Origin of the sequence: Micromonospora sp. DT41 (assembly GCF_049841715.1) — a bacterium.
In the GTDB taxonomy this organism is placed as follows: Bacteria; Actinomycetota; Actinomycetes; order Mycobacteriales; family Micromonosporaceae; genus Micromonospora; species Micromonospora profundi.
The window spans coordinates 115,344-171,861 of record NZ_JBNCKU010000001.1; the positions used below are offsets into that span (position 1 = coordinate 115,344).

The following is a 56,518-nucleotide window of genomic DNA, read 5'->3' on the forward strand; positions in this document are numbered from 1 at the left end:
CTCCTCGGACGGGTAGCCGCTGTCGACCATCGCCCAGGCGCTGTTGGTGCTGCTCTGCCACACCGGGTCGACGTACACCGGGAAGGTGGTGGCCGGGTCGGCGAGCATCGCGGCGTCCGGGGTGAGGCTCAGCGTGCCGGAGCTGTAGTCCAGACCCACCTGCTCCACCCGGGAGGTCTCCCCCGGGCCTCGCGCCGAAGCGTCGTTCGGATCCGCGGGCTCGGTGGTCGCGGCGGAGGCCCGCTGGGCTTCGCCGCCACCCTCCTGGTTGCCGCTGTCCCACATGGTCGGGGCGTCGGCCTCCATCACCGGGTTGCCGGTCGCCGGGTCGAGAGCGACGACGCCCCCCTCGGCGGTCTCTTCGATGTCGAGGCCCTGACCTGTCACCCCCAGCCTGAGGTCCCGCAACTCGGGCAGGTTCGCCGCCTCGGGGGTCTTCAGCACCAGGACGTGGGAGAAGCCCTCGACGGTCACGTTGGCCACCAGGTCGACGTCCGGAAACACCTCCGGGTAGGTGGCCTGGTCGCCACTGATGGTCGGGGTGGGCAGCGCGTTGGGCCAGGTGAGCGTCATGACCCGGAAGTCACGCTCGATCACCATGAGGGGCGTGGTGCCACCTCCGGACAGACGCATGTTGAGCAGTGCGGCGGTCGGCGTGATCGTCCCGTCCGACTGGGCTACGAGGGCCGCGTTCGCCGGCACCCAGGTGTCGCCCTGCAGGACCCGTACCGCCTGGTTGTACTCGTTGGCGATCAGCGTCCCGTCCGGCTGGGCGAAGACGTCCCGATATTCGCCGCGCTGCGCGAGGACCTCGACTGGCTGGTTGAGGTCCGCCGCCGCGATCAGCGCCTCGGCTTCGGTGTCCCGGACCGGGTCGGTTTCCAGGGCGGCCACCGGCGCGGACGGCAGGGATGGTTCGGGCACGGCCACGTAGGCGGTGCTCGCGAGCAGGCCGGCGAGGCCCGCCATGAGGCCGAGCGTGAAGAGCCGACCCCGCTTTCTCGTACGACCGGCCACCGCCAGGTCCTCCCCCGTTGTACTGCGCGAATTCATGCTCATCATCAGTTGACCGCCGCCCCGAACGTGCTCACGCTTGCGGGGATCCCGTTCACGCCTGGCTGCCAGGTCTGGCTTGGCGTCGTCGAGCCGCCGGCCAGGCTGGCCCAGGTGAAGCCGTAGACGGCGTCAGTGCCGTACGGGGTGCCGACCAGCAGCCGCTGCGACGTGGCGCCGAACGAGGTGCCGACGATCTCGCTCGCCCGGACACTGCCCGGCAGGCTCGACCCGTTGCGTTGGAGCACCACCGGCGTGCCGATCGAGGTGACAAGTGCGGGAAGAACCCACACCTGGCCGAAGTCGGTCACCGAGGTGTCACCCGACGAACCGTCCTTACCGGGCAGGCCCAGCGCCATGAACATGGTCGAGTTGGTGCTCTCGACCGACGGGTTCGTGTTTGTCACAACCACCTTCTCGCCCAGGTAGTCACCGCCGGACACGAGAGGGTTCTGCGGGTTGTGGGTGATCGCCGGACCCACCTCGGTGTAGGTGTTGCCGGCGGTGATGTGGAAACGCTGCACCATTCCGGCGTCCGACTGCGCGGGCTCGATGCCCTCACCGGGCACTCCGACCACGAGCAGGGAGCTCGCCGCGTCAGCGGCCGTTCCGGCTGGGCGGTACGGCGCGATGGCGATCGACTTGCCGAAGTTGTCGTTCGCCTCGGAGGTGTCCGAGACCGACGTCGCGTTCTGGTTGAGTTCGGCGGCGAGCGTGGGTAGCCCGTTGGTGAGCGTGTGGCTGTAGACGTTCACCGCACCGGCGAACTCGGCAGTGCCGATCGCCTCGCCCGGAGAGCTGACAGCCCAGTGGTGCTTGGAGGCGGCCACCGCGTACCCGGTGCGGTCGTCGATCTCGGCAGCGCCGGGGATGCCTGCGCCCTGGCTCAGCGCCACGTTCACGGTGCCACGGATGTAGTGGACGATGCCGGTGACCGGCGCGGTGGTGGAGAGTCCTTCACCCGGCGCGCCGATGACGAGGTAGGGCACCCCTCTGGCGGTCCGGCTGCCGGCTACCGCGTAGCCGAACCAGTCGTGGGCCTCGGCGGTGTCCGGCACATTTGTGACGTCCTGGTGGTAGACCAGCGTGGCGGGCCCCTGCGCCAGACCGGCGGGTGAGCCGAGCAGCACGAGCACCACGCCGGCGTCCTGGAGGCCGTTGACGTCCTGGAAGGGAACGCCCACCGCGAGGTCGGTGCAGCCGTCGTTGTTGGCGTCGTACGGAGAGATCGCCGTGCCGAAGCGGTCGCCCGCCTCAGGTGCGCCGGGCACCTTGGCGACTCCCTCGGACAGGGTGTGCACCGTCGTGCCGCCGCCGTAGCTGACGTGCAGTTGGCCGGCGCGTGCCAGACCGTTCACCGCTGCCTCCGGATCGGCGATCGCCACATCCGCGACGCCGTCGCCGTTGAAGTCACTGTCCGTGCCAGCGGTGCAGCCGGTCACCGGCGGCACCGTCGTGTAGACCTGCATCTCGCAGTACGAGGACCATGTGTCGCTGCCGCTCACCCCGTCGGACGCCTTGACCCGCCAGCGGTAGATGCCGCCATCGGCGAAGACACCGGCGGGGATCGTGGTCGCGACGGTGGCGCCGTTGGCGACGCCGGTGTAGACGTCGGAGCCGATCGCCGCGTCGGCGTTCATCGCCCACCACTCGAAGGTGACTGTCATGGCGGTCGCGTCGGCGTCGGCGACGGTGGCCTTGAGCTGCGGGGTCACCGAGTTGACGATGGGACGGCCGGGGCCGGTCGCGCAGGTGGAGGCCGGCACCGTCGAACGGGCGGTCACCGTCGGGTACGAGTTGTAGGTGACCGTGGCCTTGGGCACTGTGGTGGTGACCGAGTAGGTGCGGGACCGGAACTGCTTGAAGGACGTCGAGTCGGTCTCGTCGGTCGCCCGTATGCCCATGTCGGCGCGGGTGTCGCCAACGTCGGCCGCGCGTTGGAAGAAGGTGGTGGCGGAGACGCCGACATAGTTGTCGTCACAGCTGCTGTCGAAGCCGGCCGACGCCGTGGTCACCTTCTCCTGGTGGGTCCAGGTCGGTTGGTTGCTCCACACGATGCCGTCGGCGATGGCACCTGTCGTCCAGAGCTCCCAGGACCGTCCTTCGCACTGCACCGACCACCAGTTCCACAGCGAGATGGTGGCCGTGTTGATCTGCTTGCCGACCAGGGCCGTGGTGTCCCAGCGGGCGAACGACCGGGTGATCGGCCCGGTGGGGCCGAGCTTGCCGAGACGCAGGTCGTCAGCGCTGCCACGGTCGATGCTCTCGTTCGCCTGCACGTACGTGTCGTACGTGGTGGAGAGCGGGTTGATCTGCGGATCGATCGTGATGGGGTACTTCCGCTCCGGGGCGCGGAGCCACTTCTGATCCGGTGTGAGGGTAAGCGCGAATCCGTGGTCCGCTGCGGCTCCGGCGGCCTTCGCGACTGTCGAGGCGACCGGCACCTTGCTGACGGGCTCGCCCTGGGCGTCGACACGCGCGTCCCACATCATCAGCGCCGGGCTCGTCGCGATGGTCCGCCCGGTCTTGTCCCTGATGGCCGTGTCGCCACCGACGCCACGTTGGACGTCCGCGACGTTGCGCCCGGTCACCGGCAGCGACAGCGTCGCCACCCGACTCAGGGCGGCGGGGCTCTTCACGACGAACAGGGTCTCCAGGCCGCTGCGGCTGGCCCGGACGACAAGGTCGACGCCAGCGAGAGCGTCCACATAGGTTGCCCGGTCGGCACTGAGCTGCGGCTCGGGAAGCGCGCCGGCCCAGTTGACCGCCACCCGGTCGTCGCCCTTGCCGACGGCTGCCAGCTCGTGGGTGCCGGACGGCTGGGAGCCAGAGATCGTGAGGTCGTAGGGGTGTGCGGCGGGTCGGATGGTGCCGTCCGCGTCTCGCCGAAGGTTCAGGTCGAGCGGGACCCAACCGTCGCCTCGGCGGACCCTTGTCGGGCCGAGCGACAGCTCCGCCCTGAACTGCCCGTCGGGCAGGGCATAGACCTCGGTGGTTTCGGAGGTGAGGCTCTTGACCTGCACCGGTTTGCCGGTCTTGCGAGCGGCCTGTAGGGACACCGCCTCGTCGGACCTGATCTCTGTGCCACCCGTTACGCCATCCGGACCGGCGGCAAGATACTCCGCCGGTTCGCCCGAAATGCCCGCCAATGCGGCTGCCGTGAGCACGGCTACGCCAGCCGCGAGGCATGCGCGAACGGTGGCCGTCTTTCGACGTGCCACAAATCCTCCCCCGTGATTCAGATATTGATGGGGACTGTAGGGACGAGACCGCTCTACGCACAAGTACCTTCACAAACAGTGAGGACAGATTCGGGCAAAGTTGGATAACTGGCCCTTGCTGCTCACGCACCGAAGTTTTCCTGCCCACGGCACGGATCAAGCACCCGGCGGGCTTGAAATGCTTGACAGAGATGCACAGAAAATGTCACCCAGAGCGCCCAATATTGAATCGCCGAAATGCGCCAGCGGGGGTGGGGAATTCAGCGGAACGTCGACGCAAAACGGCTCGGTCACAGCTGGCCCGCTGGCCCACCTGTTGGTGAATTCCGGCCGGATCGAGGAATTGCAGCAGCGTGCCGACGAGGGCGACTGGAGGCGGCCGGAAGGTTGATTGACGCGTTAGCCGCGTACGGCAGGATCAAAGGAATCAACCAGGAGGTAGCCGCCGGCACACGCGGTGCCAGAGATCACCCTAAGCAATATCGAATCCCACCAGCAAAACGTTTACCGTCGAATAGCCGAGTCTTGTTGGCCGCTGCAGGCCGCTATTCCTACGATGCGCTACTTGGAGGGTGGCGTCGGGCCGTCTCGGGCGGTTCGCGCAGGGGATGCCAGGATCCAGCCCGAACGCCTTCCGGAAAGCCGGCCCGCGCCCAGCCACGCTGGGCGCGGGCCGTCGGGATCAGACCCGCGTGAGTCGGACGGCGTCGGCGATGACGAGGCCGGTCGCGCCGCTCCACCGGCTCACGCCGACCCGGTTGGCATCGCCGGCCGGCAACGTGAACGTGCCCAGGCTGCGCCACTGGCCGCCGGTGGCCCGCTGGTCGACGGTGATCGTCCGGTTGCCGCTGCTGGTGGCGACGATGTACGGGGTCGCGCTGTTGTAGCCGGCGTTCGCCGGCCACCACGCTTCGACCCGGTAACTGGCGGTGGCCGGCACGTTGAACCGGTACCACGCGACATCGCTTGCTGCGACCGGGTCCGCGTACCGGTAGTCGGCGCCGTACCGCTGCCCGGAGTACGTCGAGACGCCCCAGTTGGCGCTCGCTGTGAACCGGCCGGCGGTGGTGTTGTCCACTGTGGATGACCATGCCGTACCGCCGCCGGCCATCTTCGCCGCCACGTCGGCCCGCATCACGTTGAGGTCGATGAAGGACGGGTCGATCTTGCCGGTGGTGCTGGTTTCCCTGTGCCCCCGGGCGTAGCTGCTGTCCCGGCCCAGTCGCTTGAGCACGGCGGCGGTAGCGGCGATGGACGCGTTGTACTGCGCTGCGGTCATCTCCTGGTTGACGCCGTTGTAGTCGATCTCCCAGCCGATCATGAGCGTGTTGCCGTCGCCCGCCGGGATCGGCCCGCTGCCGCCGCTGACACCGGCGTGGTTGCACCGGCCGGCCGAGATGACGTGGAAGACGCCGTTGTAGTCCACGAGCGCCTGGCAGAGGGGGCCGGGCAGATCCGACCGGCCGTTGATGCAGATGCCGAGCGCCGGATGCGGGTTGCTGGCGCTGGAGGTCGCGGCGGTGTGGTGCCAGAGCACCCCGATGGGGTCGAAGGAGCCCGGCCGCATCCGGTTGAGCCAGTCTCCCTCGACGACGACCTGGACCCCGGCGGCGCGCAGCACGTCGACGAGCCAGGGAATCGTCGCCATCAGGACTCCCCGAGCAGGTCGGCCAGGCACTCGGCCTTAGGTGCGGCGCTCGCCGGCGTGGGCCGGACGACGACGGTAAGCGCGGCGGCCACCAGTGCCGGGATGGCGAGCACTTTGCGGCGGCGCAGACGGGTGGATCGGGACGTGGCCATGGCGCTCCTTCGGCGGACGGCGTCGGGCTCTCGATCGGATCGACGATCGTGATGACCGGCACGTTATACCGCGATGAGCGTCTATGTCGATAGCTTTCAGCAGTCGGACACGGGCTGAAGGAAACCGCCCTATCAGGTGCCCGCCAGCGCGTCGATGTCGCGCATCTCCTCAGCGGTCAGCGAGAAGTGGAAGACATCGAAGTTGGCACTGATCCGCTCCGGCGTCACCGACTTCGGGATCACCACGATCTCGTGGTCGATGTGCCACCGCAGCACCACCTGAGCTGGCGAGACGTTGTGCGCGCCAGCGATCCGGGTCAGCACCGGGTCGCTGAGATCGGTGGTCTTGAACGGGCTGTAGCCCTCCAGCACCACACCCCGGTCCCGCAGCTCGGCGTGCCGTTGCCGGTCGTACAACACCGGACCCCAGCGGATCTGGTTGACAGCCGGGTTCTCCTCCGTCGACTGGATCAACTCGTCGATCTGCGCGGTGCTGTAGTTGCTCACCCCTACCGCCCGGGTCAGGTTCTCGTCCCGGGCGGCCAGCACCTCCCGCCACATCGGGATGCTCTCGGCGGCCGACGGAGGCCAGTGGATCAACCAGAGGTCCACCTGGTCGACGCCGAGCGCCTCCAGGCTGGCCTCCAGCGTCTCCCTCTCCCGGCCCACCCGGTCCGGCAGGAGCTTGGTGGTGATGAAGACGTCCTCGCGACGCAGCCCGCTCTCCTGCACCGCCCGGCCGACCTCCCGCTCGTTGCCGTACATGGTGGCCGTGTCGAGGTGCCGGTAGCCGGTGTCGAGCGCTGCCAGCACGGCTTCGTAACCCTCCGTGCCGGTGGCCTGCCACGTGCCGAAGCCGAGCAGGGGCATCCGCACGTCACCGGGGAGCAGGGCTGTGGGCTGGTCGGTGAGGTCCATGAGGACCGTTCTACCCCGCCGCGCCCCCGGCCGCAGAGCGAACCGGACACTCCGGCAGGCAGCGCGACGATCCGCTTTGTCGGAGAATGCCTGTGTGACGGACCGGCTGGACGAGTACCGGCGACGGCGGGACGCGACCCGTACGCCCGAGCCCGTGCCGACGCGCAGCCCCACACCGGGCGGGCCCGGCGAGGGCGAGGGCCGCTTCGTCATCCAGCAGCACCACGCCCGCAGCCTGCACTGGGATCTGCGCCTGGAGCACGAGGGGGTGCTGGCGTCCTGGGCGGTGCCCCGCGGCCTGCCCCGCGACCCCGGCCGCAACCACCTGGCCGTGCACACCGAGGACCACCCGATGGAGTACCTCGACTTCTCCGGCGATATCCCCGCCGGCGAGTACGGCGGCGGGCGGATGGTCATCCACGACCGGGGCACCTACCGCCACGAGAAGTGGCGCGACGACGAGGTGATCGTGACGCTCGCAGGCGAACGGACCTCCGGCCGCTACGTGCTCTTCGCCACCGGCGGCAAGGACTGGATGGTCCGGCGCACCGACCCCGCGCCATCCGGCTGGACGAGCATGCCGGAGCTGGTCCGCCCCATGCACGCCACGCCGGCCACCAGGCTCCCCCGGGACCGGGCCGACTGGGGCTACGAGCTGCGGTGGGACGGCGTCCGGGCGATGGCGTACGTCTCCGGCGGGCGGCTGCGGCTGCTCTCCGAGACCGACGAGGAGATCACCGGCGGATATCCGTGGCTGCGCGCGATGGCCGAGGCGCTGGCGCCCACCGAGGCGGTGTTCGACGGTGTGCTGGTCCGCATCGACGGCACCGGTCGGGTACGCCCGGCCAGCCCGACCAGCGGCAGCCGGGTTCCGGCCGGCGCGGCGTACCTGCTCGTGGACCTGCTGTGGCTGGAGGGCGTGAGCAGCGTCGACGTGCCGTACGCGCAACGCCGGGAACTGCTCGATGGGCTGGCCTTGACCGGCACGCACTGGCAGACTCCGCCGTGGTTCCCCGGCGCTGGCGACGAGGCGCTACGTACCGGGCGTGAGCAGGGCCTGCCCGGTGTGATCGCCAAGCGGTTGGATTCGGTCTACGAGCCGGGCCGGCGCAGCCGACGCTGGCAGAGCATCGACGCGGCCTGATGGCGAGGAGCGACGTGTACCTGACCCACCTGGACTGCCCGCGCTGCGGCCTGGAGTACGCCGCCGACACGGTGCAGAACCTCTGCGAATGCGGCTCTCCGCTGCTGGCCCGCTACGACCTGCCGGCGGTGGCGAAGGCGGTCGCCCCGGAGCGTTTCGGTCTGCGCCCGGCCGACCTGTGGCGCTACCGGGAGCTGCTGCCGGTCCGCGACCCTCGGCACGTCACCACGCTCGGCGAGGGCTGGACGCCGCTGCTGCGCGCCCCGGCGTACGGTGCCGAGATCGGTATCACTGACCTGATGGTCAAGGACGAGGGCCTGATCCCGACCGGCTCGTTCAAGGCGCGCGGCGCGGCGGTGGGCATCAGCCGGGCGCGTGAGCTGGGCATCGAGCGGATCGCGATGCCCACCAACGGCAACGCCGGTTCCGCCTGGGCGACGTACGCGGCGCGGGCCGGGATGGGCGCCACGATCGTGATGCCGCTGGCGGCACCGACCATCTGCCGGCGCGAGTGCGTGGCCGCCGGCGCCGATCTGCGACTGGTCGACGGGTTGATCAGCGACGCCGGCCGGCGGGTGGCCGAGCTGATCGCCGAGTCGGACGGGGCGATCTTCGACGCCGGCACGCTGCGCGAGCCCTACCGGCTGGAGGGCAAGAAGACGATGGGGTACGAGATCGTCGAGCAGCTCGGCTGGCAGATCCCGGACGTGATCATCTATCCGACTGGCGGCGGCGTCGGCCTGATCGGCATCCACAAGGCGCTGCACGAGATCCGGGAGCTGGGCTGGGTCGGCGACAAGCTGCCCCGGCTGGTGGCGGTGCAGTCGACGGGTTGCGCGCCGATCGTGCGGGCGTTCGCCGCCGGCGAGGACCGGGCGCGACCGTGGGAGGACGCGCACACAGTGGCGTTCGGCATCACGGTGCCGGCACCCTTGGGCGACGAGTTGATCCTGGCCGCGTTGCGGGAGTCCGCCGGCACCGCGGTGGCTGTCGACGATGCGGAGATCCTGGCCGACCTGCGCGACTTCGCGGCCCGCGAGGGACTGCTGCTCTGCCCGGAGGGGGCTGCCTGCCTGACTGCGGCACGGCACCTGCGCGCCGGTGGCTGGATCCGGGCCGGCGAGCGGGTGGTGGTGCTCAACACAGGTGCGGGTCTGAAGTATCCGGAGACGGTGGACGTCTCCGGCGTACCCGTGCTGACCTGAGCTTGTGGCACCGGCGGGCCGTGCGGCCGCGCCGGTGCCACAGTGCTGCCTACTGGTAGGTGATGTCGGACGGTGAGTAGAAGCAGTTGACGCCGTCGGCGCCCTCACCGATCTTGGTCGGCTCGCTGCCCTTCGGTACGCCCTTGTACTTGACGCAGATCGAGGTCTCCCGGTCGGAGTCGCCGACGATCGTGATCCGGCTGAAGCGGGCGGTGTCGCCCCAGTTGGTGTTGATGCCGGCGATCGCGTCGGTGTCCCGAACGACCACGTTGTCGATCACGACGTGCCGCTGGTACGACGTCGAGCAGTTGCCGCAGGCCCGGTAGAGCTTCCCGGCGTTCTCCACCCGGAAGTTCTTGATGTAGACGGTGCCCGAGCCGTTGTGCTGGAAGACCTTGTCGCTGGCGGACCGGGCGCCGCCGCCGTCGACGGTGTAGGTGGTGCCGCCGCGGAAGGTGGCGGCGTCCTCGCCGACGTCCTCCCACCACACGTTGATCAGGGTGCAGTTGCCCTCGCAGTGCACGCCGTCACCGGCCGGCGCACCGATGATCACGTTGCGCAGGGTGGCACCGGCTGCCAGTTCGAACATCGGGTCCTGGCTCTCGCTCTGCCCGCCGTCGCCGATGCCGTAGTAACGCTTGAGTCCACCGTCGAAGGTGCCGGAGACCGGGATCGTCGCGTCCACCTTCTGGCTGCCGGTGGGCGTCGGCCAGCCTGCGGGCGGTGCTGTGGTCGGGCCCGGCGTGGTGGGCGGTGCGCTGGTCGGCGGTGGGGTGGTGGCCGGCGGGGTGGTCGGGGTGCCTCCGCCGTACGAGTCGACAGCAACGTCGTCGAAGCCGCCGCTGGCGTACGCGGTGACCAGGCCGATCCGACCCGCACCGGACAGGCTGTTGCTGCCGGAGGCGACCTGGGTGCCGTTGACGAAGCCGCGGATGGTGCTGCCGCTGGCCTCGATGCGCAGCGTGTACCAGGTGCCGGTGGCGATGCCCAGCGACGCGGAGCCGATCGCTGTGATGCTGCTTCCGTTGACTGCCTGCAATTCGGCGCGGCCGGAGCCGAGCAGCGCCAGCCGGTACATCTTGGTGCTGCTCGTGGACCGGGCGGCCAGCCCGACGAGGGCGCTGGACGAGCCGAAGCTCGCCGGGCGGACCCGGGCCTGCACCGAGTAGTTGGTCCAGCTGGTGTCGCCGGCGAACTGCCGGGCCAGCTCGCTGCCGGCGTTGCTCTGGTTGAACACGCCCGCGCTGTCGACAGTCCAGGTGCCGCCGGACTTGGACCAGCCGGAGGCATCGCCGTCGTTGAAGTTGTCGGTGAAGACCGTGGCCGCGAAGGCCGAGGTCATGCCCGCGACGAGGGCTGCGGCGGTCACGCCGGCACCCACCGCCAGCAGCAGTGGTCGCCGGCCGGGGAGTCGTCTCTTCTGCACAGTTGTCCTCCTTGACGCATGTGGTGGTGGTCCCTCGACCGTCCGTACGGGGACGTGCGGGCAGGACGTGCCGCCCTGGCGGGATCGGTGTGCTCCCCGTCGGAGGCCCGGCTCCGGGACGGGTGAAGCGGGATCAAAGCCGCGTGGGAAAGGGCTTTCCCGCCCCCTTGAGGCTAGGACTGCCCAACCATCACCGTCAATGGATTGCGCTTGCAGGTCTGTTGCAGGATTCGCGCCCGCAGGCGGAGCCCGATCAGTAGCTGTCCGGCTCGGTCAGCCGCCAGGCCGCGTTGATCAGACCGACGTGCGACAGCGCCTGCGGCGTGTTGCCGAGCTGCGTCCCGGTGTCCATGTCGATCTGCTCGCTGAACAGGCCAACGTCGTTGGCGAACCCGACCACCCGCTCGAACAGCTCGGTGGCCCGCTTCCGCTCACCCGCGATCACCAGACACTCCACCAGCCAGAACGAGCACAGCAGGAAACCGCCCGGGTCGGTCGTCCACCGCCGGACCAGGCCGTCGTCGGAGCCCAACTCCCGGGCGATCATCTCGACGGTGGCCCGCATCCGCGGATCGGTGGCCGGCAGGAAATGCGCCACCGGCAGGATCAGCGCCGAGGCGTCCAACTCCGACGAGCCGAAGGCGCCGGTGAACGCGCCGACCCTGTCGTTCCACCCCTCGCGCAGCACCGCCTCGCTGATCTCGTCGCGGACTGCCGCCCAACGGGCCGGGTCGGCCCGGTCACCCAGCCGGTCGGCGAGCCGCACCGCGTGGTCCATCGCCAGCCAGCAGAGCACCTTTGACGACAGGTAGTGGCGCTCCTCGCTGCGGGTCTCCCACATGCCCCGGTCCGGCAGCCGCCACGTCGCGGCGACCTGTTCGGTCAACCCGAGCACCATCTCGCGCAACTCCTCCTCGAAGGGCGCGCCGAGATAGTCACGCAGTCGCCACACCGCCGAGGTGACCTCACCGGGCACATCGAGCTGCCGCTGTTGCCACGCGTCGTTGCCGATCCGGACCGGCCAGCTGTCGCGGTATCCCCGCAGGTGGTTGCACTGATGCTCGGACAGGTCACGCTCACCCTCCAGCCCGAAGAGCACAGGCACCGGCTCGTCGCCGATGCGGCCGATCGAGCGAGCCGCCCAGGCGAACAGGCGCGACGTCTCGTCCGGGCAGGCCGCCACCCACAGCGCGCGCATCGTCAACGAGAAGTCCCGCAACCAGGAGAAGCGGTAGTCGTAGTTGCGGTCGCCGCCGATCCGCTCCGGCAACGACGTCGTCAACGCCGCGGCGACCGCGCCGCTGCGGGCGTAGGTGAGGCCGGTAAGCACCGTCGCGCTGTGCCGGACCAGTTCGGGGTACCGGCCGGAGTAGGAGTGCGTCTCCCGGTACGCCTCCCACGCCCGCGTCGTCTCGTCGAGCGCGGTCAGCGGGTCGAGTCGGACCGGCGGAGCCCCGTACGTCTCGCCGAACGCCACGTCCATTCCGAGCACCTGGCCGGCGGAGATCTCGAACTCGTGGGTCACCCGGTCCCGGTCAGGTCGCAGCGGCAGGTCACCGGCGCGCAACACGAGCACCACCGGGCCGGCGCCGGCCAGCACCCCGCCGTCCGGCTGCTCGTGCAGGTACGGCGTGAGCAGGCCGTACTCGGGTCGGGGCGCGAAGTCCAACGCCATCCGTACGCGCCCGGACAGCCCTTCGACGACCCGGACCAGCACGGCTGGCGAGTTCATCCCCAACTGGTGGGCACGCGCGCCGGTCTCGGCGGCCAGCGCGTCGGTGACCGCCACGCTGCCCTGCGGCGTGTGGTGCACCGTCCGCAGCACAAGCGTGTCCGGCCGGTACGCGCGCTCCACCCGGTGGCCGGGGCCACCCGCGCCGACCGGGGCCACCCGGAAGTGCCCGGCGTTCGGGTCGAGCAGCCGGCCGAACACGGACGCTCCGTCGAACCGGCTCGGACACCACCAGTCCACGGAACCGTCCCTGCCGACCAGCGCGCCGGAGCGGGAATCCGAGAGGAACGCGTAATCGGAGATCGGCGGCTGCTCCACCCGCCGGGGGTACCCGGTCGAGGACCGATCAGGCCGGCGGCTCGTCCTTGCCGGCGGCCTCGGCCTCGTCGGCCTCCTCCTTGGTGTGGTGCACTGCCTTGTCGGCGTGCTCCGGCGGGCCGTAGACCGTGTAGAGCACGAGCGGGTTCGGGCCGGTGTTGACGAAGTTGTGCTTGGTGCCGGACGGGACGACGACCAGGTCGCCCGCGACGACCTCCCGCTTCGCGCCAGCGACCCGGGCCTCGCCGGTGCCGCTGACGAAGGTCAGGATCTGGTCGATGCCCTCGTGCACCTCCTCGCCGATCTCTCCACCCGGAGGGATCGTCATGATCACCAGCTGGGTGTGGTCCCCGGTCCACAGCACCCGCCGGAAGTCCGGGCTCTTCTCGGCGACTGTCGCGATCGTGAAATGCTCCATGGTCCGCTCATACCCCGTTCGACGGCTCGTCACGCCGGGACTGGCAAATGGTGGAATTCCCCACGGTCGGTGGGTTTGCATCCGTGCAGAACGGGGATCGACCACCCTGACCGGCGCTAGCCGCCGGCCGAGCCAGGTCCCCGCTGGCGTACCGCCGAAACGGCTGCGATGGTGGGAGACGGCCAGAGCACGGCGACGTTCCGACCATGTGTCGAACGGCGCCGTGCGCTCGTCTGCACTGCCGGTCCGCGCGACTCCGCCGGTCAGGCGTCGCGGTGCAGCCAGCTGAGCAGTTCGGGCGAAGCGAGGGCGGCCGTGCGGGCGCGGTAGCGGTCCAGGCCGACCGCGTCCAGCAGGTCCCGGCCCTGACCGGACCGGCCCTGACGGAAGAACGCGCCACGGTCCCGCAGTACGCCGCGCGTGTCCGGGACGAGGAGGTCGGCGCGCTCCCGCATCCGACCGAAGGTGGCCGCCTCCACAAGCTCGGGCCAGCGCCCGGCGGGCACCGCGAAACCCCACCGGTCGGCCAGCCTGCGCATCTGCCCAGCCAGGTCGGCCTGGAGGTCGTCGTAGTGCACCAGCTCGACGTTCGGCTCGTGCCGGCGGGCCCAGGCGTCGCTCAGGTGCAACAGCACCCCGGGCAGCGAATCCAACTCGGCGCGCGGGTCCACCTCACGGTCGACCCAGCTCGGCAGCCACTGCTCGACCGGGAGACGCCGCCGAGGTGGCCCGACCGGGGCAGGCTGACCGGTCAGCTCGGCGAGGCGGGCCCGGTCCAGGTTGCCGGCCTGGTGATAGAGGGAAACCGCCATGTCCAGCGGGTGCCGGGCCACCACCACGTAGTGCACCCGGGGGTCGAGTGGCACCCCGTCCAGCGGTGTGTGCGTCTTGATGAACCGCCGGTGCGGCTGGGCGGCCAACCGGCCGTACACAGCGTCGCGAGGCTCGACCAGCCAGTCCAGCCAGGGGGACAGCTCGGTCAGCGGCGCCGGCAGTTCCGGGGTGCCAAACACCAGCAGCGCGCAGATCATCTGCATCCAGGTGGTGCCGCTCTTGGACCGGGTGCTGATCACGATGTCGCCGTCGCGGAACGGGAACCCGATCCAGCGGGCGCTGTCCTCGTCCTGGGAACGGTAGCGGTGGGCCGGCGCGATCACCGGACGAGCGTAGTCGGCGAACCGACAGCCCCGCAGCGGGTTTTCCCGTCGAGGGCTGGGAAGGCATGCGAATGCCTGGCTAGATTGAATTATGGTGCCCGCCCACGGGGGCCGGGCGGCGCAACCGGTCTACCGCCCCATCCTCGCCAGCCACCGACGCGGCGAACTGGAAGCGTTGAACCACGTCGATCCCGCGGCCGCTCCTCTGCTCGCGCCGATACTGGAGATCAGCGCCGCCGATCGCTCCACGATGGACGTCATACGTCGACTGCCGGGCGGTCTGCTGCCGGCCGTCGACGTCACCGACCTGCCCGATACGGAACTGGTCCGTTGGGGCGTACCGCTGATGCCCGTGATCGGGCTCGCGGAGAGCGACAGGCGGCTGGTCGCGCACGGCGCGGCGGCTCGGGAGTACGCCCGGCGGGCGCTGATCCGGCTGCGCGCCGCCCGGGACCGGGCGGGGCCGGACGCGAGCACCACAGCTGTCGAACGGATCTGGCGGTTCACCGGGCTGGCACCGGAGCAGTGCGACCTGCTCGTGGACGCGGGCGACGTGTGCTGCGCGGCAGACGTGCGGGTGGCCGAGCCACGGGTACGGCGGCTGTTGGGCTGGGCCCGCCGCCACGGCTGGCGCTCGGTGACGGTGGCGGCCGGCGGGATGCCGCCCACGCTGTCCCGGCTGCCCAGCGACGAGCCCGTCCGGTTGGACCGCTGGGACTGGCAGCTCTGGCGGCGGCTGACCGACACCGCTGTCGACTACGGCGACTACGGCGTCGGTCCGGCCACACCTGGCAATGGTGACCCCGGCGACCGGCTGCCCACAGTGCGGTACACCGCCGACGGCGGCTGGTGGGTCTACCGCTGGTCGCGGCGGGGTGGGCGGGGCGACGACCGGTTCGCCGACCTGTGCCGCACGCTCGTGTCGGCACCGCACTGGCCGAGCACCGGCGCCTCGTTCTCGTGGGGCGACCACGAGCTGCTGCGCCGGGCTCGTCGAGGTGCCGGCGCCGGGTCGGCAGCCAACTGGACGGCGTGGAGCACGTCGCACCACCTGGCGCACGTGCTCGCCGCGCTGACCCGCCCGGACGGCGAGACGGCGCCCGGGTGGGTTCCGCCGCAGCGGGGACGATCGCCCAGGTAGGAGCTACTGCCGCTCGGTGAAACCGAACTGGATGATGCCCTCGTCGTCGACCGTGGCGTCCACCGAGGCGTCGCCGAGCAACTCGACGGCGTCCGCGTCGAGGAAGATCCGGGCGCCCTGGTTGTCGACCACCTGGTCGCCCTGCTCCGGCTCGGGCACCAGTTCCACGGTGAGCGACCCTGCGTCGGCATCGGCGGCGATCCGCACCCCACCGTCCTGGGCCACGTCCTGCTGGTTGGCGAGGTCACGGATGACGAGCACGGCGTTGTCGGTCATGGTGAGCATGTGTGGAACTCCTCGTGGATTTTGGGCTCGCGGTCGCTTTTCGCGCAGACCGGGCAGTCGGCCTCCCGCACGAGACACACGTGGGAGGCGGCAGGAGAGGCGAACGGGCATCGCCGTCGCGTCGAGATCGGGGCAGCTGAGGGCCCCTTCCCTGCCCACGGTGCCCGCTGTCGGGCGATCCGTCAAATAGAGCCGCGTCAGTCGAGAGCGGGGGCGGGGGCGAGCAACGCGCGAATCTCGTTGACCGCCGCGCGGCCGGCCCGGTTGGCACCGATCGTGCTCGCCGACGGGCCGTAACCGATCAGGTGGATCCGGTCGTCGGTGACGACACGGGTGCCGTCCATGACGATTCCACCGCCCGGAGCGCGCAGCCCGAGCGGGGCGAGATGGTCCAGCGCGGCGCGGAAGCCCGTGCACCACAGGATGATGTCGGCCCCGACGAACCGCCCGTCGGCCCAGGTCACGCCGTCGGGCGTGATCCGGTCGAACATGGGTAGCCGGTCGAGGACGCCGCCATCCTGGAGCCGGCGGATCTCGGGCGTGAGCGGCAGACCGGTCACGCCCACCACGCTGCCCGGCGGCCGTCCCGCCCGTACCGCGGTCTCCACCCGGGCCACCGCGGCCCGACCCAGCTCGGGGCCGAACTCACCGCTTGTGAACTGCGGTGGGCGGCGGGTCACCCAGGTGGTGCTGGCCGCGACCGGGGAGATCTCGGCGAGCAGTTGCACCGCCGAGGTGCCGCCGCCGACCACCACGACACGGCGGCCGGCGAACTCCGCAGGCCCCCGGTAGTCGGCAGTGTGCAGTTGCCGCCCCTGGAACGAGGACCGGCCCGGGTAGTGCGGCCAGAACGGGCGGGTCCAGGTGCCGGTGGCGTTGATCAGCGCTCGCGCCGTCCACGTGCCGTGGTCGCCGTGGACGTCGAGCCGGCCGTCCGGGCGGGAGCGCACCGCGCGGACGCGTACCGGTCGCCGGACCGGCAGGCCGAACGTCTGCTCGTACCGGGCGAAGTAGGCGCTTACCACCTCGGCGGCCGGGCGCTGCGGGTCGGCGGATGGGAATGGCATCCCGGGCAGGTCGTGGAAGCCGTGCACCCGTTCCAGGCGCAGGGTGGGCCACCGGTGCTGCCAGGCGCCGCCCGGCCCGTCGTCGCCGTCGAGGAGAACGAAGCCGCTTCCCGGGGCGAAGCCGGTGCGGCGCAGGTGGTACCCGGCGCTCAGGCCTGCCTGACCGGCCCCGATCACCACGACGTCGACGGAATGGCTTCCCACACGCGGTGCAACGCCGTAATGACCTTCGCTGTGCCCGAAACCGCCCGTCGCGCCGGTCACAGAGCCGGTTTTGCCCCAAAATTGCCTTAATTATCCCTAGGCTGGGTGGATGGACGATGCCCGTCGTGCGGCCGCCGAGTTCCTCGGCACGCTGCTGCTGGTCTTCTTCGGCGTGGGAGCCGCCGTGGCCGCCCGGGTCCAGGGCGGCGTGGTGGTGGTCGCGCTGGCCTTCGGGTTCGCCATGCTGGCCCTGGTCTACATGATCGGTCCGCTGTCCGGCAGCCACGTCAACCCGGCAGTGACGCTCGGAGTGCTGCTCTCCGGAAAGATCTCGGTGCTCGGCGCGGTGGCCTACTGGATAGCGCAGTTCGCCGGGGCAACCGTGGCCGCCTTCATCCTCTGGGGGCTGACCCGCTGGGGTGACGTGGCGGACCAGACCGGAGCGCTGGGCTCGAACGGGTACGGCGCGCACATCAACAGAGGCGGCGCGGCCGTCCTGGAGATCGTGCTGACCTTCCTCTTCGTGCTTGTCGTCCTGGTCGTGACCAGCCGCAGCGAGAACCCGGGCACCGCCGGGGTGGCGATCGGGCTGGCCCTGGCCGCGACGCAACTGGTCGGCGTGACGCTCACCGGCGCTGCCGTCAACCCGGCTCGCGCCTTCGGCCCGGCCGTCTTCGAGGGCGGCGTGGCCCTGCGCCAACTCTGGGTCTTCATCGTCTTCCCGCTGCTCGGCGGTGCGCTCGCCGCACTGGTGGCCCCGCTGGCAATGGGCGCCCAGCGGCACTACTGGGGCGGTCACGCCAAGTCCGTGGGGCGACCGCCGGAACCCGAACGGCAATAACTTTCGGCCCAGCCCCTTTCCTGGCGAATATCTGCGTGGCAGCATCGGCGCATGCATCGCCGTCTCTTTCCGCGAGCCCTAGCGTTGCTCGCGCTGGTCGCCACCGCGGCCACCGCCGGCGCGCCCGGCGCCACAGCCGAGTCGCCCACCCCGGCCACGACCCGGCTGCGCGCCACAATCGACGCGATCCTCGCCGACAACCGGCTGGCCGGAGCCCAGGCGTCGGTGGTCGTCGTCGACACCAGCAGCGGGCAGACCCTGTACGACCGCAACGGCGACCGCCGTCTGATTCCAGCCTCCAACACCAAGCTGCTGACCTCGACGGCCGCGATGGAGTTGCTCGGCCCCGGGCACCGGTTCACCACCGACGTGCAGACCACCGGTAAGCGTCGCGGCGGGCTGCTCTCCGGCAACCTCCACCTGCGCGGCGGCGGCGACCCGACAATGCTCGCGGCGGACTACGACGCGCTCGCCGCGCAGGTCGCCGCAGACGGCGTGCGGGTGGTCAGCGGCAACCTGATCGCCGACGACACCCGCTACGACAACACCCGTCTGGGCCCCGACTGGACGTGGGACGACGAGCCCTACTACTACGCGGGCCAGGTCTCCGCCCTCACCGTCGCACCGGACACCGACTACGACGCGGGCACCGTGATCGTGCACGCCGCGCCGGGTGCCCGGGCCGGTGCCAGGCCGGTCGTGAGCACCACCCCACCCACCGGATACGTACGGATCGACAACCGCGCCGAGACGGTCAGCGAGGGCGAGACCTCCATCTCGATCGAACGCGAACACGGCGGCAACACGATAGTGGTGACCGGTCAGATCGCGGTCGGCGACGAGCCCGCCAGCGACTGGGTGACCGTCTGGGAGCCGACCGGTTATGCCGCCGAGGTCTTCCGGGCCGCCCTGCACCGGCACGGCGTACGCGTGCTCGGCCGGACCGTACTGGGCCAGCCAACCCCGGAAACGGCCCACCTGGTGGCCCGCCACGACTCGATGAGCCTGGGCGAGCTGATGACGCCGTTCCTCAAGCTCTCCAACAACGGGCACGCCGAGGTCCTGACCAAGGAGATCGGCCGGGTGCTGTCCGGTTCGGGCACCTGGTCCGCCGGTCTCACGGCCATCAGCGAGTACGTCGCCGACACCGGAATGGACACCGGCACGCTGCGCCAGCGGGACGGCTCCGGTCTGTCACGCCGCAACCTGGTGCCGGCGACGGAGTTCGTCGACCTGCTGGCCGCCGTCCGGGCCGAGCCCTGGTTCCCCACCTGGTACGCGGCACTGCCCATCGCCGGGCAGCCTGACCGGTTCGTCGGCGGCACGCTGCGCAGCCGGATGGCCGGCACCCCGGCGGCGGGCAACGTGCACGCCAAGACCGGCAGCCTGACCGGCGTGTCCGGCCTGTCCGGCTATGTCACCAGCGCCGACGGTCACCTGCTGGCGTTCTCCATCCTGCTCAACAACTACCTGACGGCGTCGGTCAAGACGCTTGAGGACCAGATCGCCGTGGCACTGGCCGGTCACCGCGAAGGCGGCACCAGCACCGCACGGGTGGCGCCGCCTTCAGTGCCGGACACGCCGCGGACCCCGGAGGGCGTGGAGTGCTCCTGGGTCAAACCGATCACCTGCTGAACGTCGGCGGGGGTGCCGGGGGAGGGCGCCCCAGCCGACGTTCAGGCAGGGCGGTCCGGTGTGGGGGGCACCGCCGCGGGGTCGCCGCGCTCGATGAGCGCGGCGATCTCGGCGGCCCGCAGCCCGCGCAGCGCCAGCACCCTGGTGCCCCAGCGGTGCAATCGGCACGGGTGCGGGCTGGCGTCGTTGCGGCAGACCACGCCGCCGGACCACCGTCGGGGCGCGTGCACCACCACCGCCCGCACCGCGAACTGGGCATCCTCGCCCGTGACGTACGGCGGCAGGGGGATGTCGCGGAGCACCTCCCCGGGCACCTCATCGGCGCCGGGGGAAACGGCGGGATGGACGCGGTGGGCGGTACTGCTGCTCATCTGCGCTGCCTCCACAATGGATGGGCGGACGGGATAGCAGAAAGTTACGATGTCATCGACCGAGCGCGACGGACAAACTGTCCCAGCTCGTGGACCCGAGCGGTCGATCAGCGCAGCGGGCCCGATCAGCGCAGCGCGACGGCCTGGAGGCCGACGTTGCCGCAGTGCTCGGTGAAGACCTTCTCCACCGTCCAGGTCACCACCAGCCGGGCACCCCTGGGCAGGTCGAACCGGATGGTGAACTGGGCGCTCCGACTGGTGTACGGGTCCTCCAGCCGCACAGTGCTGACCGGCCCACCGGTGGACAGTCGAGCGTCGAGCCGGCCGCGCGCCATCCACGTCCCGGCGTACAGGTGGACGGTGCGCGCCTCGCCACTGCCCGCGACAGTGAGGCTGAAACCGTTGCCGACACCGCAGGTGTAGACGCCGTTCGAGCTGCCGCCGACGGATCGCTCCGGTGTGCCGTCGGACCAGCGGACGACCTCCTGGTTGCCGTCCCATGCGACGCGGTTGCCCCTGCCGCCGGTGTCGGCGATCTCCCCCGTGCCGGCGCGTTTGCGGACTGTCGAGTTGCCGCCGCGTAGCCCCCAGTGCATCCAGTCCCGGGCGCCCGCCGCGCTGAGGTCGATCTCGGCGGGGGCCTCCACGGCGCTCACCGACAGCACCGGTGCCGCCGGCGCTCTGGGCGGAGGGGCGGACGGCGGGGCGGGAGCGCTGGGAGTGGGGTCGGGCGAGGGCGGGCGTTCCCGGGGGCGCAGGCCCGGCGTCGCCGGACCAGCCTCGTTGGTACGTCCTTCGGCACCGGGAAGGCCTGTCGGCCGGGCGGCTCCGGCCGGCACGCCACCCGGCCCCCCGCCCGCGTCACCGCCGGGCTCAGGTGCGGCACGCGTGCCGAAGTACGTACCCAGGACGACCAGGCAGACGAGCGCGGCGATGCCCTCCAGGGCCCACCGCCGCCTCCGCCGGGCGCGGGCGATCCTGCGCAGTGCGCTGCGGGTCTGCGCGGCGGCAACGGCGTGCGCCCGGTGCGACGCCGGCCGGTGGGTCGGCTCGTTCCCGCTCTGGGACTGCGCCCGCGTGCGGTCCTCGTCCGCCACCGACCCCTCCACTCCGCCGCCCGACCGCCATCGGCCGCGGCGGACCACACCGTCCACTGTGGGCCGTCTCACACGTTTGCACCGGCGTGGTCGACACGCTAGATCCGGACGGGTGGGCGTGTCCAGTCCGGAACCGGACGGTATCGGACAAGTCCTGCCCAGCCTGGGTGGAGGCCCGCAGGCGGACCACGAAGGCCGCCCTCACCGGTACGCGCCCGGGTCAGCCGATCCGGAAGCCGAGCGCCTGAGCGATGACCAGCGCCTGCTCGGGGTCCACGATCGCGCCGGCCCGCTCCACGCTCGTCGGGTCCAGTGCGGTCAGGTCGCTGCGCCGCAGGTCGGCGCCCCCGAGGCGGCACTTCTGCAGTTGCGCGCCGGAGAGGTCGACGCCTGTCACAGTGGCGCCGGTGAGGTTGGCACCGCTCAGGTCGACCTCGCGCATCCGCACGTCACTCAGCCAGACGGCACGCAGGTCGGCGCCGGGCAGCGCGACGAACGACCAGTCGCCGCCGTCGACCCGCAGCGGACGGAGGTCGCACTCCACGAAGGTGCTGCCGACCAGCTTGCAGCCGGTGAACTCCGCCTCGAAGAAGTTGCACCGCTTGAAGACACAGCGGGTGAATGCCGAATCCACGTGCCGGGACGCGTTGAACAGCACGTTGCCGAACGTGCACCCGGTGAAGACAGCTCCCCGCGTGACCGCCTCGGTGAGGTCCACCTGGAAGAACTCGCAGCCGACGAAGTGCCGGTCGGTGAACTCCTCGCCGTACCAGTCCTCGTTGCGGAAGGTCACGTCCTCGGTCAACTCCGGCATCCGGTCAGGCTAGTGCCACCCACCGACGGCAGGTGGCGGCCTCCACCCTTTGCGACGGCCGCCGCGCGAAGTAGGTTCGGCGACGTGAGTGTGGCTCGGAGCATGGACCCGGATCAGATCGGCTTCGACCCGGCGCGGCTCGCGCGGATCGACGAGCACTTCGGCAGGTACGTCGACGACGGGCGGCTCGCCGGCTGGCAGGTGGTCGTCACCAGGCGGGGCGAGGTTGCGCACTCCTCGACGTACGGGCTGCGGGACCGGGAGTCGGGTGCCCCGGTCGAGGCCGACACACTCTGGCGGATCTACTCGATGACCAAGCCGGTCACCTCGGTCGCGGCAATGATGCTGTGGGAGGAGGGCCGCTTCGAGCTGACCGACGAGATCAGCCGCTGGCTGCCGGAGTTCGCCGACCTGCGGGTCTACTCGAAGGGTTCGGTGCTCAAGCCGTACACGGTGCCGGCGGTCGAACCGATCCGGGTGTGGCACCTGCTCACCCACACCGCCGGCCTGACGTACGGCTTCATGCAGACCTCCGTGGTCGACGGGCTCTACCGGGCGGCCGGCTACGACCTGTATCCACCGGCGGGCGTCGACCTGGCCAGTGCCTGCGCGGCGTTCGGTGAGCTGCCGCTGCTCTTCCAGCCCGGCACCGCCTGGGGCTACTCGGTAGCCACCGACGTGCTCGGCCGGCTGGTCGAGGTGGTCTCCGGGCAGAGCCTCGACGCGTTCTTCGCCGACCGGATCTTCGGCCCGCTGGGCATGACCGACACCCATTGGTGGGTCGACGGCGACCGGGCCGACCGGTTGGCCGCGCTGTACACGCCGGACCCGACCACCGGTCAGGCGGTCCGGCAGGACCGGATCGGTTCACTCGCGCGCCACAAGCCTGTCCTGCACTCCGGTGGCGGAGGTCTGATCTCCAGCGCTGACGACTACCACCGGTTCACCCAGATGCTGCTGCGCGGCGGGGAGCTTGACGGCGTACGCCTGCTCGGGCCGCGCACTGTGCGTTTCATGACCCGCAACCACCTGCCCGGCGGCCAGGATCTGGGCACCCTGTCCACCGGCGGCTTCGCCGAGACCACACTCGACGGGATCGGGTTCGGTCTCGGTTTCGCTGTGGTCGACGACCCGATCCCCAGCAGGGTGCCGAGCAGTGTCGGCGAGTACTACTGGGGTGGGGTGGCCAGCACCGCGTTCTGGGTGGACCCGGCCGAGGAGGTAACCGCGCTCCTGTTCACCCAGTTGCTGCCGTCGAGCACCTACCCCCTGCGCTCCCAGCTACGCCAACTGGTCTACGCCGCCCTAACCAACTGACCTCCCCCCACCCACCCCACCCACCCCCCACTCACTCCGTTGATCATGAGGTTGACGGGCCAGTGGATCACCGTGGGACCCGTCAACCTCATGATCACCGGGATGGGCGGGCCGGGGCGGGGCGGGGGCCGGCGGGGCGGGGGCGGGGGCGCGGGGCGGCTGGTTAGTTGGCTAGGCGGGCCGGGAAGCCTCCGGTGGCTATCGGGCCCCAGGCGTCGATGGTGACCCGGATCAGCGACTTGCCCTGGCGCACCATCGCCGCCCGGTAGTCGTTCCAGTCCGGGTGCTCGCCGGAGATGCTGCGGAAGTACTCGACGAGCGGCTCCAGCGCCTCGGGCAGGTCCAGTACCTCGGCGGTGCCGTCGAGCTGCACCCAGGGCCCGTTCCAGTCGTCGGAGAGCACGCAGGCCGACACCCGGCTGTCGCGGCGGATGTTGGCCACCTTGGCCCGCTCGGGGTAGGTGGAGATGACAAGCCGGCCCTCGTCGTCGACGCCGGCGGAGACCGGGGAGGACTGCGGGCGACCGTCGGCCCGCGTGGTCATCAGCACGACGCGGTGCCGTGGGCGGAGGAAGTCCAGCAGGGTGTCCCGGTCGGCCCGGGTGTTCGTCGCGATGTTGCGTGCCATGACTCCCGTTCCTACCAGGTGCCGCGAACGTGGCACACAGCCCGGTGTCAAGTGAAATCGCCAGGACAGATGGTCAGGAAGACGTCAGTCGACATACGTTCACAATCCTTTATGTTAATTGCACTCAGCAACCGTCCGGATGCAGGAGGGCACATGGAGGTCAAGGGGAATCAGTTCGGCACCATCCAGAACGGTGACACGATCATTAATAGCGGTCCGGTTTCGGCCACCTTCGGTGGACGTGACAGTCAGGTCCTGGAAGCCTTCGACAACGTGCAGGTCCAGCTGGAGGATGCTCGGACGGCCGGGGCACTGGAATCGGTGCACGCTGAGGCCGCCGCATTGGAGATCGCGACGGCCAGGACAGCGTTGGCGGCCGGCCAGCACGACGTGGCAACGAAGCGACTCGAACGTATCCGCTCGATGCTCGGTGCCGCCGCCGCTGCCACTCCGCTCGTAGAAGCAGTCTCCAAACTCATCGCCCTGCTTCATGACGGCGGCGGACGGTGAACCGGACACCGCCATGGCCAACCACACGGGGCCTCAGTTCGGCAACATCCAGAATGCAGACAACATCTACAACTATGCCAATGATCATGATTGGCTGGCAGCGGGACAGCGGTTCTTGTCGGAACGGAACTACAGACGAGCCGTGCGCTGCTTCGAGGATTTCCTGAACTCGACCTCATCGGAGTCCGAAGTCTTTCGAGCCGAGGCGCACGTCCTCCTGGCGGTCGCGATGCTCGCCGGATGTCCGCCCTCGTATCGGACGCCTCAGCAGATAACAGATGTCGCACGCCACCTCCTAGCTTCCCGCACACCACTTGCGAGCGTGCTGGCTGCGCTGATTCGAGATGACTTCTACCTGTCGGTGGGCATTGCGGTCCCTCCCGACCTGGCCAGGCTCGCCGACGGCGGCGACCCCGTCCGACTTGATCGGACCGACCTCGTACTCGTCAAGAACCACGTCGCGGCCGTCCCCGGCTTTATGTGGCGTCGTTTGAGCGCCCACTGCGCGTCCGTCGGGATACACCTACCCACGGTTCCCGCAGACGAGGAAACACCTCCAGCCACGCCGGACCGGAGAATCGGCGTGCCAAAGTACTTCGTCGCCCTGCCAGCTACTCCACCGGCCGACCGCGGCTTCCGCGCCTCGGTGACCATGGCGGCCGGGACAGCGCTGATCTTCCTGCCGTGCGCGGGCCTGTTCGTGCGGACCGAGTGGTACGTCGGACTCGCCCTGCTTGTCGCGGCACCATTCGCGGGCATCTTCGTGACCTTGATCGGCATCAGCGTGTGGCGCGACGCGCGGGAAGACCGCGCTGCTCAAGTGCGATACGCGGAGGCCGTGGCGGCATCATCCGGCGCGCCGAACGACGCGCAGATGGACCGGTGGCTCGCGGAAGACGTCCGGTGGATAGTGGCCAGAGGCGCGCGGCGTCTACGCCTCAACCCCGCGCTTGTCGCTGCCTCCGGGGATCTGCTCGTGGAACCACAGGCTGCCGTCGGTGTGTCTCAGTTGGAGGAAGAGACGGTCGAGTGGGTGTCATGGGTAGACGGTTCCACGGCGACTCGTCTGGTACGACAGCGGACGAAGGTGGGCAAGAGCAAGGTCGGCCGGGACGGCAAACTGCGGTCCGACCACTACCACGTGTTGGTGCTGTACCTGACCACGCACCGCATCTCAGTCTTCGCGTGTGACCTCGCCCTGGCCACCCGCTATCTTCGCACCGAGTCGACATACACCTTCCATTACCGGGATGTCGTCAGCATCTCGTCTCGGACGATCGTCCATCCCAGGAACTCCACGGGAGGGATCTCTGTTTTCGACGACAAGTCAGGACGCTACGTCAGGCGTTTCGCCGACAACCACTTCACCCTGTTCCTGGTCAACGGCCAGCAGATGGACGTCAGCGTGGGAGTGAGCGCCGACAGCAGGGAACTGGAGGTGGCCTGGTCCAACAGTCAGGTCTTCCACGTCGTCGACCGGATGGTGTGGTCCCGCAAAGAACGGGAGGATGCGGACCGGCAGTGACGAGCCGGCTGTCAGTTTGGCCGCAGCTGATGGTGCGCTGTCTGGGCGGGCACGCGCGTTCGGCCGGCGGGCCGCCAGGCACGGCCGTTGGCATAGATCACCCGAAAGCCGAGGTACGACGCGAGCGGCGCCCAGTGCGCCGAGCCCATCCGCAGTTCGGCGGCATTGTGCCGCTGACCGTTGGCCAGGACGTCCAGGAGGACGGTTTCGAAGGCCGCCGATTCAACCCAGTCGACTTCTCGGGTGAAACCGCAGATCAGGGCCGCTCCGGTGACTTCGAGGAACTCGCGCAGCACGGCGTCTGAGGCGCGCAGGACGGAGCAGCTGCCGAAATAGAGTCGGCGCCCCTCGCAGCGGCCGGCCATCAGCTCAGCCACCTCGTTCAACTCCACCGACTGCCAGTCGGTGAGGCAGAGTCGGCTCGGCTCGCCGTGCATGGCGAAGAACCCGACCCGGTGGTCGGCGTACTGCCTGAGCAGCCAGCGGTCGAGGAAGTAGAACAGCTCGTCGCGGGTGGCCGCGCCCTTGTGGATGAAGCGGATCTTGCCTAGCCGTTCGAGGAGTTCGAGGGTCGGCAGCACGGAGCCTCTGTCGTTGAGGTCGCGGTGCCACTGACCTTCGACACAGAAGACACCAGCTCGTGCCACGCGTACCTCCGCCAGTCCGCCGCCCGGGCTGACGTTACCGGGCACCGCCCGTCGAGGAACATCGCCCTTGGTGTGGTCGGTTGCGACGTTCGGTGCGGTTGTCCTGCGCGGGGGGGTCCTCGACGTCATTGGGTGATTCGCAAATGGGCCTAATTCACAGGCGACGCCCAGGAACGACAGATCGTGAGGACAATTCTCGTTAATAGCCGCCAACCACACTGATCGGTGCCAGGGTGGAAATCACGGGATGTCTCGGTCGATGTCCTGGTGCCACCCCATTCGCTCTCCTATCGGGAGGACTTCTGTGCGCGTAAACACCTTGAAGCGAGCCGCCGTCGCCTTCGCCCTGGCGTTGCCCGGGGCAGCGATCGCCACGGTGGTCGCCGCGCCAGCGGCCCACGCGGACGCCTGCTACACCTGGAACCGCAACCTCTACCAGGGCCGATCGGGCGATGACGTCCGCCAGTTGCAGATCCGGGTCGCGGGCTGGGCTGGCAACCGGAACATCGTGGAGAACGACGGCCGGTACGGCCCGAAGACCGCCGCCGCTGTCAAGCGGTTCCAGCAGGCGTACGGGCTGCGCGCCGACGGCATCGCCGGACCGCAGACCTACGCCAAGCTGTACCAACTCCAGGACAACGACTGCACGCCCGCGCACTTCAGCTTCAGCGAGATGGACAACGGGTGCGGCAGCAGCGGCTGGAGCGGCGGCCCGCTCTCGGCGAGCCAGACCAAGCAGAACGCGCTGCGCACGATGTGGAAGCTGGAGGCGCTGCGCAAGAGCCTCGGCGACAAGCCGCTCTACGTGTCCAGCGGGTTCCGCAGCCGTGCCTGCAACGACCGCGTCGGCGGCGCGTCGGACAGCCAGCACCTGTACGGCCACGCCGCCGACGTCACCTCGCGGACGCCGTCGCTGTGCCAGATCGCCCGCAACGCCCGCAACCACGGCTTCAGCGGGATCTACGGACCGGGCTACCCCGACCACGACGACCACATCCACGTCGACTCGCGTCGGGAGAACAACAGCGACCGCAGCTCGAACACCACGAGCTGGTCCGCCCCCGACTGCGGGATCAACAACTGAGTTGACGGCCGAAGCGACGCCGGCCCGGCACGCGGTGGGGACCCTCCGCGCCGGGCCGGCGTCGTGTACGCCCCGGGCAGGGCGGGGGGTGAGCCGCTCAGCTCGCCCGGGGCCAGCGCGGCGCGGTGACGGGGGGAGTCACCGGCCGGCCAGCGGCTGTCGGTCGTACCCCGGGAGGAACGACCCGCGCGGCCTGGTGCCGCGTCGGCAGACCGGCACGACCGGGTGGCGGGGCCGGGTATCCGGCCGCCGCGGGCCGGGAGCCGGCGGGACGCGCGGGCGACGGCCCGGTGGCGGTGAACGGAAAGGGCACGTGCACGAACGGGTTGCCGTGCCGGATGAGCGCCTCGATCTGCCGCTCGTTGAGCCCGTGCGCCTCCAGCACCCGCCGTCCCCAGCGGTGCAGGCGGCAGGGGTAGGAGGCGCCGTCGTTGCGGCACAGCGGCCCGGTCGGCCACTCCTCGGCGGTGTGCACGACCACCGCCCGGACCGCGAGCCGGACGTCCTCGGGTGTCAGCGGCGCCGGCATCGGCACCTCACCCAGTACCTGGTCGATGGGATCCGTCGACTGCTCACCAACTCGCACGGCAGGCCTCCCGCAGTTCGGCAGCGGTACGGCGGACCCACCGCACCGACATCCTCAGCAATTGGTACGGCCGGCATCGGACGAAAGTTCAAACCTGGTACGCCGTAAGCGGTGCCTCGCACGAGAGCACGCGAAAACCGTTGTGAGCGGGTCGGCGGAACGGAGCTTCAGACCAGGCCGGCGTCGTGCACGAGCAGGGCCACCTGGACCCGGTTGTTGAGGTCGAGCCGGGTCAACAGCCGCGAGACGTACGCCTTCACAGTGGCCACGCTCATGAACAGCTCCCCCGCGATCTCCGCGTTGGTACGCCCCTGCCCCAGCGCGACCGCCACCTGCCGCTCCCGCTCACTGAGATCGGCGAGCAGCCGCAGCGCCCGCTCCCGGCGCGGGTCCGGGCCGACCGGGCCGGAGACGGAGGCGGCGGTCACGTGGTCGATCAGCGTCCGGGTCACCGTCGGGGAGAGCGTCGCCTCACCGGCGGCCACCCGGCGTACGGCGTGCACGATCTCCGCTGGCGGGGTGTCCTTGAGCAGGAAACCGGCAGCCCCGGCGCGGAGCGCCCGCAGCACCTGCTCGTCGGCGTCGAAGGTGGTGAGCACCAGCACCTCCGGCGGGTGCGGCTGGGCGCGCAGCGCCTCGGTGGCGCTCAGCCCGTCCACCCGTGGCATCCGGATGTCCATCAGCACCACGTCCGGGGCGTACGCGGCGACAGCGGCCGGGACCTCGCTGCCGTCGGCCGCCTCGCCCACCACTGTCAGGTCAGGTAGGCCGCCGAGGATCATCGAGAGCCCGGCCCGGACCAGCGGGTCGTCGTCCACGATCAGGACCCGCACGCGCGGCGTCGCCGGCCCGCTGTCGGTCCCGCCGGAGGGCGCTGTCACGCCGGCCACGGCAGCCAGGCGGCCAGCCGGAAGTCGCCCGCCTCGTCCCGCCCGTACGCGAGTCGGCCGCCGGCCAGGGTGACCCGCTCGCTGATGCCGACAAGCCCGGTGCCGGCGCCGGGCAACTCGTTCCCGGTGGCCGAACCCACCGGCCACCGGTTACCGATCGCCACTGTCAGCCCGGTGCCCGGCCCGCCGGACACGTCCACGGTGACGGCCGCTCCGGCAGCGTGCTTGCGGGCGTTCGTCAGCCCCTCCTGCACGATCCGGTACGCGGCCCGGCCCAGCGCCGCCGGCACCTTCCCCGCGTCGACGACGCTGTCGTTGACGTTCACCCGCACCCCGGCAGCCCGCGACTCGGCGATCAGGGCGGGCAGGTCGGCGAGGGTGGGCTGGGGCGGCTCCGGCGCATCGCTGCCGCCCTCACCTTCGGCCCGGAGCACGCCGATGACCTCCCGCAGGTCCTGGAGGGCGGCGTGTGCGCTGTCCCGGATCACCCCGGCCGCCCGGGCCACCTCGTCCGGTGGCGCGTCGGGGCGGAACTCCAGCGCGCCCGCGTGCAGGCTGAGCAGGGAGATCCGGTGCGCCAGGACGTCGTGCATCTCGCGGGCGATCCGGGTGCGTTCGAGGTGGCGGGCCTGGGCGACGCGCAGCTGCTGCTCGGCCTCCGCCCGTTCGGCCCGGTCCCGCAGCGACACGATCAACTGCCGCCGGGCGCGGACGAACATCCCCCAGGCCAGCACGGCGAAAGTGATCACCACGCCCCAGGTCACAGTGGCCCAGTAGGGCATGTTCGGATCCGGACGGGTCCAGCTGAAGACCAGGTTGGTGAGCAGACCCATCCCGGTCACCGCCACCGCGACGGCGGTCCGCCGGTGCACCACGAGGGTGAAATAGAAGATCAACAGCGGGATGGAGGCGGCCATCGAGAACAGGTTCAGCGGCAGCGTCGCCACCGCCAACCCGAGCGGCCACCGCCGACGCAGCCAGAGCAGCCCACAGCAGGCCAGCCCGATCAGCGCGTCCGCGCCCACCATCCAGTCGTACGGCAGCGCTACCGCCGTCTGCGGGTCGGGCGACAGCGCGTCCGCCGTGACGTACAGCACCCAGAGCAGGCTGAGCAGGAACGCCAGGCTGTCCACCACCCAGTCACGGGTCGTACGGCGCGGACGCACACGCTCGGGCTCCGCCGGCACCACCAGCTCCCCCGGCAGCAGCCAGGGGTGTTCCGGGACGGCGATGCTGGTCACGCGCCAATGCTAGGCAGCAACAGCCGCCGGCAACCAGCTACCAAAGTCGAGACCCGCCGGTCGACCAAAGTCGGCGCGGCACCGACCGCCGGCCGCAGCGGATGGCCGGGTGGCGCGGGCAGGCTCAACCGCATGATCACCGTGGAGAACCTCACCAAACGGTACGGGCCACACCCGGCCGTGGACGACGTGTCGTTCCAGTGCGAACCGGGCACCGTCACCGGCTTCCTCGGGCCCAACGGGGCCGGCAAGTCCACCACCATGCGGATGATCTGTGGCCTCACCGCGCCGACCGCCGGCCGCGCCACAGTCTCCGGGCACCTCTACCGGGACCTGCCCAACCCCGGCCGGGAGGTCGGGGTGCTGCTGGACGCCTCCGCCCAGCACGCCGGGCGCACCGGCCGCGAGGCGTTGACGCTGTCCGCGTACACGATGGGGTTGGACCGGCGTGAGGTCGCCGCGAAGCTCGACCTGGTCGGGTTGAACACGGTGGCCGCCAAGCGGCGGGTGAAGGCGTACTCGTTGGGCATGCGGCAGCGGCTCGGCCTGGCGCACGCGCTGCTCGGTGACCCCCGGGTGTTGATCCTCGACGAGCCGGCCAACGGCCTGGACCCGGAGGGGATCTTCTGGATGCGCGGCCTGCTGCGCGACTTCGCCGACCGGGGCGGCACCGTGCTGCTCTCCTCCCACCTGCTGCGCGAGGTGGAGGCGGTCGCGGACCGGCTGGTGGTTATCGGGGGCGGCCGGATCGTGGCCCAGGGCAGCAAGGACGAGCTGCTGGCCGGCGGCGGGACTGTGGTGCGGGCCCGCGACGACGCGGCACTGCGCCGGGCCCTGGACGCCGCCGACCTGACCGCCGCCGAGAGTGCCGACGGTCTGCTCGTGCAGGCCGACGCCGAGGTGGTCGGCCAGGCCGCGGCCGACGCCGGCGTCGCGCTCGCCGAGCTGCGCCCCGCCAGCGGCGGTGGCCTCGAACAACTCTTCCTCACGCTGACCGCCGGCGAAACCACCAAGGAGGCCGTCCGATGACCACCACCACCGCGCCCGCCGCCAACGCCGTCGCACCCCGACACCACACACCGGTACGCCGGCCGTCGCTGCTGCGGCTCACCACCGTCGAACTGCGCAAGCTCGTCGACACCCGGGCCGGCCGCTGGCTGCTTGTCACCATCGGTCTGGTCGTCGTCGCGATCGTCACGCTCCTGCTGATCTACGCCGAGGACGACGACCAGACCTTCGTCACGTTCTTCGTTCCGTCGCTGCTGCCGGTCAGCCTGCTCCTGCCGGTGCTGGGCATCCTGTCGATCACCAGCGAGTGGTCCCAACGCACAGCGCTCACCACGTACGCGCTGGTTCCCCGGCGGCAGCGGGTGGTGGCCGCGAAGCTCGTCGCGGTGGTTCTCGCCGCGCTCGCCTCGCTGCTGATCAGCCTGGCCGTCGCCGCCGTCGGGACGCTCGTGGCGTCGGCCACCGGCGGCGCGGGCACCTGGGACGCCGACGGGTCGTTGATCCTGCACGCGGGGATCGTCCAGGCGGCCAGCGTGCTCATGGGTGCCGCCTTCGGCCTGCTGCTGCTCAACCCGCCGTTGGCCATCGTCGGCTACCTGCTGCTGCCGACCATCTGGACGGTACTCGGCGAAGTCGTCCGGCCCCTGAACCGTCCGGCCGACTGGCTGGACACCAGCCGGACCATGGAGCCGCTGTTCACCAGCCACGTCACGGGCGGGCAGTGGGCGCGGTTGGCGGTGTCCCTGCTGGCTTGGCTGGTCCTCCCGCTGGCCGTCGGCCTTATCCGGACACTCCGCCGGGAGGTGTCCTGACCATGGATGTCTCCGGCGCCCGACCACACACCGTGGTCAGCGGTGGCCCGCTGGAGTTGGCAGTCATGTGGGGTGGCTTCCCGCTGCTCGGCGCGGGCGCCGGATGGCTCCTCTCGGCGGCCACGGGCTGGCTCACGCGGCTGCCCTGGATGCCGTTCGGCGACCTGATCGAGTGGTTGGACCGGCTGCCCGAGCCGCAGGCCACCGCCGGCACGATCGCGGTGGGCGTCCTGGCCGGCCTTGTCGTCGCGGGGGTCGGCACCGCCGAGCGGCTGATCGTCACCGTGGACGCGGCGCAGGTCCGGCTGCGCCGCTCCGACCAGAACCGCACGATCGCCCGCGTCGACACCCGGGTGACCTTCGTCGGCGACGGGCACCTCGTGCTGCTCGACGCCGACGGCGCCGAGCTGGCCCGCGAGTCCACTGACCTGCCGGCCGACCGGCTGGCGGCGGCGTTCCGGGAGCACGGCTGGGGCTGGGCCGACGACGACCCGCACCGGTCGGCGTACCGGCTGTGGGTGCCCGACCTGCCCGGCCTGCCCGCCGGGGCGGACGCACTGCTGCGCGCCCGCGAGACGGCGATCGGCAAGGACCGCAGCGACGACGTCCGGGAGCTGCGCCGGGAGTTGGGCAGGCTCGGGGTGGTGCTGCGCGACGAGGAGAAGCGCCAGTACTGGCGGCTGAGCGGCAGGGCCGTCGCCCCCGGGACGGAGCAGCGGACTTCGCCCGAGCGGGAGCCGCACGACCGGTAGCGTCAATCCCAGGAGATCCTGGGAGCGCGCCGATGACCGAACAGCAGCCGTACCGGGTGGTGTCTCGACACCCCGGCTTCGAGTTGCGCCGCTACCCGGCCCACCTGGTGGCGGAGATGCGCGTCCAGGCGTCGTTCACCCGGGCGCCCATGGAGGCGTTCCGGCCGCTGTCGGCCTACATCGGGGGCGCCAACCGTGCCCGGCAGCCGATCGACGTAGCCACGGCCGCGCCCTCGACGGCCGACGGCTCGCAGAAGATCGCCATGACCGTGCCGGTGGTCCAGGTGGAGGGCGAGTGGCCCGGCGCGTACCTGATCCAGTTCGTCATGCCGGCCGCCTGCACCGCCGCCACCCTGCCCGAGCCGGTGGACGCCCGCGTGCGGATCCGGGAGATCCCGCCGCAGCTCGTGGCGGCGATGCGTTTCTCCGGCCGGTGGACGGAGCAGGCGTTCGGCCAGCGGGCCACCATGCTCGGCCGGTCGGTCACCTCGGCCGGGCTGCAACCCACCGGCGCCATCCGGTACGCGCGCTTCGACCCGCCGTGGAAGCCGTGGTTCCTGCGCCGCAACGAGGTCACGCTGCCGGTGGCGGAGTGAGCGGGCGCTCATCCGACGACGCCGACCGGGGTCCGCGCCGGACGGTGCCGCAGTGACCGCCAGGTCGGCAGCACGCTCGCCAGCACGGCGAGCAGCAGGCACAGCCCCACCACCGCTGCGATCACCGACCAGGGCACCACCAGGTCGACGGACGCGCCGACCTGCTCGGCCAGGCCGGCGCGGATGCTGAGCAGCCCGACGAACGCGACAGCGCCACCGAGCAGCGCGCCGATCAGCACCACCAGGGCGGACTCGGCGGTGACCAGCCAGACGACCTGCCGCCGGGTCGCCCCGGCCAACCGGATCAGCCGCAGGTCCGCTACCCGACCGGCGGCGGCCAGCAGCAACGTGTTGGCCACCGCGATGGCCCCGTAACCGGCCGACACACCGATCAGCAGCAGCGTGAACAGCCAGACCAGCCGGTCCTCGGCGGCGTCCGCCTCGGCCGCCCAGGTGGTGACGTCGACGATCCGCGCGCCGACCGGCGGATCGATCCGGTCCCGGACGTACACCGTCGAGGTCAACGCCGACGGGTCGTGCGCCCGCACCACGGCCCGGGGCACCAGCAGGTGGCCCGGCAGCGAATTGTCGGTGACGACCGCGACGACCCGCAACGACACCGCAGTTCCGTCGGCGAAGGTCAGCTCGTACGGCGCGGACGGCAGAAGATTCGCCGAGGCGGTGACCACCACTGTGTCGTCTCCGCGCAGCTCCTCCAGGGAACCGGCGACGACGGTGAGCGCCCGGTTCGCGGCGGCGAAGCCCGTCGGGTCGACACCGAGCGCGGTCAGTGGCCGGTTCACCGTCTGCGTTGCCGGATCGGTGCGGTAGACGGTGGTCGGCAGCAGGGCGGTGCCGCCGGTCGCGGCGACTGCCGCATCCGACAGACCGGGCGTCCGGTCCGGCACGACGATCCAACCGCCGTTCACGTTGTCCGCCCGGCCCGCCGCGTACGCGGCGGTGGTGGTGCGCACCATCCCGGACACCAGCACCGCGAAGGCGACAGTGAGCAGCACCGGCGCGGCGATCGAGGCGGTCCGCCGGGTGGCGGTCGACGCCCCGCCCCGGACCAGCATCCCGATCGCCCCACCGCGCCGCCGCACCGGAGACCGCAGCAGCCGCACCACCGGCCCGACCATCGCCGGAGAGAGCACTGTGGCACCGGCCACCAGGGCCATCACCGCGTACAGGGCGTACGACGCCGCCACCCGGGGCTCGTCCGCTGTCGCCGTCCCGACGCTGAGCGCGATGCCCGCCACGACGAGAAGCGCGCCGGTGGCGACCCGGGCACGCCCGATCGGTCGCTGCTCCACAGCGGCCTCGCGCAGCGCCTCCAACGGGCGGACCCGCGCCGCCCGGCGCGAGGTCGACCAGACCGCCAGCAACGCGATCACCGGCCCGGCCGCGAGCGAGACCGCGACCGGCCAGACGGCGTATCCGACCCGGAAGGTCGACGGCTCGAACCCGGCGTCGACGAGCAGGCGACCCACCACCGGGGCGAGTACCGCGCCGACCAGCAGGCCGACCAGCCCGGCGCTGACGCCGACGACGAGCGCCTCGGCGCACACCATGCGGCGGACCTGCCGGGCGGTGGCGCCGACGGCGCGCAGCAGGCCCAGCTCCCGGCGGCGCTGCGCGACGGTGAACGCGAAGGTGGAGGACACCACGAACACCGTGACGAAGCCGGCCAGGGCCGCCGTGGCGCTGAGCACCTGCATGCCGATCCACCGGGTCCGGGCGTCGTTGCGCGGCTCCAACGCGCCGCGCGCGTCGCCAATCAGCACCCGACCGTCGCCGCCGACGACACCGCGAGCCGTCGCGGCGACCCGCTGCGGATCGGCCCCCGCCGCGAGGACCAGCCCGATCGCCCGGACGCCGGGCGCGAGCGCCGCGGCGACCTCGTCGGCGACGTGCACGCCGGGCCCGTCGACCAGACCCGTGACGGTGTACGCCTGCGCACCCGTCGCCGTAAGCAGCGTCACCGGCGCACCGATACGCAGGCCGAGCGCGCTGTCGACGACCACCTCGCCGGGCCCGCGCGGCGGCTCACCGGCGGTGAGGCGCGATCCACCCAGCTTGGCGCTGGCCCAGCCGTGCCCCTGCTGAGCGTCCTCCCGCCGGGTGTCGACAGCGGAGGGCCGACCGTCGACGAGCGGTTGGGCGTAGAAGGTCCGGTCCGGTACCGCCGCCACCACGCCGGGCAGCGCGGCCAGCCTCCCGGCGAGTCCCGCCGCCGTGTCGGCGGACCACGGGCGGGTCGGCACGAACTGGTCGGTCGACGCACCCGCTTCGGGGCTCTGCACCACGACCGCCGCCCGCGCCAGGCGGTCCGGCACCTGCGGACGTCCGGAGGCGAGCAGGAGGGTGGCGGTCGCGACCAGCGCGACGCCGATGGCGACGGCCACGAACGCGCTGGCCGACCGTCGGACACTCAGCATGACCGCTCCCCCGCCGTCTCGACGGCGTGCCGCGACGAGCCCGCCGGGTCCGCCTCCCGCTCGGCGATCCGCGCCGCGACGACCGCAGCGGAAATCGCGCCGTCCAACTCGTCGACGACCCGGCCGTCGGCGAGCAGCAGCACCCGATCGGCGTACGCGGCGGCGGCGGGATCGTGGGTCACCATCACCACTGTCTGCCCGTGGTCGTCGACGAGCGCACGCAGCAGCCGGAGCACCTGCCGGGACGCCGCACTGTCCAGTGCCCCGGTCGGTTCGTCGGCGAACACCACGGCCGGGCGGGTGATCAACGCTCGGGCCACGGCGACGCGCTGCTGCTCACCGCCGGACAACTCACTCGGCCGGTGCCCGGCCCGGTCGGCCAACCCCACCGCGTCCAGAGCGGCGGTGACGTCCCGGGCCGGTGGGCGACGGCCGGCCAGCCGCGACGGCAACTCGACGTTCTGCGCGGCGGTCAGCGTGGACACCAGGTTGAACGCCTGAAACACGAACCCGATCCGGTCGCGCCGCAGCCGGGTCACCTCGTCCTCGCGGAGCTGGTCGAGGCGGACGCCGTCGATCGCGACGATCCCCTCGGTCGGGCTGTCCAACCCCGCCGCGCAGTGCAACAGAGTGGACTTCCCCGAACCGGAGGGGCCCATCACCGCCGTGAACGTCCCGGTCACGAAGCTCGTCGTCACGCCGTCCAGCGCGGTCACCCGCCGGTTTCCGGTGCCGTACACCGCGCGCAGCCCCGTCAGGGTCACCGTGTGTGTGGTCATGGCCACCACAATGCAGTCCCCGACGGGTGGCGCGCGTCGTACCGGCGCGGACAGTTTCCGCCAGTGCCCCGGGTGGAGACGACGGCCCGAAACCGCCGCCAGGTCGTCCCCCGGGATGACCACCCGTGGACGGACGCCGAGCGGCGAGCCGGCCGATACCGTCGGACCGGTGACCCCCACCCTGCTGACCCGGCGGCTGCGGCCGACGGACCTGTACATCGCGGACACCCTGCTGGCGGTGGCGGTCGGCGGGCTGCTCTGCCCGTACGCGGCCCTGGAGTCACCGCTGCACGGTGGCGTACACGAGCCGCTCTGGGTGTCAGTGCTCGTCGGGATGGCCCTCGGGCTGCCGCTTGCCGTACGCCGCCGGTGGCCGTTGACGGTGGCCGCCGTGATCAGCTCCGTCGCCACCGTCGCCCTGGTCACCGGGGTGATCCCGAACTTCGCCGCCGCCGCGCCGGCGCTCGCCATCGGCCTGTCCTTCTACACGGTCGCGGTGTCGACGGCCACCCGCCGCTCGATGCTCTGCGCAGCCGGTTGTCTCGCGTTGGTGAGCGTCGCCCTGGTGCTCACGGCGGGCGATCTGTGGTCGCGGACCGGTGCGGTCGTCTACGCCGTCGTCATGATCGCGCCCGCCTGGGTGATCGGCTGGCTGGTCCGGGAGCGGCGAGCCCTCGCCGCCCGGCAGAGTGACCACCTGGTCCGGCAGGCCACCGCCGAGGAGCGCCTGCGGGTGGCACGCGAGCTGCACGACGTGGTCGCCCACACGCTGAGCCTCATCGTGGTGAAGGCGGCAGTCGCCAACCACGTCGCCGAGGCGGACCCCCGCGAGGCGGGCGCCGCCCTGCGGGTGATCGAGGAGACCGGCCGCAACGCCCTGGCCGACGTCCGCCGGGTGCTCGGCGTCCTGCGCGACGGCACCTCGTACGCCCCGGCACCCGGGCTGGACGAGCTGCCCGCGCTGGCCGAGCAGGCGGCGATCGGCGGCGTCGACGTACGGCTCGACGTACGGCGGGAGGCACCCGACGGCATCGTCCCGGAGTCGGTGGGCCTGGCGGTGTACCGGATCGTGCAGGAGGCGGTGACCAACGTGGTGAAGCACGCGGCACCGGCCGCCTGCCGGGCTACCGTGACCGTCACGCCCGGCGAGGTACGGGTGGAGGTGACCGACGACGGTCGACGTCCGGTGCTGACCGGCAGGGAGGGGCACGGGTTGATCGGCATGCAGGAACGGGTGGCGTTGCACGGCGGGGAGTTCCGTGCCGGACCGGGCGCGGACGGCGGTTTCGCGGTGACGGCCAGCCTGCCCTACCGGGTGGCCACGTGATCCGGGTGCTGATCGCCGACGACCAGGCGCTGCTGCGCGGCAGCTTCCGGCTGCTCGTCGATCTCGCCCCGGACTGCACCGCTGTCGGCGAGGCGGGCACCGGCGTGGAGGCCGTCGCGTTGACAGCGCGGCACCGGCCGGATGTGGTGCTGATGGACGTCCGGATGCCGGAGATGGACGGCATCGAGGCGACCCGGCGGATCTGCGCCGACCCGGCGATCGCCGGCAGCCGAGTCATCATCCTGACCACGTTCGACCTGGACGAGTACGTCTACGGCGCGTTGCGCGCAGGAGCGAGCGGGTTCCTGCTCAAGGACACCCCACCGGCGGATCTGCTGACCGGGATCCGGGTGGTCGCCGCCGGAGAGGGGCTGCTCGCGCCGACGGTGACCCGCCGGCTGATCGACGAGTTCGCCCGGCGGGCGGAGCCGGCCCGGCCACTGCCCCGCAGACTGAGCGGGGTGACCGACCGGGAACGCGAAGTGCTCACGCTGATCGGCCGGGGCCTGTCCAACACGGAGTTGGCCACGCACCTCAGTCTCAGCCAGGCCACCGTGAAGACCCACGTCGGGCGGCTGCTGACCAAGCTGAGCGTCCGGGACCGCGCGCAACTGGTCATCGTCGCCTACGAAACGGGCCTGGTCGGTTCCGGTGCGTCGAGGCCGACCGATCTACGCTGAGCGGATCAACCGCAGCGAGGAGGAGCCGATGACCCGGTACGTCGCCCTGCTGCGCGGGGTCAACGTCGGCGGCGTCCGCCTCGCGATGGCCGACCTGCGCCGGATCGTCACCGACCTCGGGCATGACGACGTCAAGACGTACCTGCAGAGCGGCAACGTGGCCTTCGGCAGCAGTGTGCGCGACGCCGAGAAGCTGGCCGCCGGGATCGAGCGGGCGCTCGCCGACGAGCTGGGGTTGACCGTTCCGGTGCTGGTGCGCAGCGGTCGGGAGCTGGCGGCGGTGGCCGGCGGCAACCCGTACGCCGAGCGGGAGGACGACCCGACGAGGCTGCTGGTGGCCTTCCTGCGGTCCGCGCCGACCACGTCCGCCGTGGACGCGCTGACCGTGCCCGGCGGCGAGAACGCCGCGTTCACGGTGACCGGCCGGGAGGTCTTCCTGCACTTCCCCGACGGCGGCTACGGGCGGTCGAAGTTCACCAACGCGTACCTGGAGAAGAAGCTCGCCGTGGTGGCCACCACCCGGAACTGGAAGTCGGTGCGTGCCCTGGCCGAGATGGCCGCCGGCTGACCCGGTGGGGGCCGCGGGCCCCCACCGAGGCCGGTCAGAAGTGGTACGCGGTCTCGTACTCGGGCACCAGCACCCGGCTGCGCGGCGAGATCCGGCGGATCGCCGTGATCATCTCGTTCAACCGGGTGCGGTCGGCGGGGGCGACGACCGGCGGGTTCCGCAACGCGGTCTCGAAGTTGTCCCAGTGCACCGGCACGACGACCTTCGGGTAGTCGAGGCCGGCGAGCAGCCGGGGCAGGTAGTCGCCGGTGGTGGTGGCGTTCTGCATGGCCACCATGGCGACGTCCGGCGCGAGGCCGGTGAGGTTCCGCTCGGCGACGTCGCTGGCCCCGGTGAAGTAGACCGACGGTCCACCGTCGACGCGCAGCAGGTAGCCGAGCGTGTCGCCCTCCGGAAGATCGGCGATGGTCGCCGGCAGCGGCGGCGGGCTCACCCGCACCCCCGGAAACGCCACCGAGTACGAGGCGTTGCGACTGTGCAGCGACCCGACCACCTCGATGGTGTGGTCGCCGAAGTCCAGCACCTCGCCGCCCTTCACGGCGCTCAGCTGTGTCGACGGCACCCCGTAGGCCAACCCCAGGTGGTACGCGGTGAGCGTGCCGAAGACCCGCGCGCCGGTACGGCCGGCGATGTACGGCACGTCCATGAAGTGGTCCCAGTGGGTGTGGGTGACGAGCACCGTCGTGGCCCGGTCGACGCGCCTGTCGATCACGTCGGTGCGCACGGTCAGCTTGGCCGCCTGGTTGAACGGGCCGGTGAACAGGCCGGTGTCGATCCGGCTGAGGTACGGGTCGACCAGGACGGTCCGGTTCCCGATGTCGACGCGCCAGCCGGCCGTCCCCCACCAGCGGAAGCTGACCGCACCACTGCGGCGGGTCGTCGGCGCGGGGGCGGCGGCCGGCGGCGCGGCCTGGGCGGGTGCGGCCGAGGTGGCGACGAGGCCGCCTGCGGAGACCAGGGCGGTGGTGGCTGCGGTGTCGCGGAGGAAGCGGCGGCGGTCGAGATTGGGCATGCGGATCTACTCCCCGTGGTCGGGCGATGGGTCGACACGAGCCAATCAGCGCCCACCGGCCCAGGTCCAAGATCCAACACCGCCGGCTCCGATACGCGGTCGCATATCGGGCCCGCTCACCGGCCACGTGCCGACGCGCGGACAGGTGAAAAAAATCAGCCGCCGCGCAGCGCCTCGACGGCGGTCCGGGCGGCCTCCCCCATCGCCATGTCCACGTCGATCCGGCGGGGCGTCAGCTGGTCGGCGCGGGCGAAGATGGCGATGGCGTACCGGCCGCCATCCGGGTATTCGGCGACCCCGGCCTCCAGGTGCAGACCGGGCAGGGTGCCGGTCTTGCCGGACACCCGGACGCCGGGCGGGAAACCGGCAGCGAGCCGGGTCCAGAAGATCTGCCGGGCCATCCAGGTGCGGACCATCGCGCAGGCTACAGCCGGCCCGGCCTCGTCCCGCCAGATCAGCGTGAGCAGCCGGGTGATCTCCCGAGCTGTGCTGGAGGTGGTTCGCTCCGGGTCGAAGACCCGCATGGCCCGGACCCGGTCGTCCGGCAAGGTGGGGAAGATCCGGGCGAACTCCGCCTCGGTCCGGGCGCCCACGTCGGCGAGCATCACCTCGACGAGTTCCCGGGGACCGCCCAGAACGCGGGTACGGGTCAGCCCCAACTCGGCGGCGAGCATCGGCAGCAGGTCCGGGCCGACCCGACGCAGCAGCAGGTCGGCGGCCGTGTTGTCGCTCACCGACATGGCGAAGTACGCGAGGTCGCGCAGCGACACCTCGACGTCGTCGGTGCAGCCGGCCACGCCCCACCCGCCGAGCCGGTCGTCGGCGGTGACCAGGATCCGCTCGGTCGGGTCGAGCTGACCGGCCTCGACCTGCCGGGCGAACTCCAGCACCAGCAGGATCTTGAAGATCGAGGCGATCACCACCTGCTCGTCGGCCCGCACCCCGACCTCCCGCCCGCCACCGAGCTGGCCGACCGTCAGATCCAGGTTCACGGCGTCCAGGTCGACGGCGTGCAGGCTGGCGGTCACCCCGGCGCCGGCGAAGATGGCCTCGATGCGTTCCCCCACGTCCACGCCCGCACGGTACCGGCGGGCCGTCGACGCTGGCGTAGGGTCCGGCCGTGGACCTGCTCCGACACCTGCGGCACTTCGTGGTGGTCGCCAACGAGCTGCACTTCGGGCGGGCGGCCGAGCTGCTCGGGATGGCCCAGCCGCCGCTGAGCCAGTCGATCCAGCGGCTGGAGCGGGAGCTGACCGTCGAGCTGTTCGACAGGTCCCGCCGTCAGGTGCGCCTCACCACCGCCGGTGAGCTGCTGCTCGGCGAGGCGGAGGAACTGCTCGCGGGTGAGGGCCGGCTGCGCAGCCTGATGGGGCAGGTCCGCGCGGGTGAGCTGGGCGTGCTCCGGGCCGGCGTGCCGCCGGAGACCCCCGCCGTGACCCTGCGCGCGCTGCTCGACGGGCTCACCACCCGGGCACCCGGCCTGGACGTGGAGCTGCACGAGCTGACCACCGCCGAGCAGACCCGGATGCTCACCGAACGCAACCTCGACGTGGGGCTTGTGCACCACCCGGTCGACGCGGACGGGCTGCGTTTCGGCGCCGCCGTCGACGTACCGCTGGGGGTGTTGCTGCCGCGGACCTCGCCGCTGGCCCGCGGGCGGGACGTGACGCTCGCGTCGCTGGCCGGCCTGGACCTGGTGGCCGCGCCCCGGGCCACAGCGCCGGGCTGGCACGACCACCTGCTGCGGGTGTGCCGACGGTACGGCTGGCGGCCGGCGCGGGTCCGGCCGGCGCGCAACCCGGAGTTCCTCTTCGGGCTGGTGCTGGCCGGCGGCGGGGCGGCCCTGGAGCCGGCCACCGTGGCTCGGCGGGAGCCTCGGATCGCCTGGCGGCCGATCGCCGACGCGCCGCTTGCCAAGCGCACCTCGGCGGCGTGGCCGGACCGGTCCGCGCATCCGGCGGCGCCGATGTTCGCGCAGCTCGCCGCCGAGGTGCTTGCCGACGCCGAACCGGCACCGACCAGGGCTGACCCGTCGGTGCCGGCGGCGCGGCCGTGGCCGGTGTTGTTCGACACGACCGGGTGAACCGGCCCCGCCTGCGCTCGCCGCGCTCGCCCTCGGGCGGTGAATCGGTGGCCGGCCCGGGTATGGATGACACGACACACAGACGCGAAGGAGCCGCAGTGGCCACGACGATCCCCGACATCAGCCTGAACGACGGCAACACCATTCCGCAGCTCGGCTTCGGGGTGTTCCAGATCAAACCGAAGGACACCGTCGCGGCGGTGAGCAAGGCGCTGGAGGTGGGCTACCGGCACATCGACACCGCCGAGATGTACGGCAACGAGGCCGAGGTGGGCCAGGCGGTGCGCACGTCGGGGCTGGACCGTCGCGAGGTCTTCGTGACCAGCAAGCTGAACAACGGCTTCCACCGCCCGGACGACGCCCGCAAGGCGTTCGACTCGACGCTCTCCGCCCTGAAGATGGACTACATCGACCTGTTCCTCATCCACTGGCCGCTGCCGACCCTGTACGACGGCGACTTCGTCTCCACCTGGAAGGTGCTTGAGGAGTTCCAGCGCGACGGCCGGGCCCGCTCGGTCGGCGTGTCGAACTTCCAGGTGCCGCACCTGGAGCGGCTGGCCGCCGAGACGAGCGTGGTGCCGGCGGTCAACCAGATCGAGGCGCACCCGTACTTCGGCAACGAGGAGGTCCGGGCGTACGACCGCGAGCACAACATCCTCACCGAGGCGTGGTCGCCGATCGCGCAGGGCAAGGTGCTGGGCGATCCGACGGTCGTCGACATCGCCGAGCAGCTCGGCCGGACCCCGGCGCAGGTGGTGCTCCGCTGGCACGTGCAGCGCGGCGACATCGTCTTCCCGAAGTCGACAACCCCGAAGCGGATCGAGGAGAACTTCCAGATCTTCGACTTCCAGCTCGACGACGCCGCGATGGAGCGGATCACCGAGCTGGACAAGGGTGAGGCCGGTCGGCAGGGCTCGCACCCGGACACGTTCGACTACGTCCCCCGCTGATCCCGGCCGCCGCCGGGCGGGACATGCTGCCGCGAGCGTGATACGTCATCAGAATGACTCTGAGGCATCACGCTCATGTGGGCGGGGCGGTCAGGTCGAGCCGCCAGTCGTTGGCGCGCATCATCCGCCCCGGCGGGTATTCGAAGCCCGTCTCGCCGAGCAGCGTGAAACCGGCCTTGCGGCAGACCGCGTTCGAGGCGGGATTGTCGACCGAGGGGTAGGCGTGGGCGTAGCGCCGGTCCCGCCGGGCGCGGACCACGTCGACAGCCGCGCGCACCGCGACGGTCGCCAACCCCTGCCCCCGGTACGCGGGCAGCACCGCCCAGCCCAACTCGTACACCGGCTGGTCGCGCCACTCGCGGCCCCAGTAGCCGACACTGCCCACCCGTGCCCCGTCCGGCAGGACCAGCGTGAACATGCAGCCCTGCCCGCCCTCGGCGAAGTGCACGTAGCGTTCGTGTCGGGCGAGCACCTGCTCGTCGGTCTCCGGGCCGCCGGTGTGCCTGCGGGTGTCCGGTGAGTTGAGCTGCCGCAGCAGGTCGAGGTCGTCCTCCTGCCACGGCTGGATGCGTACCTGCGTCATCGTGCTCCCCTGTTCGTCGGCCCCAGTCAAGCCGACGCATCCGACATCCCGCGCCGAAACGCCACCCGCTAGATCAGATCTAGCGGGCGATCGGCCTTGCCTCGCGCCTTGAGGTTGATGGGAGGAGGTGACGATGACACCGTTGGAACTCGCTGTCATCATCGGCAGCACCCGGGAGGGACGGGCGGGCGACCGGGTCGCCAGCTGGTTTCTCGACGAGGCCGCGCGGCACGACGACCTCACCGTGACTGTCGTTGACCTCAACGACTACGACTTCCCGGCCAGCTATCCCGCTGAGCCGACGGCGTCCATCCGGGCGTTCGTCAGCGAGGTGGGTCGGGCGGAGGCGTTCGTCGTGGTCACCCCCGAGTACAACCACAGCTTTCCGGCACCTCTGAAACAAGCGATCGACTACGCGTACGACGAGTGGCAGGCCAAACCGGTCGGCTTCGTGTCGTACGGCTGCCGGTCCACCGGTCTGCACGCCGTCGACCAACTGCGCACCGTCTTCACCGCCCTGCACGCCATGACGGTGCGCGACGTCGTCGGGCTCGACCTGCTCGCCGGTGAGCCGACGCCACTCTGCACCGACGAGCTACGCCGTGACATCCGCGCCCTGCTCGACCAGCTCCGCTGGTGGGGCCTGGCGCTTCGGAACGGCCGGGCCGCACGGCCCTACGTCTCCTGAACACGTTCGACGAAAGGTTTCCATCATGAGTAGACGCACCACCGGCCTGGCCATCGAAGCCGAAGGGCTCACCCGCTCGTTCGGGGACACCAAGGCGCTTGCCGGCATCGACCTTCAGGTGCCCGCCGGCACCGTCTACGGCCTGCTCGGGCCGAACGGGGCGGGCAAGACCACTGCGGTCCGGGTGCTTGCGACGCTGCTGCGGCCCGACGGCGGATCGGCGCGGGTCTTCGGGCACGACGTGGTCACCGAGGCGGACGCGGTCCGCAGCCGGGTCAGCCTCACCGGCCAGTACGCCTCAGTCGACGAGGACCTGACCGGCACGGAGAACCTGGTGCTCCTCGCCCGGCTCCTCGGCCTGCGCAAACCGGCCGCCCGCGACCGCGCCGCAGCTCTGCTCGCCGCGTTCGGCCTCACCGAGGCCAGCGGCCGCCAGGTCAAGAAGTACTCCGGTGGGATGCGGCGGCGTATCGACATCGCCGCCAGCATCCTCAACACGCCCGACCTGCTCTTCCTCGACGAACCGACGACCGGTCTCGACCCGCGCAGCCGCAACCAGGTGTGGGAGATCGTCCGGGCCGTGGTGGCGCACGGCACGACAGTGCTGCTGACCACGCAGTACCTCGACGAGGCGGACCAGCTCGCCGGGCGGATCGCCGTCGTCGACCACGGCCGGGTGATCGCGGAGGGCACCCCGGGCGAGCTGAAGTCGTCGGTGGGCTCCGGCACGATCCACCTGCGGCTACGGGACCCCGGGCAGCGCCCCGAGGCGGAGCGGGTGCTCCAGGCGGCGCTGGGCGTACCGGTGCAGCTCGAAGCCGACCCGGTCGCGCTGCTCGCCCGGGTCGGGGAGGCCGGCACCGACCTCGAGGCCAGCGCCCAGGCCGCCCGCGCGCTCGGCGACCTGGCCCGCGCCGGCATCGTCGTCGACAACTTCTCCCTCGGTCAGCCAAGCCTTGACGAGGTCTTCCTGGCCCTGACCGACCATCCCGCCGTGCCTGCCGACGAGCGGGACGACCAGCTGGAGGCAGCCCGATGAGCGACACCACAACGACCACCACCGAACGGGCTCCGTCGGTCTACGTACCGTCCGCCGAGGCGCTGGCAACGGTCCTCGCGCCCGGAGCCCGACCGCCCCGACCAAGCGCGCTGGGGGCGTCGCTCACCTTCGGCTGGCGAGCCATGCTGAAGATCAAGCACGTGCCGGAGCAGCTCTTCGACGTGACCGCGTTCCCGATCATCATGGTGCTGATGTTCACGTACCTGTTCGGTGGCGCACTCGCCGACAGCCCGCGCGACTACCTGCAGTTCTTCCTTCCCGGCATCATGGTGACAAGCGTCGTGATGATCACCATGTACACCGGCGTCGGCCTCAACACCGACATCGAGAAGGGTGTCTTCGACCGCTTCCGGACCCTGCCCGTGTGGCGGCCGGCCGCCCTGGTCGGCATGATCTTCGGCGACGTGTTGCGCTACGTCCTTGCCGCCCTGGTCATCCTCGGCGTCGGGTTGGCGCTCGGCTTCCGGCCCGACGGCGGGGTCGCCGGGGTGGCCCTCGGGATCGGGTTGCTTGTGGTCTTCTCGTTCGCGTTCTCCTGGGTGTGGACGTTCTTCGGCCTGGTTCTGCGCAGCGAGAAGTCGGTGATGGGGGTCAGCATGATGGTGCTGTTCCCGCTGACGTTCCTCAGCAATGTCTTCGTCGAGCCGAGCACAATGCCCGGCTGGCTCCAGGCGTTCGTGAACGTCAACCCGGTCACGCAACTGGTGGCCGCCGTACGCGCCGCGATGGCCGGCTCGTCGGACCCGTCCAGCACGATGTGGTTGCTGGCGTGGAGCGCCGGCTTCCTGGTCGTCTTCGGCACGCTGACCATGTACCGCTACAACCGCCGCTGATCCTGCTCCGTCCAACGGGCGCCGCCACGACCGTGGCGGCGCCCGTCGCGTCAGACGACTGCGGGCACCTCGACTCGGGGGACGGCCCGCAGACGGGTGGCGTCCTGGCTCGGAGGCGCACCGAACTGGCGACGATATTCGCGGCTGAACTGCGACGGGCTCTCGTAGCCGACACGGCTGCCCACCCCGGTGACGTCGTTGGGGTGCGTGGCGAGCAGCAGCCGGACCGACGTCCGGCGCGGCACGCCCGTCTCTTCGAAAAGCCATCGGGGTACGTCCCCGAGGTGTTCAGAGCCGCCAGGGCACCGTCTCGGACGGCAGGTAGCGGCAGGTGCTGCCGGTCGAGACGGCTTCGCGCAGGTGACCGGCCAGCGCTGGGTGCCGCTCGTCGAGTTTGCGCATCGTGTCCCTGATCCGGGCGGTCACCGTCTTGCGGGCCCGTTCCGCCTCGTCACCCAGCCGGCGACTCCGGCCGGCCAACCCCGCCGCGGCGCGCAGCTCGTCGAGCAGCGCGCCGCGCTCGGCATCCAGCGCGGCCACCTTCCGGTCGTCTCCGCGCGCGGCGGCCCGGTCGATCTCCTCGTCGAGGCGCTCCAGGTGCCGCCGGTAGCGGGCCTTCGCCTCGTCGTCGAGGACCGGGTCACCGCCCATCCGCCGGGCCGCGACCAGCTCCGGCCCGGCGGCCGGGTCGAGCAGTTCCACGGCCGGCACGTCACCGCCTGGCCGGCTCAGCAGCAGGTGCAGGTCGTGCAGGCCCTTGGCGTCGGGCAACTGGGCGACGACGCCCGCGTAGGCGAGCTGCCAGACGGGCCCGTCGCGCCGAAACTCGTACCCCTGAACTGCCGCCACGATCGACGCGGCCTGACCCGGCACGGCGGCCTGCCCTGGGACGGCGGTCTGATCTGGCACGGCCGTCTGGCCCGGCACGGCGGCCTGGCCCGGCATGGCGCTCTGGCCCGGCATGGCGGTCTGGTTTGGGCTGGTGGGATGGGCGGTGGTGGTGGCTGTCGCCGGGGTGCCGAGTCGGTGCAGGACCTGGAGCATGCCGAGGGCGGTGGCGTCGCGGGTGGTGGTGGCGCGTAGCTCGGCCACTGTCGCGGCGTCGCTCGCGTGGCCGCGGGCGAACAGGGCGTTCACCAGCCCGGCGCAGGCGATGAGCGACCAGGTTCGGGAGCCCAGCCGGTCGGCGGAGTCGCGAGCCGCTGTGAACCCGGCGATGGCGTCGTCCCAGCGCTCCTGCGCGGCGTCGACCACCGCGAGCCAGTGGTCGACGGGACCGCTGATGTCGCAGCCGAACAGCCCGACCATCCACTCTCCACGATGGGGGGTCAGCGCGGCCCGCGCGTCGTCGCAGCGCAGCGGGTCGCGGGACGCGGCGGCGGCCTGCGCACGCAGTCGTAGCCAGAGCGGCGACACGGGACGCGGGTACCGGATGTTGGCGGCCTCGATGCCGACGGTCAGCCGGATCGTCGTCGCACCGTCGCCACGCTCAGCGGCAGTGATCGCCCGCAGCAACTCCTGATAGGGGTAGTCGATCGGCGCCAGCTCATCGAGCAGGGTCTCGGCCTCGGCGAACCGACCCTGGAGCACCAGCCGGGACCAGCGCAGGTGATGGCCCATGAACCCGAACTGGGCATGGCCCGGATCGGAGAGGTTGGTGAGAAAGACGAACCGCTCGTCGGCCTCCGCGAAGTCACCCCGGAAGGCCGCGATGATCCCGCTGTCGACGACCGCCGAAATCTGGTGTCGGGTGAGGTCGCCGTGCCGGTCCGCGTTGACGAAGGCGGTGAACTCCTCGACGAAGCCGCGGTTGCCCAACTCCAGCAGTGCCACCCAACGCAGCGAGGTGGCCCACAGCTCCGTCTCCCGGTCGCCCGAGCGGCGGGCCACGTCCCGAATTTCGGCGGTGAGCGCCGCCCGGGCCGCGGCAGTGCCCAGACCCCAGGTGGTGTCATGGCGGGCCCACAGGCTGAAGGTGAGCGCCTCGTCGTCCTGCCCTCGACGAGCGATCGTCTCGGTCGCGGTGATCAGGTCGGCGACCAGCGCGCCCACCGGCGCGGTGGCGTCCGGCTCGCCGATCAGCCGTCGGTACGCCTCCCGCACCAGCTCCGCCCCCTCGACCGAGTGGATGGTCTCCACCTGGCGGGCGCGGTTGACGATGAGGGCGACGCGAGCCAGCAACACCGGGTCGTCGAGGGTGCGGGCCAGCGCCCCGGCCTCGGTGAGCAGTGTTGCGGCCTCGTCACGGCCGGCGTGGTGATATTGGGCCTCACCGAACTCGATGAGCATCCGCACCCGTTGCGCCCGGTCGTCGACGACCTCCAGCGCCCGGCGGAAGTGCACCGCACCCTCGTCGGCGGCCAGCCGGCCGAACGCGTCCCGCCCGGCGGCGACCAGCAGCGTGGCCACCCGGGCCCGTTCAAGTGCGGGGCCGGCGAGGTAGGCGTGCCGGGCGAGGTCGGCCGGGATCAGCCGGTCGGTGAGCTCCCGCAGATCATCGACCGCTCGCACGACCGCGCCGTGCCGGGTCTGCCGATCCTCGTCGGTGAGCCCGTCATAGAGCGTCTCCCGCACCAGGTCGTGAGCGAAGGCGAACCGGCCGCCGCCCCGGGCGACCACCAGCCGGGCGGTCACCGCACGATCGAGCAGCCTGTCGACCTGCGCTGTCGGGGTCGCCGAGCTGGCTGCCAGAACCTGCCGGTGGAACTCGCGGCCCAGCACGGCGGCGACGGTGAGCGCCTCGACCACCGCCCCCGGCAACTGGGCCAGCCGACGCCGCACCGCCTCCCGTACGCCAGGTGGGATCGTCCCCGCCCCACCGTCCGCGCGCCACAGCCGGGCGGTCTCCTCGACAAAAAACGGATTCCCGCCGGTACGGCCGTGCACCCGATCGACCAGGTCGGCGTCGGGCTCCCGCCCGGCGGTACGCGTGATCAGAGCAGCCACCTCGTCGCGGGCCAGGCCGCTGAGGGTGATCGTGGTGGCCTTGGCGACCAGCGGCATCAGCAGTGGGCGCAACGGATGGTCGCCCGATTCGACCTCGGCGTCGCGGTAGGTGCCGATCAGCAGCAGCCGTTCGAACCAGGTGTGCTGGGCGGCGAACTCCAGCAACCGCAGCGATGCCGGGTCGGCCCAGTGCAGATCATCGAGGACGACCACTACCGGTCGGTGCTGGGAGACTGCGACCAGCGCGGCGGTCACCGCGTCGTACAGGGCGAACGCCTCACGGTCCGCCATCTCCCCGCCCGTGTCGATACCGGCCCAGCTGGCGGTGCGGCCGGCCTGGTCGGCTTCGGCGCCGGTCTCGCCGAGCAGAGCCGCGAGGGCCGGCTCGGCGGACTGCCGCGCCGCCGCCCAGTCGTCGGCGGAGCGCCGCAGGCCGCGCAGCACCTGCACCCACGGCCAGTAGCCGGGAGCGCTGCCGGAATCCCAGCAGGCTGCGCCGAGCACCAGCGCGCCGCGCTGCCGAGCCTCCCGGGCAGCCGCCGTGACAAGGGTGGTCTTGCCGATGCCCGGCTCGCCGGTGACGAGGGCGAGGCCGCCGTGGCTGGTGGCGGCCCGGTCCAGCTCGGCGCGCAGCAGGGCCGCGGGATGATCCCGCCCGATGATGGCGTCGCCGAGGTGCGCGTCCATGGTTTCCAGACGGTACTGGAACCGTCCGACACCGGTCGCCCACTTATTTACTCAGGGTGACGCCGCCGCTGGGGGCGCTGGTGTCCCCCAGGCCCTTTGGAGCTGATGCCGTAAACGATTCGCCGTTGCCACCACTCCCCATCACTCCCTAACATCATCGGTTAAGGTAGGTTAGGGAGCGATGAAGGAAGACATGTACTCGGTGGAGCAGGTCGCCGACCGACTCGGGCTGCACGTGCGGACAGTGCGCGGTTACATCCGGTCCGGTCGGCTGAGGGCGGTGCGGATCGGCAAGCAGTACCGGATCGCCGCCACCGACCTCGATGCGCTCACCGGGCAGACGTCGCCCGCTGTGGCCCCCGGGCCGGCCGAGGTGTCGAGCATCGTGCAGATCGACGGCGTCGACCGGGCTTCCGCCGACCGACTCGGCACGCTCGTGCTCGCCAGCGCCAACACCGGCCATGACCAGGCCAATCCACTGCGGGTGCAGACCGTGCACGACGAGGCGCGACGCCGCTTGAAGATCATCATTCTGGGTGACCCCGCCGCCACCGCCGAGCTGCTGCACCTGCTCGACGCCGTCCTCAACGCCGACAACGGCCTGATCGACCGGGAGGTCCACGATGCCTGACCAGATCCAGGAGCGCGCCGGGGTGCAGGTGCTCGTCTGCGACCCGGCCGGCCCGCCGGTCGCCACCGAGCAGGACGCGCTGGACCTGATCGGAGCGGCCTTCGTCGGCGCCCAGGTGGTGGCCGTGCCCGCCAACCGACTCGACGAGCGCTTCTTCTCGCTGGGCACCCGCTTCGCCGGTGACGTGATGCAGAAGTTCGTCAACTACCGGCTACGCCTGGTCGTCGTCGGCGACATCTCCGCACAGCTCGCGGAGAGTTCGGCGCTGCGTGCCCTGGTGCACGAGTCGAACCAGGGCGGGCACGTCTGGTTCGTCCCCGACCTCGACGCGCTCGACGACCGTCTCCGCGCCGCGGCGTAGCCGCTGTCAGCGTTCACGTAATTCCCCCGGCGGCTGCGAGCGGATGGCGAGGCGTCCGGGATCGGCGCCGGCTCGATGCTGACGGCAGCGCGCCGGCGCGCGATATCGGCGGGGCGTCGGCGATGCTGTGGGCGTGGAGTACGTGTCCAGAGTGTCGCGACCGCCGCTGGACGGGCTGATCGACGACCTCTACTACCTGGAGGGTGCGCCGCCGTACGCCCGACTGACGCTGCCGGCAAGTCCGGCGGCGTTGCTCATCGTCAACCTCGGGGCGCCGTTCCGCATCCGCGCCGGCACCGACATCGAGACGGCCGAGTACGCCGACGGCTGCGTGGTCACCACGCCCACCCGCGCGTTCGAGTTCGGCTACCCACGCCCGACGCGGTCCGTCGGCGTGCACTTCAAACCGTGGGGGCTGGCGCCGTTCCTGCCGATGCCCGCGGCCGAGCTGTGTGACCGGCCGGTGACGGTAGAGCAGGTCTGGGGCCGGCCCGCCGTTGCTGAGTTGCGAGACCGGCTGGCCACGGCGGACGGACCGCACGAGATGCTGACGCTGCTCGAGGAGGAGCTGATGCGACGGCTGTGCGAGACCGCCGGCCTGGGGCTGGTCCGCCACACGAGCAGGGTCATCGCGGCGACCAGCGGGGCGGTGGCGATCGGCGACCTGAGCGTGGCAACCGGTGTCAGCAGCACTCATCTGACACAGCGGTTCAAGGAACTCATCGGCGTCACGCCGAAGCGCCTGGCCCGCGCCTACCGCTTCACCGCCACCGTGTTCGCGATCAACCCCGCCGAACCGATCGACTGGGCCGACCTCGCCGGTGGCGCAGGCTACTTCGACCAGGCCCACTTCGGCCACGAGTTCCGGGCGTTCACCGGGCTCACCCCGACCCGGTACGTCGAAGTCCGGCGGCGGTTCCTGCGCGAACATCCCGGCCACGTGCTGGACAGTTGGCCACTGCCGGCGGATTGATTTCTTACAAGAGCGGCAGCTCACGGCACGCTAATTTGGGGGCAACCCAAAGCAGAGGAGAGCCCCGTGGGCAAGGTGGTCATGTACAGCTCGGTGTCGACGGACGGCTTCGTCGCGGACGAGAATGACCAGCCTGGACCGCTGTTCGACTGGTTGTCCAGCGGTGACGTCCCGTTGGACCCCAGCGGCGCGCTGAAGGTGTCGCAGACGTCCTACGACTACACCCGCCCGTACTGGGACCAGATCGGGGTGACAGTCGTCGGCCGCCACGTCTTCGACATGACGGACGGCTGGGACGGAAAGCCGCCGGGCGGGATCGACCACGTGGTCGTCGTGACGCACCGGCCGGAGCCCGAGGGCTGGGACCCCACGGCGCCGTTTCACTTCGTCGACGGCGTCGAGGCAGCCGTGGCCAAAGCGCAGGAGCTTGCGGGTGACCGCATAGTCGAGGTCGCCGCTGGCGACGTCGGTGGCCAGGTTCTTGCCGCGGGCCTGATCGACGAGGTACGCATGGACGTCGTACCCGTCGTGTTCGGGTCCGGCAAGCGCTACTTCGGGTCGGTCGACGCGCAGCACCTGCTGGAGGACCCTGACGTGGTGATTCAGGGCAACCGGGTGCTTCACCTGCGCTATCAGGTGCGCCGTTGACCGATCTGAGCGTCCCCACCGCCTCACCAGTCGTTCGCAACCGCCGTCGTCACCGCCTCCGGCTCGATCCCCCTTGCCTGGGCCTGCGCGCCTGCCCACCGCAGATAGGCCAGCCACTCCTCGGATGACCACCCGTTGCGGCGACTGACGCCGACCTCCACCGGAAGGTGGCTGGCCACGACACGGTCGAGGATCAACGGCTGCACACCGCCCACGCCGCGCCGGTAACCGACGAAGTAGAGGACCTTCGTGAACAAACCCGGCCCCAACCACGGCAGGCGCGCATGGTCGGGGTCGGACAATCGGCGGTACGCCGTGCGCAACGCATCCTCGTCCGGCGCTGGCTCGGACATCGCCTCCAGCGCGTACGCCAGGCGCTTGCCATCCGGGTCGGCCGCGAGCGACTTGGCGGTGCGCCACGGGCCGTACCCGATGGGGCCGTAACCCCAGACCAGCACGGCGGTCAACAGTTGCCGCGCGGTCGCGGAACCGGCCCGGTACGCGTCGGTCACCGCGAAGACGTCGCGCCGCCAGATCTCGCCGTTCGCCGGAAGGCTGTCGGGCCACGCGTCCGATGGCAGCCCCGCCCGCCACCGGTCGATGTTCACGATGACCGGGGCTTCCTCCCCCGGTAACACCCCACCCTCGACTGCCTGCATGGTTGCCCCCTCGGAATCGCGCCGTCTGTCCGGACGCTACGGCCGAGGCGCTTCCACCCACCGCCCGCTGACGTCATATCGCGGTATCGAAGGGGAACGCGCCACCAGTCAGGTTGATAGCCGCCGTCATGGAAGCCTGGCGCCGAGACTTCATAACGGATGCCCGTGCCGTCGAACTCCTGCATGGCCAGATCAGCCTGGGCGACCTACCGACACGCGGCGAAACAGATTTGGCACCGTGACCGCCACAGCCCCGGTCTACGAGCCTTTGCTCGTATTCGACGCCACCGTGCTGCACCATTTCGCGCTCGCCGACCGGCTCGACGTTCTGGCCGACCTGATGGCAGGACTACGCGTGGCAGCCGATCCGTACGCGTACCCGGCCAGGCGCGACTGTCGATTGAGGCGACCCTCCCGGCCCGGGCCCGCGGTCTTGGCGATGGCTGACGTCAGTCGGTGCGGGCGGCCGGTGGATGGCTGCTCAGCAACTCCGCGAGGGTCGCCATCGCGGCTTGGAAGTCGACGCGGTCGGCCGCGTGGAATCGCCGGAAGAACCAGTCGGGCACGCGGGCCTGGCCCTGCCTGCTCCGGAAGATCAGATCCTGGGTCTGCCGGGCGAGAGTGAGCAGCGCCGAGTCGGCGGTGGGGTCGCCGTGCCGGACGGCGGCGGTGACCTGGGTCTGCAGGATCCCGAGAGCGCGGTCCCGTTCGGCGGCGACGTCGCGTTGGCCGCGGTAGATCTCGACGCCCAGCAGGAGAGTGCCGAGTGACGGGACGAACCACTGCGTGAGCAGGTCGGACACGGTCAGGTCGGCGGTGACGGCGACGACGACTCCGAGCGCCGCCCAGAGCGCCACCCCCGCGAGCACGGTGTACGCGTAGCGCCGGCGGACTCTGGCGCCCCACCCGAGGTTCTGCTGCTGACAGGCGAGCACGTCGTACGGGCGGGGCAGCGGCGGCACCTCGTAGTAGTCGTGGAGGTACCGCTCGTCGCCCCGGTAGGCACGGTCGAGTCGGCTGACCTCTTCGGGGGCGAGAGGCTCGCCGGCCGCGACCGCGTTCCAGGGCAGCCCGAAGAGCCGTACGTCGAACATCTCCTGAAGGGTGGCGGCGCGGCGGATGTGCCCGGCGGACCACGAGGCGAGCCCTATCGCGTTGACCACAGCCCAGAGGGCACCGGCCGCGGTGACGCCGATGGCCGACGCGCGGGTGAGGGCGATCGCCGCCCCGGCGACACCGATGGCGATGGACAGCGCCATCCGGAGGTTGTCGAGCCGCTGCGCCCGGCGGTGGCAGACCGACATGGCGTGCAGCAGCGCCATCATCTCGGGCCGGCGCTGGCGCTGGAGCAGGGAATCCGTGCGCTCTGTCACATAACCCTCCCTTTCCGTGACGATCCTATATCCACCTTTCTGGATGTCACGGATTGCATTCCGGAGAAAGCAGAAAGTAATCGGTTATTACTTTTGGGTAGATGCAGGAGTGGCTGCGAATTAATACCGCGTTCGTCCGAAACTTGGGGTACTTTGACCACTGCGCCTACCCGCGCATCCCTCACTCGGACGTGCCACCCCCGCGCGTCCGCGTCCACTTTCACCACTACGTGGAAGGTCCAACGACGGACATGGGCGATGGTCTCGTTGACGACTTCAATTCGTACATAGAGGATGCGCCGGTTTCAGCCGCGCTGCGGGAGTGGGCGGCCGGGCTCGGCGCCACCGTCCGCCCTCCGTGCCAACCCAGCCGACGCCGTGGGCACAGCGGCGCCGAACTGATCCCGGTCATCGTGGCGCGGCGTGACGGTCGGGACGCCGAGCATCTGTACGTCAAGGTGCTGCCGACCGGGCAGGCCGCCGAGGAGACAGCCAGGCACATGGAGGCGGTCGACGTCGACGCCGGCTTCGCCGAGCGCCATCTGGTCCGCCAGCCTTACCCGCGACACCCCGTCGGTGACGGTCGGTATCTGATGTTCCAGGATATCGCGCGCGGCGCGGAGCAGGTCCTCCCGCTCTGCGAGGTACGCGACGACCAGCGCAAGGACGCCTACCGAACGCTGCTCGACGGGGTGTGGAACGGGTGGTACCGCAAGGGACGGCGGATCAGCCGGACGACCGTTGGCGAGTTCGTGCGACGCGAACTGACCGACGCCAGGGCTCAGGACGAGGTGAACGCGTTCGCAACGTCCCTCGGCCTCGGCGACACCGGTGCCGACTGGCTGCACGACGCCGCAACCGGCGCGGTGCTGCCGAACCCGCTCCGGTTCGCCGAGGCCGGCTCGATATGGCACGACGGCCGGCTCGACCAACTCTGCGGGGCGTCGCACGGCGACCTGCAGGGGCGCAACGCGCTCTACCCGCTCTCCCGACCGGGCTTGGTGGACGTCAAGAAATTCTGCCTGGTGGACTTGGATCGGTTCGCCGTCGACGCGCCGCTCACCCGGGACCTGACCACTCTGCTCCTGGATGCCGTGCTCCCCGAGTTGGCGGATCACCTCGGCGCCATTCCGGCCGACGCACTGCGCACACTGCTGATCACCCCGACCCTGCGAGCCTCGGGCCGATTGCCCGCCCTGTCGGTCAAGGTGATCAAAGCCAGCTATGCGGTCGGGCTGGCGGTCGCCAAGGATGGCAACTGGGGGATGACCTGGCGGGGCCAGTACCTGCTCTCCCTGGTGAGCCAGGCATTGATCTGCTGCACCTACGAGGATGCCGGCCCCGCCGGGCGAGTCTGGTACTTCCGGCTGGCAGCCTACGCGGCCCAGGCGTACCAGCAGGAGTTCCAGAGCGACATCGTTCCGCCTACCTCAGCCAGTCTGCCCCTCGTGCCGTTCGCCGGAGTGGACCCTCAGCCCACGTTCCCGGGCAACGACCGGTCGGCCCGGTTCGACGCGGTGGGACCACAGCCGAGCCAGCAGAACCGCGGCGCGCGACTGGACTGGACGCACCCCGACCAGACGCGGCGTCAACCCGACCCGGAGGCGCCGATGCGGCCCTGGTGGGCGGTGGAGATGCCGCAGCGGCAGCCCTCTGGAGGGTGGCACGGCACACCCCAACTGGGGGCAGCCCCACCCGTTGCCCGTCGAGGCGACGAGGAAAGCCCGCTAGGCTTTCTGGGCGGTACGGCGGCGACTGGGAACGCCTCCGCAGGCAACCGACCGGCTGCTGGGACC

Annotated in this window: 54 protein-coding genes (2 of these 54 only partly in view); 26 read left to right on the forward strand and 28 right to left on the reverse strand. The window is 71.1% G+C overall.

All coding sequences use genetic code 11. The features are described 5' to 3' along the window. The 5 genes from ACLQ23_RS00460 to ACLQ23_RS00480 form a co-directional block, all read right to left on the reverse strand. Positions 1-969 carry the 5' end (the start) of a LamG-like jellyroll fold domain-containing protein gene (locus ACLQ23_RS00460; RefSeq protein WP_355592467.1) on the reverse strand. It extends 2,505 nt beyond the left edge of the window, so 969 of the gene's 3,474 nt are visible here — the first part of the coding sequence; it begins with the start codon at positions 967-969; its stop codon lies beyond the left edge, outside the window. Between the two features lie 92 nt (positions 970-1,061). After that, positions 1,062-4,220 (reverse strand): hypothetical protein, encoded by a 3,159-nt coding sequence (locus ACLQ23_RS00465; RefSeq protein WP_355592469.1) that lies wholly within the window; start codon positions 4,218-4,220, stop codon positions 1,062-1,064. Positions 4,221-4,956: 736 nt separating this feature from the next. Next, a complete protein-coding gene (locus ACLQ23_RS00470; RefSeq protein WP_355592259.1) occupies positions 4,957-5,922 on the reverse strand; it encodes an N-acetylmuramoyl-L-alanine amidase in 966 nt (321 codons plus the stop codon). Next, positions 5,922-6,074 (reverse strand): hypothetical protein, encoded by a 153-nt coding sequence (locus tag ACLQ23_RS00475; protein WP_167945702.1) that lies wholly within the window; start codon positions 6,072-6,074, stop codon positions 5,922-5,924. The genes ACLQ23_RS00470 and ACLQ23_RS00475 overlap by 1 nt, the downstream gene beginning before the upstream one ends. Positions 6,075-6,206: 132 nt before the next feature. Then, positions 6,207-6,992: an aldo/keto reductase gene (locus ACLQ23_RS00480; RefSeq protein WP_355592261.1), complete on the reverse strand. Its 786-nt coding sequence runs from the start codon at positions 6,990-6,992 to the stop codon at positions 6,207-6,209. Between the two features lie 94 nt (positions 6,993-7,086). Here ACLQ23_RS00480 and ACLQ23_RS00485 point away from each other — a divergent pair, with 94 nt between their 5' ends. Together ACLQ23_RS00485 and ACLQ23_RS00490 are read left to right on the forward strand one after the other, a co-directional pair. Next, positions 7,087-8,136 carry a DNA polymerase ligase N-terminal domain-containing protein gene (locus tag ACLQ23_RS00485; protein WP_355592263.1) on the forward strand — a complete coding sequence of 350 codons (1,050 nt, stop codon included), beginning with the start codon at positions 7,087-7,089 and terminating at the stop codon, positions 8,134-8,136. Positions 8,137-8,150: 14 nt separating this feature from the next. After that, positions 8,151-9,341 (forward strand): threonine synthase, encoded by a 1,191-nt coding sequence (locus ACLQ23_RS00490; protein WP_425880213.1) that lies wholly within the window; start codon positions 8,151-8,153, stop codon positions 9,339-9,341. A 49-nt stretch (positions 9,342-9,390) separates the two neighbouring features. Here ACLQ23_RS00490 and ACLQ23_RS00495 read toward each other — a convergent pair whose 3' ends face one another. The 4 genes from ACLQ23_RS00495 to ACLQ23_RS00510 all read right to left on the reverse strand — a co-directional run bounded on the left by ACLQ23_RS00495 (position 9,391) and on the right by ACLQ23_RS00510 (position 14,392). Next, positions 9,391-10,767 carry a pectate lyase gene (locus ACLQ23_RS00495; protein ID WP_355631300.1) on the reverse strand — a complete coding sequence of 459 codons (1,377 nt, stop codon included), beginning with the start codon at positions 10,765-10,767 and terminating at the stop codon, positions 9,391-9,393. Between the two features lie 253 nt (positions 10,768-11,020). Beyond that, positions 11,021-12,817, reverse strand: a complete 1,797-nt coding sequence (locus ACLQ23_RS00500; protein WP_355592267.1) for a glycoside hydrolase family 15 protein — start codon at positions 12,815-12,817, stop codon at positions 11,021-11,023. Between the two features lie 28 nt (positions 12,818-12,845). Beyond that, positions 12,846-13,235 (reverse strand): cupin domain-containing protein, encoded by a 390-nt coding sequence (locus ACLQ23_RS00505; protein ID WP_053655106.1) that lies wholly within the window; start codon positions 13,233-13,235, stop codon positions 12,846-12,848. Positions 13,236-13,498: 263 nt separating this feature from the next. Continuing rightward, positions 13,499-14,392, reverse strand: a complete 894-nt coding sequence (locus ACLQ23_RS00510) for a sulfotransferase domain-containing protein (protein ID WP_355592269.1) — start codon at positions 14,390-14,392, stop codon at positions 13,499-13,501. Positions 14,393-14,483: 91 nt separating this feature from the next. Between ACLQ23_RS00510 and ACLQ23_RS00515 the strand changes: the two genes are divergently transcribed. Beyond that, positions 14,484-15,533 carry a beta family protein gene (locus tag ACLQ23_RS00515; RefSeq protein ID WP_425880214.1) on the forward strand — a complete coding sequence of 350 codons (1,050 nt, stop codon included), beginning with the start codon at positions 14,484-14,486 and terminating at the stop codon, positions 15,531-15,533. Positions 15,534-15,536: 3 nt separating this feature from the next. On the opposite strand, the gene ACLQ23_RS00520 is transcribed toward ACLQ23_RS00515, so the two are convergent. Both ACLQ23_RS00520 and ACLQ23_RS00525 read right to left on the reverse strand, forming a co-directional pair. Beyond that, positions 15,537-15,818 (reverse strand): adhesin, encoded by a 282-nt coding sequence (locus ACLQ23_RS00520; protein WP_053655111.1) that lies wholly within the window; start codon positions 15,816-15,818, stop codon positions 15,537-15,539. Positions 15,819-16,015: 197 nt separating this feature from the next. Beyond that, the gene (locus tag ACLQ23_RS00525; protein WP_355592273.1) at positions 16,016-17,065 is read right to left on the reverse strand and encodes an NAD(P)-binding domain-containing protein; all 1,050 of its coding nucleotides are present in this window, start codon (positions 17,063-17,065) and stop codon (positions 16,016-16,018) included. 133 nt (positions 17,066-17,198) lie between these two features. Between ACLQ23_RS00525 and ACLQ23_RS00530 the strand changes: the two genes are divergently transcribed. Further along, positions 17,199-17,930, forward strand: coding sequence for an MIP/aquaporin family protein (locus ACLQ23_RS00530; RefSeq protein ID WP_355592275.1), 732 nt, complete (start codon positions 17,199-17,201; stop codon positions 17,928-17,930). Positions 17,931-17,981: 51 nt separating this feature from the next. Next, positions 17,982-19,565, forward strand: a complete 1,584-nt coding sequence (dacB, locus tag ACLQ23_RS00535; protein WP_355592277.1) for a D-alanyl-D-alanine carboxypeptidase/D-alanyl-D-alanine endopeptidase — start codon at positions 17,982-17,984, stop codon at positions 19,563-19,565. A gap of 41 nt (positions 19,566-19,606) precedes the next feature. Here the strand turns inward: dacB and ACLQ23_RS00540 are convergent, their stop codons facing one another. The 3 genes from ACLQ23_RS00540 to ACLQ23_RS00550 form a co-directional block, all read right to left on the reverse strand. Further along, the gene (locus ACLQ23_RS00540; RefSeq protein ID WP_209273351.1) at positions 19,607-19,936 is read right to left on the reverse strand and encodes a hypothetical protein; all 330 of its coding nucleotides are present in this window, start codon (positions 19,934-19,936) and stop codon (positions 19,607-19,609) included. A gap of 125 nt (positions 19,937-20,061) precedes the next feature. Continuing rightward, positions 20,062-21,033, reverse strand: a complete 972-nt coding sequence (locus tag ACLQ23_RS00545; RefSeq protein WP_355592279.1) for a hypothetical protein — start codon at positions 21,031-21,033, stop codon at positions 20,062-20,064. Between the two features lie 220 nt (positions 21,034-21,253). Further along, on the reverse strand, positions 21,254-21,847 hold the full coding sequence (locus ACLQ23_RS00550) for a pentapeptide repeat-containing protein (protein ID WP_355592280.1): 594 nt from the start codon (positions 21,845-21,847) through the stop codon (positions 21,254-21,256). Positions 21,848-21,931: 84 nt separating this feature from the next. Here ACLQ23_RS00550 and ACLQ23_RS00555 point away from each other — a divergent pair, with 84 nt between their 5' ends. After that, positions 21,932-23,164 carry a serine hydrolase domain-containing protein gene (locus ACLQ23_RS00555; RefSeq protein WP_355592282.1) on the forward strand — a complete coding sequence of 411 codons (1,233 nt, stop codon included), beginning with the start codon at positions 21,932-21,934 and terminating at the stop codon, positions 23,162-23,164. Between the two features lie 163 nt (positions 23,165-23,327). On the opposite strand, the gene ACLQ23_RS00560 is transcribed toward ACLQ23_RS00555, so the two are convergent. Next, a complete protein-coding gene (locus ACLQ23_RS00560) occupies positions 23,328-23,792 on the reverse strand; it encodes a PPOX class F420-dependent oxidoreductase (RefSeq protein WP_425734758.1) in 465 nt (154 codons plus the stop codon). A 153-nt stretch (positions 23,793-23,945) separates the two neighbouring features. On the opposite strand from ACLQ23_RS00560, the gene ACLQ23_RS00565 reads away from it, so the two are divergent. Both ACLQ23_RS00565 and ACLQ23_RS00570 read left to right on the forward strand, forming a co-directional pair. After that, on the forward strand, positions 23,946-24,302 hold the full coding sequence (locus tag ACLQ23_RS00565) for a hypothetical protein (RefSeq protein WP_355592286.1): 357 nt from the start codon (positions 23,946-23,948) through the stop codon (positions 24,300-24,302). Next, on the forward strand, positions 24,283-25,827 hold the full coding sequence (locus ACLQ23_RS00570) for a hypothetical protein (protein ID WP_425734757.1): 1,545 nt from the start codon (positions 24,283-24,285) through the stop codon (positions 25,825-25,827). The genes ACLQ23_RS00565 and ACLQ23_RS00570 overlap by 20 nt, the downstream gene beginning before the upstream one ends. Before the next feature lie 11 nt (positions 25,828-25,838). On the opposite strand, the gene ACLQ23_RS00575 is transcribed toward ACLQ23_RS00570, so the two are convergent. After that, entirely contained in the window at positions 25,839-26,474 is a 636-nt protein-coding gene (locus tag ACLQ23_RS00575) for a DUF6642 family protein (RefSeq protein WP_355592290.1), read from the reverse strand. 304 nt (positions 26,475-26,778) lie between these two features. Between ACLQ23_RS00575 and ACLQ23_RS00580 the strand changes: the two genes are divergently transcribed. Then, a complete protein-coding gene (locus ACLQ23_RS00580) occupies positions 26,779-27,558 on the forward strand; it encodes a D-Ala-D-Ala carboxypeptidase family metallohydrolase (protein WP_425880215.1) in 780 nt (259 codons plus the stop codon). 97 nt (positions 27,559-27,655) lie between these two features. Here the strand turns inward: ACLQ23_RS00580 and ACLQ23_RS00585 are convergent, their stop codons facing one another. From ACLQ23_RS00585 to ACLQ23_RS00595, 3 genes are all read right to left on the reverse strand, one after another. Next, positions 27,656-28,144, reverse strand: a complete 489-nt coding sequence (locus ACLQ23_RS00585) for a hypothetical protein (RefSeq protein WP_053655127.1) — start codon at positions 28,142-28,144, stop codon at positions 27,656-27,658. 167 nt (positions 28,145-28,311) lie between these two features. Beyond that, entirely contained in the window at positions 28,312-29,043 is a 732-nt protein-coding gene (locus ACLQ23_RS00590) for a response regulator (RefSeq protein WP_425734774.1), read from the reverse strand. Then, on the reverse strand, positions 29,022-30,275 hold the full coding sequence (locus ACLQ23_RS00595; RefSeq protein ID WP_425734756.1) for a sensor histidine kinase: 1,254 nt from the start codon (positions 30,273-30,275) through the stop codon (positions 29,022-29,024). Before ACLQ23_RS00595 ends, ACLQ23_RS00590 begins: the two co-directional genes overlap by 22 nt. Positions 30,276-30,407: 132 nt before the next feature. Here ACLQ23_RS00595 and ACLQ23_RS00600 point away from each other — a divergent pair, with 132 nt between their 5' ends. Genes ACLQ23_RS00600 through ACLQ23_RS00615 form a run of 4 tightly spaced genes read left to right on the forward strand, consistent with a single transcriptional unit; the run spans position 30,408 to position 33,443 of the window. After that, complete coding sequence (locus tag ACLQ23_RS00600; protein WP_355592293.1) at positions 30,408-31,304, forward strand: ABC transporter ATP-binding protein; 897 nt, start codon at positions 30,408-30,410, stop codon at positions 31,302-31,304. Next, positions 31,301-32,095 carry an ABC transporter permease gene (locus ACLQ23_RS00605; RefSeq protein ID WP_425880216.1) on the forward strand — a complete coding sequence of 265 codons (795 nt, stop codon included), beginning with the start codon at positions 31,301-31,303 and terminating at the stop codon, positions 32,093-32,095. Before ACLQ23_RS00600 ends, ACLQ23_RS00605 begins: the two co-directional genes overlap by 4 nt. A gap of 2 nt (positions 32,096-32,097) precedes the next feature. Then, positions 32,098-32,847 (forward strand): YqeB family protein, encoded by a 750-nt coding sequence (locus tag ACLQ23_RS00610; RefSeq protein WP_355592297.1) that lies wholly within the window; start codon positions 32,098-32,100, stop codon positions 32,845-32,847. 32 nt (positions 32,848-32,879) lie between these two features. Next, positions 32,880-33,443, forward strand: coding sequence for an SOUL family heme-binding protein (locus ACLQ23_RS00615; protein WP_355592299.1), 564 nt, complete (start codon positions 32,880-32,882; stop codon positions 33,441-33,443). Positions 33,444-33,451: 8 nt separating this feature from the next. On the opposite strand, the gene ACLQ23_RS00620 is transcribed toward ACLQ23_RS00615, so the two are convergent. Together ACLQ23_RS00620 and ACLQ23_RS00625 are read right to left on the reverse strand one after the other, a co-directional pair. After that, positions 33,452-35,881, reverse strand: coding sequence for an FtsX-like permease family protein (locus ACLQ23_RS00620; protein ID WP_425880217.1), 2,430 nt, complete (start codon positions 35,879-35,881; stop codon positions 33,452-33,454). Next, positions 35,875-36,660 carry an ABC transporter ATP-binding protein gene (locus ACLQ23_RS00625; RefSeq protein ID WP_053655242.1) on the reverse strand — a complete coding sequence of 262 codons (786 nt, stop codon included), beginning with the start codon at positions 36,658-36,660 and terminating at the stop codon, positions 35,875-35,877. The genes ACLQ23_RS00620 and ACLQ23_RS00625 overlap by 7 nt, the downstream gene beginning before the upstream one ends. A 169-nt stretch (positions 36,661-36,829) precedes the next feature. Between ACLQ23_RS00625 and ACLQ23_RS00630 the strand changes: the two genes are divergently transcribed. The 3 genes from ACLQ23_RS00630 to ACLQ23_RS00640 are packed head-to-tail and all read left to right on the forward strand — an operon-like array spanning position 36,830 to position 39,235. Then, on the forward strand, positions 36,830-37,987 hold the full coding sequence (locus ACLQ23_RS00630; RefSeq protein ID WP_425734755.1) for a sensor histidine kinase: 1,158 nt from the start codon (positions 36,830-36,832) through the stop codon (positions 37,985-37,987). Then, positions 37,984-38,667, forward strand: a complete 684-nt coding sequence (locus ACLQ23_RS00635; RefSeq protein WP_425734754.1) for a response regulator — start codon at positions 37,984-37,986, stop codon at positions 38,665-38,667. Before ACLQ23_RS00630 ends, ACLQ23_RS00635 begins: the two co-directional genes overlap by 4 nt. Positions 38,668-38,695: 28 nt before the next feature. Beyond that, entirely contained in the window at positions 38,696-39,235 is a 540-nt protein-coding gene (locus tag ACLQ23_RS00640) for a DUF1697 domain-containing protein (protein WP_355592307.1), read from the forward strand. 34 nt (positions 39,236-39,269) lie between these two features. Here the strand turns inward: ACLQ23_RS00640 and ACLQ23_RS00645 are convergent, their stop codons facing one another. Continuing rightward, a complete protein-coding gene (locus ACLQ23_RS00645; protein ID WP_425734753.1) occupies positions 39,270-40,247 on the reverse strand; it encodes an MBL fold metallo-hydrolase in 978 nt (325 codons plus the stop codon). Positions 40,248-40,402: 155 nt separating this feature from the next. Beyond that, positions 40,403-41,320, reverse strand: coding sequence for a serine hydrolase (locus ACLQ23_RS00650; protein WP_425880218.1), 918 nt, complete (start codon positions 41,318-41,320; stop codon positions 40,403-40,405). Between the two features lie 47 nt (positions 41,321-41,367). Between ACLQ23_RS00650 and ACLQ23_RS00655 the strand changes: the two genes are divergently transcribed. Further along, a complete protein-coding gene (locus tag ACLQ23_RS00655) occupies positions 41,368-42,330 on the forward strand; it encodes a LysR family transcriptional regulator (RefSeq protein WP_425880219.1) in 963 nt (320 codons plus the stop codon). Positions 42,331-42,428: 98 nt separating this feature from the next. Further along, positions 42,429-43,280, forward strand: coding sequence for an aldo/keto reductase (locus tag ACLQ23_RS00660; RefSeq protein WP_231640024.1), 852 nt, complete (start codon positions 42,429-42,431; stop codon positions 43,278-43,280). Positions 43,281-43,353: 73 nt separating this feature from the next. On the opposite strand, the gene ACLQ23_RS00665 is transcribed toward ACLQ23_RS00660, so the two are convergent. Continuing rightward, complete coding sequence (locus ACLQ23_RS00665) at positions 43,354-43,863, reverse strand: GNAT family N-acetyltransferase (protein WP_053655155.1); 510 nt, start codon at positions 43,861-43,863, stop codon at positions 43,354-43,356. A 133-nt stretch (positions 43,864-43,996) separates the two neighbouring features. On the opposite strand from ACLQ23_RS00665, the gene ACLQ23_RS00670 reads away from it, so the two are divergent. Genes ACLQ23_RS00670 through ACLQ23_RS00680 form a run of 3 tightly spaced genes read left to right on the forward strand, consistent with a single transcriptional unit; the run spans position 43,997 to position 46,444 of the window. After that, positions 43,997-44,551, forward strand: coding sequence for an NADPH-dependent FMN reductase (locus ACLQ23_RS00670; RefSeq protein WP_053655246.1), 555 nt, complete (start codon positions 43,997-43,999; stop codon positions 44,549-44,551). Positions 44,552-44,576: 25 nt separating this feature from the next. After that, positions 44,577-45,590 carry an ATP-binding cassette domain-containing protein gene (locus ACLQ23_RS00675; protein WP_053655157.1) on the forward strand — a complete coding sequence of 338 codons (1,014 nt, stop codon included), beginning with the start codon at positions 44,577-44,579 and terminating at the stop codon, positions 45,588-45,590. After that, a complete protein-coding gene (locus ACLQ23_RS00680) occupies positions 45,587-46,444 on the forward strand; it encodes an ABC transporter permease (RefSeq protein ID WP_355631287.1) in 858 nt (285 codons plus the stop codon). The genes ACLQ23_RS00675 and ACLQ23_RS00680 overlap by 4 nt, the downstream gene beginning before the upstream one ends. A 50-nt stretch (positions 46,445-46,494) precedes the next feature. Here the strand turns inward: ACLQ23_RS00680 and ACLQ23_RS00685 are convergent, their stop codons facing one another. Both ACLQ23_RS00685 and ACLQ23_RS00690 read right to left on the reverse strand, forming a co-directional pair. Next, positions 46,495-46,689, reverse strand: a complete 195-nt coding sequence (locus ACLQ23_RS00685) for a helix-turn-helix domain-containing protein (protein ID WP_425734750.1) — start codon at positions 46,687-46,689, stop codon at positions 46,495-46,497. A gap of 43 nt (positions 46,690-46,732) precedes the next feature. Then, positions 46,733-50,077 carry an ATP-binding protein gene (locus ACLQ23_RS00690; protein ID WP_425880220.1) on the reverse strand — a complete coding sequence of 1,115 codons (3,345 nt, stop codon included), beginning with the start codon at positions 50,075-50,077 and terminating at the stop codon, positions 46,733-46,735. A 181-nt stretch (positions 50,078-50,258) separates the two neighbouring features. Between ACLQ23_RS00690 and ACLQ23_RS00695 the strand changes: the two genes are divergently transcribed. From ACLQ23_RS00695 to ACLQ23_RS00710, 4 genes are all read left to right on the forward strand, one after another. Beyond that, on the forward strand, positions 50,259-50,708 hold the full coding sequence (locus ACLQ23_RS00695) for a helix-turn-helix domain-containing protein (protein ID WP_355631634.1): 450 nt from the start codon (positions 50,259-50,261) through the stop codon (positions 50,706-50,708). Beyond that, positions 50,701-51,069 carry a DUF4180 domain-containing protein gene (locus tag ACLQ23_RS00700; RefSeq protein ID WP_355631636.1) on the forward strand — a complete coding sequence of 123 codons (369 nt, stop codon included), beginning with the start codon at positions 50,701-50,703 and terminating at the stop codon, positions 51,067-51,069. The genes ACLQ23_RS00695 and ACLQ23_RS00700 overlap by 8 nt, the downstream gene beginning before the upstream one ends. Positions 51,070-51,202: 133 nt before the next feature. Then, the gene (locus ACLQ23_RS00705) at positions 51,203-52,042 is read left to right on the forward strand and encodes a helix-turn-helix domain-containing protein (protein WP_355631639.1); all 840 of its coding nucleotides are present in this window, start codon (positions 51,203-51,205) and stop codon (positions 52,040-52,042) included. Positions 52,043-52,108: 66 nt separating this feature from the next. Next, entirely contained in the window at positions 52,109-52,690 is a 582-nt protein-coding gene (locus tag ACLQ23_RS00710; RefSeq protein WP_355631642.1) for a dihydrofolate reductase family protein, read from the forward strand. Positions 52,691-52,713: 23 nt separating this feature from the next. Here ACLQ23_RS00710 and ACLQ23_RS00715 read toward each other — a convergent pair whose 3' ends face one another. After that, positions 52,714-53,349, reverse strand: a complete 636-nt coding sequence (locus ACLQ23_RS00715; protein ID WP_355631645.1) for a hypothetical protein — start codon at positions 53,347-53,349, stop codon at positions 52,714-52,716. A 449-nt stretch (positions 53,350-53,798) separates the two neighbouring features. Next, entirely contained in the window at positions 53,799-54,722 is a 924-nt protein-coding gene (locus ACLQ23_RS00720; protein WP_355631648.1) for an S-4TM family putative pore-forming effector, read from the reverse strand. 251 nt (positions 54,723-54,973) lie between these two features. Between ACLQ23_RS00720 and ACLQ23_RS00725 the strand changes: the two genes are divergently transcribed. Further along, positions 54,974-56,518: the 5' portion of a hypothetical protein gene (locus ACLQ23_RS00725; RefSeq protein ID WP_355631651.1), read on the forward strand. Its footprint extends 1,071 nt past the window's final position; only the first 1,545 of its 2,616 coding nucleotides appear in the window; its start codon is at positions 54,974-54,976; its stop codon lies beyond the right edge, outside the window.

Bases quoted from the DNA above. Each gene is read 5' to 3' on its own strand.
- ACLQ23_RS00665 (WP_053655155.1), bottom strand. From the start codon at position 43,863: ATGACGCAGGTACGCATCCAGCCGTGGCAGGAGGACGACCTCGACCTG.
- ACLQ23_RS00680 (WP_355631287.1), top strand. From the start codon at position 45,587: ATGAGCGACACCACAACGACCACCACCGAACGGGCTCCGTCGGTCTAC.
- ACLQ23_RS00530 (WP_355592275.1), top strand. From the start codon at position 17,199: ATGGACGATGCCCGTCGTGCGGCCGCCGAGTTCCTCGGCACGCTGCTG.
- ACLQ23_RS00620 (WP_425880217.1), bottom strand. From the start codon at position 35,881: ATGCTGAGTGTCCGACGGTCGGCCAGCGCGTTCGTGGCCGTCGCCATC.
- ACLQ23_RS00610 (WP_355592297.1), top strand. From the start codon at position 32,098: ATGGATGTCTCCGGCGCCCGACCACACACCGTGGTCAGCGGTGGCCCG.
- ACLQ23_RS00570 (WP_425734757.1), top strand. From the start codon at position 24,283: ATGACGGCGGCGGACGGTGAACCGGACACCGCCATGGCCAACCACACG.
- dacB (WP_355592277.1), top strand. From the start codon at position 17,982: ATGCATCGCCGTCTCTTTCCGCGAGCCCTAGCGTTGCTCGCGCTGGTC.
- ACLQ23_RS00715 (WP_355631645.1), bottom strand. From the start codon at position 53,349: ATGCAGGCAGTCGAGGGTGGGGTGTTACCGGGGGAGGAAGCCCCGGTC.
- ACLQ23_RS00640 (WP_355592307.1), top strand. From the start codon at position 38,696: ATGACCCGGTACGTCGCCCTGCTGCGCGGGGTCAACGTCGGCGGCGTC.
- ACLQ23_RS00695 (WP_355631634.1), top strand. From the start codon at position 50,259: ATGAAGGAAGACATGTACTCGGTGGAGCAGGTCGCCGACCGACTCGGG.
- ACLQ23_RS00615 (WP_355592299.1), top strand. From the start codon at position 32,880: ATGACCGAACAGCAGCCGTACCGGGTGGTGTCTCGACACCCCGGCTTC.
- ACLQ23_RS00645 (WP_425734753.1), bottom strand. From the start codon at position 40,247: ATGCCCAATCTCGACCGCCGCCGCTTCCTCCGCGACACCGCAGCCACC.
- ACLQ23_RS00505 (WP_053655106.1), bottom strand. From the start codon at position 13,235: ATGGAGCATTTCACGATCGCGACAGTCGCCGAGAAGAGCCCGGACTTC.
- ACLQ23_RS00670 (WP_053655246.1), top strand. From the start codon at position 43,997: ATGACACCGTTGGAACTCGCTGTCATCATCGGCAGCACCCGGGAGGGA.
- ACLQ23_RS00600 (WP_355592293.1), top strand. From the start codon at position 30,408: ATGATCACCGTGGAGAACCTCACCAAACGGTACGGGCCACACCCGGCC.
- ACLQ23_RS00550 (WP_355592280.1), bottom strand. From the start codon at position 21,847: ATGCCGGAGTTGACCGAGGACGTGACCTTCCGCAACGAGGACTGGTAC.
- ACLQ23_RS00475 (WP_167945702.1), bottom strand. From the start codon at position 6,074: ATGGCCACGTCCCGATCCACCCGTCTGCGCCGCCGCAAAGTGCTCGCC.
- ACLQ23_RS00700 (WP_355631636.1), top strand. From the start codon at position 50,701: ATGCCTGACCAGATCCAGGAGCGCGCCGGGGTGCAGGTGCTCGTCTGC.
- ACLQ23_RS00540 (WP_209273351.1), bottom strand. From the start codon at position 19,936: ATGAGCAGCAGTACCGCCCACCGCGTCCATCCCGCCGTTTCCCCCGGC.
- ACLQ23_RS00560 (WP_425734758.1), bottom strand. From the start codon at position 23,792: ATGGCACGCAACATCGCGACGAACACCCGGGCCGACCGGGACACCCTG.
- ACLQ23_RS00520 (WP_053655111.1), bottom strand. From the start codon at position 15,818: ATGCTCACCATGACCGACAACGCCGTGCTCGTCATCCGTGACCTCGCC.
- ACLQ23_RS00675 (WP_053655157.1), top strand. From the start codon at position 44,577: ATGAGTAGACGCACCACCGGCCTGGCCATCGAAGCCGAAGGGCTCACC.
- ACLQ23_RS00480 (WP_355592261.1), bottom strand. From the start codon at position 6,992: ATGGACCTCACCGACCAGCCCACAGCCCTGCTCCCCGGTGACGTGCGG.
- ACLQ23_RS00565 (WP_355592286.1), top strand. From the start codon at position 23,946: ATGGAGGTCAAGGGGAATCAGTTCGGCACCATCCAGAACGGTGACACG.
- ACLQ23_RS00690 (WP_425880220.1), bottom strand. From the start codon at position 50,077: ATGGACGCGCACCTCGGCGACGCCATCATCGGGCGGGATCATCCCGCG.
- ACLQ23_RS00470 (WP_355592259.1), bottom strand. From the start codon at position 5,922: ATGGCGACGATTCCCTGGCTCGTCGACGTGCTGCGCGCCGCCGGGGTC.
- ACLQ23_RS00605 (WP_425880216.1), top strand. From the start codon at position 31,301: ATGACCACCACCACCGCGCCCGCCGCCAACGCCGTCGCACCCCGACAC.
- ACLQ23_RS00515 (WP_425880214.1), top strand. From the start codon at position 14,484: ATGGTGCCCGCCCACGGGGGCCGGGCGGCGCAACCGGTCTACCGCCCC.
- ACLQ23_RS00625 (WP_053655242.1), bottom strand. From the start codon at position 36,660: ATGACCACACACACGGTGACCCTGACGGGGCTGCGCGCGGTGTACGGC.